The 56897-nt window shown below is 62.5% G+C and carries 51 protein-coding genes, 1 tRNA gene and 2 pseudogenes (1 of these 54 running past the window's edge); 25 read left to right on the forward strand and 29 right to left on the reverse strand.

What is annotated here, in order from left to right; translation table 11 throughout:
* Positions 1-8: 8 nt before the first annotated feature.
* The 3 genes from GWE18_RS26665 to GWE18_RS26675 form a co-directional block, all read right to left on the reverse strand.
* Positions 9-563 carry a hypothetical protein gene (locus tag GWE18_RS26665; protein WP_275188666.1) on the reverse strand — a complete coding sequence of 185 codons (555 nt, stop codon included), beginning with the start codon at positions 561-563 and terminating at the stop codon, positions 9-11.
* The gene (locus GWE18_RS26670) at positions 508-864 is read right to left on the reverse strand and encodes a hypothetical protein (RefSeq protein ID WP_275188667.1); all 357 of its coding nucleotides are present in this window, start codon (positions 862-864) and stop codon (positions 508-510) included. Before GWE18_RS26670 ends, GWE18_RS26665 begins: the two co-directional genes overlap by 56 nt.
* Before the next feature lie 191 nt (positions 865-1055).
* Positions 1056-1655 (reverse strand): formyltransferase family protein, encoded by a 600-nt coding sequence (locus GWE18_RS26675; protein ID WP_275188668.1) that lies wholly within the window; start codon positions 1653-1655, stop codon positions 1056-1058.
* 232 nt (positions 1656-1887) lie between these two features.
* On the opposite strand from GWE18_RS26675, the gene GWE18_RS26680 reads away from it, so the two are divergent.
* On the forward strand, positions 1888-2283 hold the full coding sequence (locus GWE18_RS26680; RefSeq protein ID WP_275188669.1) for a DUF5413 family protein: 396 nt from the start codon (positions 1888-1890) through the stop codon (positions 2281-2283).
* Between the two features lie 10 nt (positions 2284-2293).
* On the opposite strand, the gene GWE18_RS26685 is transcribed toward GWE18_RS26680, so the two are convergent.
* Complete coding sequence (locus tag GWE18_RS26685; protein ID WP_275188670.1) at positions 2294-2539, reverse strand: hypothetical protein; 246 nt, start codon at positions 2537-2539, stop codon at positions 2294-2296.
* A gap of 164 nt (positions 2540-2703) precedes the next feature.
* On the opposite strand from GWE18_RS26685, the gene GWE18_RS26690 reads away from it, so the two are divergent.
* The 3 genes from GWE18_RS26690 to GWE18_RS26700 all read left to right on the forward strand — a co-directional run bounded on the left by GWE18_RS26690 (position 2704) and on the right by GWE18_RS26700 (position 5017).
* A complete protein-coding gene (locus tag GWE18_RS26690; protein WP_275188671.1) occupies positions 2704-3099 on the forward strand; it encodes a hypothetical protein in 396 nt (131 codons plus the stop codon).
* A gap of 197 nt (positions 3100-3296) precedes the next feature.
* Positions 3297-4526 carry a PAS domain S-box protein gene (locus GWE18_RS26695; protein ID WP_275188672.1) on the forward strand — a complete coding sequence of 410 codons (1230 nt, stop codon included), beginning with the start codon at positions 3297-3299 and terminating at the stop codon, positions 4524-4526.
* Positions 4527-4537: 11 nt separating this feature from the next.
* Positions 4538-5017 carry a response regulator gene (locus GWE18_RS26700; protein WP_275188673.1) on the forward strand — a complete coding sequence of 160 codons (480 nt, stop codon included), beginning with the start codon at positions 4538-4540 and terminating at the stop codon, positions 5015-5017.
* Between the two features lie 1212 nt (positions 5018-6229).
* On the opposite strand, the gene GWE18_RS26705 is transcribed toward GWE18_RS26700, so the two are convergent.
* Together GWE18_RS26705 and galE are read right to left on the reverse strand one after the other, a co-directional pair.
* On the reverse strand, positions 6230-6364 hold the full coding sequence (locus GWE18_RS26705) for a hypothetical protein (RefSeq protein WP_275188674.1): 135 nt from the start codon (positions 6362-6364) through the stop codon (positions 6230-6232).
* 562 nt (positions 6365-6926) lie between these two features.
* Complete coding sequence (galE, locus tag GWE18_RS26710; RefSeq protein ID WP_275188771.1) at positions 6927-8045, reverse strand: UDP-glucose 4-epimerase GalE; 1119 nt, start codon at positions 8043-8045, stop codon at positions 6927-6929.
* A gap of 142 nt (positions 8046-8187) precedes the next feature.
* Here galE and GWE18_RS26715 point away from each other — a divergent pair, with 142 nt between their 5' ends.
* Positions 8188-9885 carry a hypothetical protein gene (locus GWE18_RS26715; protein WP_275188675.1) on the forward strand — a complete coding sequence of 566 codons (1698 nt, stop codon included), beginning with the start codon at positions 8188-8190 and terminating at the stop codon, positions 9883-9885.
* A 32-nt stretch (positions 9886-9917) separates the two neighbouring features.
* Here the strand turns inward: GWE18_RS26715 and GWE18_RS26720 are convergent, their stop codons facing one another.
* The 5 genes and pseudogenes from GWE18_RS26720 to GWE18_RS26740 form a co-directional block, all read right to left on the reverse strand.
* Positions 9918-10328: a DUF2304 domain-containing protein gene (locus GWE18_RS26720; RefSeq protein WP_275188676.1), complete on the reverse strand. Its 411-nt coding sequence runs from the start codon at positions 10326-10328 to the stop codon at positions 9918-9920.
* Positions 10325-11014 carry a glycosyltransferase family 2 protein gene (locus GWE18_RS26725; protein WP_275188677.1) on the reverse strand — a complete coding sequence of 230 codons (690 nt, stop codon included), beginning with the start codon at positions 11012-11014 and terminating at the stop codon, positions 10325-10327. The genes GWE18_RS26720 and GWE18_RS26725 overlap by 4 nt, the downstream gene beginning before the upstream one ends.
* On the reverse strand, positions 11011-11895 hold the full coding sequence (locus GWE18_RS26730; protein WP_275188678.1) for a class I SAM-dependent methyltransferase: 885 nt from the start codon (positions 11893-11895) through the stop codon (positions 11011-11013). Before GWE18_RS26730 ends, GWE18_RS26725 begins: the two co-directional genes overlap by 4 nt.
* A gap of 1430 nt (positions 11896-13325) precedes the next feature.
* The gene (locus tag GWE18_RS26735; protein WP_275188679.1) at positions 13326-13505 is read right to left on the reverse strand and encodes a hypothetical protein; all 180 of its coding nucleotides are present in this window, start codon (positions 13503-13505) and stop codon (positions 13326-13328) included.
* Positions 13506-13793: 288 nt separating this feature from the next.
* A pseudogene (locus tag GWE18_RS26740) lies at positions 13794-14042 on the reverse strand (SOS response-associated peptidase); the annotation flags it as partial.
* A gap of 184 nt (positions 14043-14226) precedes the next feature.
* Between GWE18_RS26740 and GWE18_RS26745 the strand changes: the two are divergent.
* A complete protein-coding gene (locus GWE18_RS26745) occupies positions 14227-14625 on the forward strand; it encodes a hypothetical protein (protein WP_275188680.1) in 399 nt (132 codons plus the stop codon).
* Between the two features lie 141 nt (positions 14626-14766).
* Positions 14767-14965: pseudogene (locus GWE18_RS26750) on the forward strand (hypothetical protein); the annotation flags it as partial.
* A 25-nt stretch (positions 14966-14990) separates the two neighbouring features.
* Here GWE18_RS26750 and GWE18_RS26755 read toward each other — a convergent pair.
* The 4 genes from GWE18_RS26755 to GWE18_RS26770 all read right to left on the reverse strand — a co-directional run bounded on the left by GWE18_RS26755 (position 14991) and on the right by GWE18_RS26770 (position 20545).
* On the reverse strand, positions 14991-15584 hold the full coding sequence (locus GWE18_RS26755; RefSeq protein ID WP_275188681.1) for a hypothetical protein: 594 nt from the start codon (positions 15582-15584) through the stop codon (positions 14991-14993).
* A gap of 1242 nt (positions 15585-16826) precedes the next feature.
* Positions 16827-16902 (reverse strand) — tRNA-Lys (locus GWE18_RS26760).
* Positions 16903-17049: 147 nt separating this feature from the next.
* Positions 17050-19728, reverse strand: coding sequence for a glycosyltransferase (locus tag GWE18_RS26765; protein WP_275188682.1), 2679 nt, complete (start codon positions 19726-19728; stop codon positions 17050-17052).
* 232 nt (positions 19729-19960) lie between these two features.
* Positions 19961-20545 (reverse strand): beta-1-3, beta-1-6-glucan biosynthesis protein, encoded by a 585-nt coding sequence (locus GWE18_RS26770; protein WP_275188772.1) that lies wholly within the window; start codon positions 20543-20545, stop codon positions 19961-19963.
* A 256-nt stretch (positions 20546-20801) separates the two neighbouring features.
* Between GWE18_RS26770 and GWE18_RS26775 the strand changes: the two genes are divergently transcribed.
* Positions 20802-22427: a beta-(1-6) glucans synthase gene (locus GWE18_RS26775; RefSeq protein WP_275188683.1), complete on the forward strand. Its 1626-nt coding sequence runs from the start codon at positions 20802-20804 to the stop codon at positions 22425-22427.
* Here the strand turns inward: GWE18_RS26775 and GWE18_RS26780 are convergent.
* Entirely contained in the window at positions 22387-22767 is a 381-nt protein-coding gene (locus GWE18_RS26780) for a hypothetical protein (RefSeq protein ID WP_275188684.1), read from the reverse strand. The two genes, GWE18_RS26775 and GWE18_RS26780, sit on opposite strands and share 41 nt — an antisense overlap.
* 192 nt (positions 22768-22959) lie before the next feature.
* Positions 22960-24288, reverse strand: coding sequence for a hypothetical protein (locus GWE18_RS26785; RefSeq protein ID WP_275188685.1), 1329 nt, complete (start codon positions 24286-24288; stop codon positions 22960-22962).
* Between the two features lie 167 nt (positions 24289-24455).
* On the opposite strand from GWE18_RS26785, the gene glmU reads away from it, so the two are divergent.
* The 3 genes from glmU (at position 24456) to GWE18_RS26800 (ending at position 26697) form a co-directional block, all read left to right on the forward strand.
* The gene (gene glmU / locus GWE18_RS26790; RefSeq protein ID WP_275188686.1) at positions 24456-25814 is read left to right on the forward strand and encodes a bifunctional UDP-N-acetylglucosamine diphosphorylase/glucosamine-1-phosphate N-acetyltransferase GlmU; all 1359 of its coding nucleotides are present in this window, start codon (positions 24456-24458) and stop codon (positions 25812-25814) included.
* A gap of 434 nt (positions 25815-26248) precedes the next feature.
* Entirely contained in the window at positions 26249-26398 is a 150-nt protein-coding gene (locus GWE18_RS26795; RefSeq protein WP_275188687.1) for a hypothetical protein, read from the forward strand.
* 2 nt (positions 26399-26400) lie between these two features.
* A complete protein-coding gene (locus GWE18_RS26800) occupies positions 26401-26697 on the forward strand; it encodes a hypothetical protein (RefSeq protein WP_275188688.1) in 297 nt (98 codons plus the stop codon).
* A gap of 382 nt (positions 26698-27079) precedes the next feature.
* On the opposite strand, the gene GWE18_RS26805 is transcribed toward GWE18_RS26800, so the two are convergent.
* On the reverse strand, positions 27080-27313 hold the full coding sequence (locus GWE18_RS26805; protein ID WP_275188689.1) for a hypothetical protein: 234 nt from the start codon (positions 27311-27313) through the stop codon (positions 27080-27082).
* A gap of 85 nt (positions 27314-27398) precedes the next feature.
* On the opposite strand from GWE18_RS26805, the gene GWE18_RS26810 reads away from it, so the two are divergent.
* Positions 27399-27623 (forward strand): hypothetical protein, encoded by a 225-nt coding sequence (locus GWE18_RS26810; protein WP_275188690.1) that lies wholly within the window; start codon positions 27399-27401, stop codon positions 27621-27623.
* On the opposite strand, the gene GWE18_RS26815 is transcribed toward GWE18_RS26810, so the two are convergent.
* Positions 27613-28068: a DUF1353 domain-containing protein gene (locus GWE18_RS26815; RefSeq protein WP_275188691.1), complete on the reverse strand. Its 456-nt coding sequence runs from the start codon at positions 28066-28068 to the stop codon at positions 27613-27615. The genes GWE18_RS26810 and GWE18_RS26815 overlap by 11 nt on opposite strands.
* A 454-nt stretch (positions 28069-28522) precedes the next feature.
* Here GWE18_RS26815 and GWE18_RS26820 point away from each other — a divergent pair, with 454 nt between their 5' ends.
* The 4 genes from GWE18_RS26820 (at position 28523) to GWE18_RS26835 (ending at position 34120) form a co-directional block, all read left to right on the forward strand.
* The gene (locus GWE18_RS26820) at positions 28523-28714 is read left to right on the forward strand and encodes a hypothetical protein (protein ID WP_275188692.1); all 192 of its coding nucleotides are present in this window, start codon (positions 28523-28525) and stop codon (positions 28712-28714) included.
* A 1588-nt stretch (positions 28715-30302) separates the two neighbouring features.
* On the forward strand, positions 30303-32129 hold the full coding sequence (gene glmS, locus GWE18_RS26825) for a glutamine--fructose-6-phosphate transaminase (isomerizing) (RefSeq protein WP_275188693.1): 1827 nt from the start codon (positions 30303-30305) through the stop codon (positions 32127-32129).
* Between the two features lie 92 nt (positions 32130-32221).
* The gene (locus tag GWE18_RS26830; RefSeq protein WP_275188694.1) at positions 32222-33007 is read left to right on the forward strand and encodes a DUF502 domain-containing protein; all 786 of its coding nucleotides are present in this window, start codon (positions 32222-32224) and stop codon (positions 33005-33007) included.
* Between the two features lie 123 nt (positions 33008-33130).
* The gene (locus tag GWE18_RS26835; RefSeq protein ID WP_275188695.1) at positions 33131-34120 is read left to right on the forward strand and encodes a dihydrodipicolinate synthase family protein; all 990 of its coding nucleotides are present in this window, start codon (positions 33131-33133) and stop codon (positions 34118-34120) included.
* Here GWE18_RS26835 and recG read toward each other — a convergent pair.
* Positions 34072-36180: an ATP-dependent DNA helicase RecG gene (gene recG / locus GWE18_RS26840; protein ID WP_275188696.1), complete on the reverse strand. Its 2109-nt coding sequence runs from the start codon at positions 36178-36180 to the stop codon at positions 34072-34074. The two genes, GWE18_RS26835 and recG, sit on opposite strands and share 49 nt — an antisense overlap.
* 257 nt (positions 36181-36437) lie before the next feature.
* Between recG and GWE18_RS26845 the strand changes: the two genes are divergently transcribed.
* Positions 36438-36728, forward strand: coding sequence for a succinate dehydrogenase assembly factor 2 (locus tag GWE18_RS26845; RefSeq protein ID WP_275188697.1), 291 nt, complete (start codon positions 36438-36440; stop codon positions 36726-36728).
* Positions 36725-40243 (forward strand): transcription-repair coupling factor, encoded by a 3519-nt coding sequence (gene mfd / locus GWE18_RS26850; RefSeq protein ID WP_275188698.1) that lies wholly within the window; start codon positions 36725-36727, stop codon positions 40241-40243. The genes GWE18_RS26845 and mfd overlap by 4 nt, the downstream gene beginning before the upstream one ends.
* Before the next feature lie 176 nt (positions 40244-40419).
* On the opposite strand, the gene GWE18_RS26855 is transcribed toward mfd, so the two are convergent.
* The 3 genes from GWE18_RS26855 to GWE18_RS26865 all read right to left on the reverse strand — a co-directional run bounded on the left by GWE18_RS26855 (position 40420) and on the right by GWE18_RS26865 (position 45142).
* Positions 40420-41676, reverse strand: a complete 1257-nt coding sequence (locus GWE18_RS26855) for a GGDEF domain-containing protein (protein WP_275188699.1) — start codon at positions 41674-41676, stop codon at positions 40420-40422.
* Between the two features lie 91 nt (positions 41677-41767).
* Entirely contained in the window at positions 41768-43273 is a 1506-nt protein-coding gene (locus GWE18_RS26860) for a class I adenylate-forming enzyme family protein (RefSeq protein WP_275188700.1), read from the reverse strand.
* 42 nt (positions 43274-43315) lie between these two features.
* On the reverse strand, positions 43316-45142 hold the full coding sequence (locus GWE18_RS26865; RefSeq protein ID WP_275188773.1) for an extracellular solute-binding protein: 1827 nt from the start codon (positions 45140-45142) through the stop codon (positions 43316-43318).
* Between the two features lie 261 nt (positions 45143-45403).
* Here GWE18_RS26865 and GWE18_RS26870 point away from each other — a divergent pair, with 261 nt between their 5' ends.
* Positions 45404-46219, forward strand: coding sequence for an invasion associated locus B family protein (locus GWE18_RS26870; RefSeq protein ID WP_275188774.1), 816 nt, complete (start codon positions 45404-45406; stop codon positions 46217-46219).
* Positions 46220-46289: 70 nt separating this feature from the next.
* On the opposite strand, the gene hspQ is transcribed toward GWE18_RS26870, so the two are convergent.
* Positions 46290-46622, reverse strand: a complete 333-nt coding sequence (hspQ, locus tag GWE18_RS26875) for a heat shock protein HspQ (RefSeq protein WP_057852594.1) — start codon at positions 46620-46622, stop codon at positions 46290-46292.
* Positions 46623-46745: 123 nt separating this feature from the next.
* On the opposite strand from hspQ, the gene GWE18_RS26880 reads away from it, so the two are divergent.
* Positions 46746-47699 carry an AEC family transporter gene (locus GWE18_RS26880; RefSeq protein WP_275188701.1) on the forward strand — a complete coding sequence of 318 codons (954 nt, stop codon included), beginning with the start codon at positions 46746-46748 and terminating at the stop codon, positions 47697-47699.
* 87 nt (positions 47700-47786) lie between these two features.
* Here the strand turns inward: GWE18_RS26880 and GWE18_RS26885 are convergent, their stop codons facing one another.
* Positions 47787-48977: a UbiH/UbiF family hydroxylase gene (locus tag GWE18_RS26885; RefSeq protein WP_275188702.1), complete on the reverse strand. Its 1191-nt coding sequence runs from the start codon at positions 48975-48977 to the stop codon at positions 47787-47789.
* Positions 48978-49111: 134 nt separating this feature from the next.
* Here GWE18_RS26885 and pcsA point away from each other — a divergent pair, with 134 nt between their 5' ends.
* The 3 genes from pcsA to GWE18_RS26900 all read left to right on the forward strand — a co-directional run bounded on the left by pcsA (position 49112) and on the right by GWE18_RS26900 (position 51633).
* Positions 49112-49846: a phosphatidylcholine synthase gene (gene pcsA, locus GWE18_RS26890; protein ID WP_342804300.1), complete on the forward strand. Its 735-nt coding sequence runs from the start codon at positions 49112-49114 to the stop codon at positions 49844-49846.
* Positions 49843-50580 (forward strand): TerC family protein, encoded by a 738-nt coding sequence (locus GWE18_RS26895; protein WP_275188704.1) that lies wholly within the window; start codon positions 49843-49845, stop codon positions 50578-50580. The genes pcsA and GWE18_RS26895 overlap by 4 nt, the downstream gene beginning before the upstream one ends.
* 78 nt (positions 50581-50658) lie before the next feature.
* Positions 50659-51633, forward strand: a complete 975-nt coding sequence (locus GWE18_RS26900; protein ID WP_275188705.1) for a quinone oxidoreductase — start codon at positions 50659-50661, stop codon at positions 51631-51633.
* Positions 51634-51737: 104 nt separating this feature from the next.
* On the opposite strand, the gene GWE18_RS26905 is transcribed toward GWE18_RS26900, so the two are convergent.
* The 4 genes from GWE18_RS26905 to GWE18_RS26920 form a co-directional block, all read right to left on the reverse strand.
* Positions 51738-52934 (reverse strand): acetylornithine transaminase, encoded by a 1197-nt coding sequence (locus GWE18_RS26905; protein WP_275188706.1) that lies wholly within the window; start codon positions 52932-52934, stop codon positions 51738-51740.
* A gap of 243 nt (positions 52935-53177) precedes the next feature.
* Positions 53178-54503 (reverse strand): 30S ribosomal protein S12 methylthiotransferase RimO, encoded by a 1326-nt coding sequence (gene rimO, locus GWE18_RS26910; protein ID WP_275188707.1) that lies wholly within the window; start codon positions 54501-54503, stop codon positions 53178-53180.
* Positions 54504-54671: 168 nt separating this feature from the next.
* The gene (locus GWE18_RS26915) at positions 54672-55133 is read right to left on the reverse strand and encodes a hypothetical protein (protein ID WP_275188708.1); all 462 of its coding nucleotides are present in this window, start codon (positions 55131-55133) and stop codon (positions 54672-54674) included.
* Positions 55123-55560 carry a hypothetical protein gene (locus GWE18_RS26920; RefSeq protein WP_275188709.1) on the reverse strand — a complete coding sequence of 146 codons (438 nt, stop codon included), beginning with the start codon at positions 55558-55560 and terminating at the stop codon, positions 55123-55125. Before GWE18_RS26920 ends, GWE18_RS26915 begins: the two co-directional genes overlap by 11 nt.
* Before the next feature lie 396 nt (positions 55561-55956).
* Here GWE18_RS26920 and GWE18_RS26925 point away from each other — a divergent pair, with 396 nt between their 5' ends.
* Complete coding sequence (locus GWE18_RS26925; RefSeq protein WP_057852587.1) at positions 55957-56547, forward strand: ANTAR domain-containing protein; 591 nt, start codon at positions 55957-55959, stop codon at positions 56545-56547.
* On the forward strand, positions 56544-56897 hold the 5' end (the start) of the coding sequence (locus GWE18_RS26930; RefSeq protein ID WP_275188710.1) for a CmpA/NrtA family ABC transporter substrate-binding protein. It continues 825 nt past the right edge of the window; 354 of the gene's 1179 nt are visible here — the first part of the coding sequence; it begins with the start codon at positions 56544-56546; its stop codon lies off the right edge, out of view. The genes GWE18_RS26925 and GWE18_RS26930 overlap by 4 nt, the downstream gene beginning before the upstream one ends.

A 56897-nucleotide genomic window follows, 5' to 3' on the forward strand; every position in this document is an offset into this window, starting at 1 on the left:
GGATTGGTCTACTTCGACAGCGAGATATTGGCAGCCCGGAACTGGCTGTCCGCCTTCATGGCGATGTGCTGCTTGTTGCCAGTGGTCTTCAGCGCGATGCTGGCGGCAAAGCCCGCTGCCTGGGCGACCACCTGGAAGCTGCCGCTGGCGCCGCGGCCCTGGATGCTGCCGCCGATATTGCGGCTACTCTCGATCCAGGTACCGGTAACCTCGCCGCCTTGAGCAACGACCGCCGCTTGCAGGTTGAACCTGTAGGCGTCGCTGGCGCAGGTGAGGGCCATCTCCATGCTGGGCCCGTTCACCTTGTAGGTCGAGCGGCAGCGGATCCGCTCGCTCGATCCGTCGTCCAGCGTGACAGTGCCGGGACCGGACCAGGTGCCGGCCATGCCCGCGAAGGCACTGGATTGGGCGTAGCTCGTAGAGGCGGCGCCGGCCGCCAAAAAAAACGCGACGGCTGCAAATGTCAGCCGCCGCACTTTGGCGAAGAATTCTGAAGACTGGCTTGCCTTACTGACGGGAAGCTTCCCATCGACCGCTGCATGCGACACCAGCTGAAGCCCCATTCCATTTCCCCGATCCGGAGTTGCCACTGAGTTGACCGTTCGCATATGCACCGTTGATCGAGACTCGCACAAGTCCCCCGCTGCCGACACTGCCGGAAACCGGACCGCCCGAAATCTTGCCGTCGGTGACATTTACGGTGGAGGTAGTCTGCGCATCGCAACTGCCCGTTTTTGTGACAACGGTAACCTGCCAAAGGCCGTCATAGGGCGACTGCGCGGAGGCCGGAGCGTTGGCAACAAGGGTCGCGGCCGAGGCAAGAAACGAAACAAACAACAGGTTGCGGATGCGGTTGGGACGCATGGATCAATTCCTCGAAATGTGTGTGATGACGCGCCTTATCTGGTCACAATGTGTCCAAACTTGGGTGCGCCGCAACACGGTGGAAAGTTCCCGAAATCTCAAACACATCAAGGTGAATCCGGTTCCGCGCAGGGAACGAAAAAGTTCGCCTTTCGGCCCGATTCGAACAGCTTGAGGTATTTTGGTAGGGGTCAGTGCTTGGCGTAGGACAGGTTCGGCGCTTGGGTGGCGAACTCCTCTTCCTGGGGTGTGGCAGGGAGGTTGTTGTGGGTCTTGGCGTGAAAGATGACGTCAGTGAGCAGTTTCTGGCCGAGCGGAGCCAGCGCGCGCTCCCAGAGCTCGCGCGCGGTCTCTCCCTTCCTGACGAACACCCATTCCTGCGCGGCGATAGAGCCGGCGTCCATGCGGTCGGCGAGGTGGTAGATGGTGCCGCCCGCGATCGGATCGCCTTCCTTGATGGTCCATTCCACGGCGGCGATGCCGCGATGCCGTGGCAAGAGCGAGGGGTGATAGCCGATGCCGCCAAGTTTGGCGGTAGCCAGTGCTTCCCGGGTGACGCGGGCATGACTATGGGCGGTCACGATCAGGTCGGTATTGGGCGCGATTTCCGATGCGGCCACGCGTTTCGGATCGGCCTGCACCACAACCTCGATCCCGGCGGCCCGCGCGGTGGCGGCAAGCCGGTCCTCGCCATCGTGGACGACAACGCGGACGATATCGACCCCGTGTTGGCGCAGCGTGTTGAATGTCGTTACGCCGAAATGGCGGGAACCGACCAGGGTGATCCGCATGTATTCTGTCCGTCGTTGTTCAGGCCGGTATGCCGATAGCACACCATGGCGGCCTGTTTCGACGCTGGACCTGGGCCCTTGGGGGTTATCAACAGGGCGGGCCGGGCGGCTAATCCTTGATGCGCAAAGGGCAGGGGCGGCGGGCCCCCCGGCCAGCGTGAGTGGCGTCACATCGCCAACGAACGACGTGGCGCTACGGTTCGGGCCAGATGAGCAACCAGGGACCGCCAGCATGACACGCTTTCTGATCTTTGCCGCCGTCGCGCCGCCGCTTGGCTTCGTCGTCGCGTTCTGGGTGATGCTGCAGATTGCCAATTGGCTCGCGGGCAGCCCGACTACGTTCGATGTCGCCCAAATCATGATGCTGCCGACGATCTATCTGGTCGGCTTGATCCCGGCGCTGCTGGCCGCGTGGTTTGACCATGCGCTGGCAAAGCGCAATGCCTCGCACCGCATCGCGCTCACCGCGATGTTCGGCTACGCGATCTGCTACCTGCCGCTGGCAGCAGTGTTCTGGATGGGCTCCGCCCACGGGCCGGATGTCCTGCTGTTCGGCCTCGTCGGCGCCGTGCCGTCAGCGGTGTGTTCGTTGCTGGCGGCGGAGCGGCAAGCGCCGCTCGGCGCCTGATCTTGTTCCGTCACCATGACAAAATTCGCAGCTCCGGCCTGGAATAGGCCGGGATCGGTGGCTGGACTGGCCTGGACTGTCGTTCGGCCACCCTTTGCAACCGCGCGCGCAGGTCGGCACTGCACTGCTTCATCTGATTGCGCAACTCGCGGCGGGAGAAGGCGGTGAGGGAGGGATCGCCGAGCTGCTGCCAGGCGGCGCGCAGCCATTGCTGCAGGGCGCGGATATCGGAATCGAGGATCTCAGGCTGATTCATGCCGCGGAATCTCAAAACGTGATCGCGCCATGAATAAGCCTGATTCTCTCGCTGCCGCCTACTCCGTCGCAAGACGGGCAGCGTCAAAAACAGTCCGCCCCTGGGATGGAGGGAACGCGCGCGCAGCCTGATCGTTGGATGCAGTGCCTCTTGGAGAGACCTTGATGTCCTGCAATCCGGCGCTTGTTCTCTTCGTGGTGCTCGGCCTGATCGCCCCCACAAGCGCATTCGCCCAACTGACGCCGCCAGCTGGCTCGGCCGGCGCCGGCAATGCGCCGATATCAGGCGTGCCGTTCGGCCCAGCCAATCCCCGCGCGCTCTCCGATCCCAGCGGCATCGGTAATGCCGCGGCAATCCCGCCGCTCAGCCCCAACCGTCCGCCCCCGCCGACCTCGTACGGCGCGGTCGATACGCCGTCGCCGCGTGCACGCGTTGCGACACCCTATGCAGGTGCCTCGCAACGGATCATCGGCCCGCGTCACCGCCCGCGAAAGCCGCCGGTCCGGCCGCGGGGACGCCCGGAGGTGAGTAGGTTCACGGGGATCTGTCGCGGGTGTTAGCGATCAGATTGCGCTCCATGCTGCAGGGAGCGAAGCGCGCGAGAAGAACGACATTCCGGCGTCCGGCCGTCGCGAGGAACGATTTTCTCCTGCCGAACTTATGCAAGGTCAGGCGCAGCGGTATTTTTGCTGATCCTGCATTGCTGATGCCGAGTATCGTGTGACGCAAAATTGCCCTTGGGGCAGGAATGATGGGAATGAACATCCAGCAACGGACGGCCAAGACTCTCTCCCAGCCAAGCCAGCCCGCCGCCCCGGATGTTGCCCGACTGCCTCGCAAAGAACGGCTGAGTGCGCGCGAAGACAGGCTGGCTATTACCTATGACCATGTCGGCGCGGGCATCATCGAGATCGATCAGGCCGGGCGGATGCTGCACGTCAACCGGAAGGAAGCCGAACAGGCGCTGGCGCGCCGCAACGAACAGCAGGCGGCACTGTTCCGCTCGATCGTGGAATCCTCCGACGATGCGATTATCAGCAAGGATCTGGACGGCATCATCCGGACCTGGAATTCAGGCGCCGAGCGGCTGTTCGGCTACACCGCTGCCGAGGCCCTCGGCAAGCCGGTGACCATTCTTTTTCCGCTAGGGCGCGAAGACGAGGAGTCCGGGATCCTCGCGCGCATACGGATCGGCGAGCGCATCCACCATTATGAAACCGTTCGCCGGCGGAAGGACGGTAGCCTTTTTGACATTTCGCTAACCGTCTCGCCCGTGCGCGACGGCGCGGGACATATCGTCGGCGCATCGAAGATCGCCCACGACATTACCGATCGCAAGGAAGCCCAACGCAGGCTCCGGGAGAGCATCAGCGAGCGGCGGCATGCGGAAACCCAGCAGCGGCTTCTGCTCGACGAACTCAATCATCGCGCCAAGAACAACATGCAGGTGCTGCAGTCGCTGCTGTTCTCCGCGGCAAGAACCGCGCACAGCGAGGAGGCGCGGAAAGTCCTCAACGAAACCAGCGCGCGGATCGCGGCGATGGCGGCGGCGCAGCGCGTGCTGTACGGCCGAAGCGATGCGAGCCGCGTCGCGGTGGAGGAATTTCTGCCGGCGGTCTGCCAGACCATCCGGCAATTGCTGCCGCCGGATGCACGAATTGAGTGCGGTGCTGCGCACGGGGTGCTTTCCAACGACGTGGCGATGCCGCTCGCACTGATATTGAACGAGCTTCTTACAAACGCCGTGAGGCACGGCATCAAGGATCATGCGAGGCAGAGCGTCCGGGTCAGCCTGACCGCTCAGGGCGGACGGCTGGCGCTCTGCGTCGAGGACGACGGGGAGGGATTCGACCTGGAGGCTGTGCGCAGCAAGACCTCGTCCGGGCTCCAACTCGTACTCGGCCTCGCCCGCCAGCTTCATGGAACGCTTCACGTCACGAAAAATCCATCGCGAACGTGCCTCGATTTCCCTGCTGCTAGAATCTAGAGCGGTGATCGATGACGCCTCAGCACAGCGCAGGACATTTTGTGTTGCCGTCAGAGCCCGAGCGGAACTCGCCGCCGCCTGCCGATGAACGTCGACGGATGGAAGGCAAGCAGGGCCCACTGCGCGTTCTCGTCGTTGAGGATGACTTTCTGATCGCCATGCAAACCGAAGTTGCGTTGACAGCGGCCGGCTTTGAGGTGGTCGGCCCGGCCGCGACCGCCGAGCAGGCCGTTGCGCTGGCCCGCGAGGCGCAGCCGACGCTTGCCGTGATGGATATTCGTCTCGCCAGCAACCGCGACGGCATCGATGCCGCACGACAATTATACCAGGACTTCGCCATTCGCTGCATCTTTGCGACCGCGCATGACGACGCGCATACGCGCGGGCGCGCCGAGCCCTACGCCCCGCTCGGATGGCTGCCGAAGCCATACACAATGACTTCCCTCGTCGCGGTGGTTGCCGACGCTCTGGTGCAATTGGGACGGCTGTAGTCGTTTGTGGCACTTAACGGCGGACCTCCAGCGGGGCATGGAACTTTCCACTTTCCCCAAGCGCTGGAGCGCGGGCGACCTTTACGGCTCATCAGCTAGGGTATCGCTAAAAGCCCGCTCGCGCATCACCCATCCGGGGACGGCCGGCTGATTGGGCAGAGCCCGACCACTGAGGCACCGCCCCGCGCCCCCTCAGGGCGAAGTTTCGTTGAACGCCGCTGGTCGCGCGAGCCTAGCCGGTGCGGTAGGCATCCAGCGCATGGGCAATGAAGATACCGGCGCTGACCAGGGCGAGGATAGTTGCTGAGAGTTCGATCATTGTCCGGCCTCCCGCTCACCCATTGCAGCGAGGAACCTGCCGCGTGACTGGTTCCAAATGAGATCGAAGAAGAATTGCATGTTGGCCATCCCTGTTTTGTTAACAACAAGTTAGGCAGCCCTTTGTTTCAGGACGTTTTCGTCGTCCCCCAAAAATGGTTTCGTGCGGGCGTTTGGCCAGAACTGAATGATGACAATTTCGCGACCGGCGCGCATGCTTCTGGGACACCAGCGGAGTGATTCGATCATGCTGGAAGCAATCATATTGTTGCTGGGCGTGAGCACGTGCGCCTTGATCCTCATTGCCTTCTGGGGCCTCGACCTGCTCGGGATGCGCCGTCGCAGAGGATAGGGTGGTTGTGGTTCAATGCGGATCGTTGCCAGGAAGGCGCCGGCACGTGGTGGTCACTCGTGCCAGAGGCGCGGCAGCCGCTGATGTCTTGGGGCGGAACGGCGTTGTCATGCCGGATGATCGGCTGCAGCCGTAAGAGGGGCCGGTCACCAAGTGGTTACCGCTCTCGCCTCGGCTTTAGGCTCGTCGCGCTGGCTGGCGTCAGTGCCAATGGCGGCGGTAATGACGATGGCCCCAGTAGTGACGATGTCCGCCCCGCCGCCAGCCATAGCTCGTGTAGGGGTTTCCGGGCCCGTAGTTCTGGCAATTTGCGTTCGGATAGAACTGGGCGCACCGACCGGGATTAGGAATTACGTGCTGCGCCGACGCCGGGCCTGCAGGTGCCGATAGGAACAACAAGGCTACAGCGCCGAGTAAGATCGTTGATCTAGCCATCGCAGGCTCGCTTGTTTCTTTGCGACGTTAACGGCCATTGATCATAGACGTTCCTGTTCGAAATCCATTGGCGCTCAGGGACTCGATCAGATTGCGCATGGCTCGCCTCAATCTGTGTAGCCGCTGACCATGGTGCCGTAGTGCCAAAAAGCCAACACCAGGACGGCTCCGCATAGAAGCCAGAACACAATTTCCCAGTTGGTTGGCACTTTCCGCATGATCCCTCCGGGGATCAGCATCATTGGTTGCCGCCAGCTTGCCTCAACCGTTGATTTGGATCAATCGCCTTACGACCGCGCAGGTAGCGCTTACTCTTCCTCACGGGCGCTGGCCAATTGCCCCGACGAAGCGGGCGGGATATCCGCAGTCTTGCGGAGCCGATGTATCATCGAAACTTGATGCGTTCCTACTTTGATGAACGCGTTTTATCACCCAATGGATATTGCGATCGCACGGCCGGTTGCCGGGCTTTTCGTTGAGCCATGCGCAGGCTCAAACAGCGCTCGGGATTGGCGCCGAGGTGGCCGCAGGCTTGGCCGGCATCTGATCTTTATAAATCGTTAATCTCGGCTTGCTACGCATGGCCCAATCGCGGAAACCCGCCCAAGCCCCCGCGAGAGTGCGAAACCCGCCGATCTCAACCCGGCGGGTTTCTGCATGAAGCGCAATTCTGCCAAGAATCACACTCAGCTTGAACAAACCACTCCAGGGGAAATCCGCGGTTTGGTGAGGCCCGACGTATGTCGTCCGGCAACGTCGTGCGCCGGGCCTCTTTCTCATAGCGTCCGCTGCATGCGCCGCCTGTCACGCCTGTTTGCTCGTCCCCGAGGCGTTCTTCGAGGTGCGGAATGCGCGGCTCGACCGGAGCCTGCTGATCCAAGGTGGCGGATTTCCGCTGTTGGGGCAAGGCAGAGCCGTAGTTGCCAAGCGCTGCGTCGCGTTTTCTTGTGCCAATAGTTTGCGTTCCCAAGCGAGCGCATGGCGGACGATCAAGGAAAGATCATCCCATTGAGGCCGCCAGCCTAGCAGATCGCGCATCCGTTCCGCCGACGCCACGATCTCCGCCGGATCGCCAGGCCGGCGGGCGGCAAGTTCGACCGGAAAGTCGTTTCCGGATTCGTGCCGCATGGCCTCGATCACCTGCAAGACCGAATAGCCGCGGCCGTAGCCGCAATTTAGCGTCAGCGACTCTCCACCACCGCGTAGGTATGAAAGCGCGTGATAATGGGCGTTCACGAGGTCGCTCACGTGGATATAGTCGCGAACGCAGGTCCCGTCAGGCGTGGGGTAGTCGGTGCCGAAAACCTGCATCTTCTCTCGCCGACCCACGGCGGCTTCCGCTGCAACCTTGATAAGATGCGTTGCCCCTCGCGTTGCCTGTCCAGTGCGCAGAGCAGGATCGGCGCCTGCTACGTTGAAATACCTCAAGATGGCGTAGCGTAGGCCGTGAGCGCGTGCCGCATCGCGCAGCATTGTTTCGGCCATGAATTTGGATGAGCCGTAAGGTGATACAGGCGCAATGGGGGTCTCTTCCGTGACGGGATTTGCCGGCGGATTCCCGTACACCGCAGCCGTCGACGAGAGGATAAAACGCCGCACTCCACTCCTGATTGCGATCTCGAACAGGCTTCGGGAATTTGCGGTGTTGTTGCGATAATATCGAAGCGGTTCGGCAACCGACTCCGGCACGACGACAGAACCCGCAAAATGAATGATCTCCGAAATCCCATACTTCGCGATCAGGTGCGCAACTCGTCGCTGATCTCCGATGTCCTCAGCGAAAACCGAAACTCCGGAAGGTATTGCCCATTCGAAGCCCGACGAAAAATCATCGATCACGATGGGCAGTTCGCCGCGATCGGCGAGTTCGTATACCATGTGGCTCCCAATGTATCCGGCACCACCGGTGATAAGGATCGCCATTACTATCGCCTTATGAGACCTGATTTGAAACTTCGGAACAAAGCTCTCTTCAGGCGTGTTATGAAAGCCGATGCCAGTGACAACACTTGAGGTGCGCTGGGGGTTCATTCCCGATTGAGCGATTTAGCTGGGTGTCGCCTGCATGGCCCTTGAACAGGTGGATGGCGACGGCTCTGGGTTCGCGAGGCCGAAGCTTAGCCTCACATTTGCTGCTCGCCATGCCGAGACGTTGCTCGTGCTCCTTGTGCTGAGCGTGGCCTTGGTCATCGGGCTTGCGACCGCCGCGGATTACGGGCTGTCGACCGACGAATTCAACACCGACGATTACGGCCCCAAGGCGCTTGCCTGGTACACGAGCGCCTTTACGGACCGGTCTCAGTTCGAGACGGTCGAAGAGTATCTGTGGATGTATGGACCGTGGTTTCAGATGCTCGTCGCGGCCGTGCAGTCGCTTGAGCTCGCGAGCCCGATCACGGTCCGGCACGCCATGACCTTCCTGTTCGGCCTCGCTGGGCTCGCCGCCGTCGTGCCGATGGCACGGCTCACGGTCGGGCACTGGGCTGGGTTGACGGCGCTAACCCTGTGCCTGCTGACCGGCTACCTGTACGGCAACCTGTTCTTTGCCCCCATCGACGTGCCGTTCCTGTTCGCCATGAGCTGGTCGACGCTCGCGATCGTCCTGATGGTGCGGCAGGACGTGCCGAGCTGGCGTCTGACCCTTGCGACCGGCCTTGCCACTGGCCTCGCCATCGCGACGCGCACCGGCGGGGTGATCACGCACGCCTACCTCGTCGGTGGCATGAGCCTGTGCGCCCTCGAGGTGCTGCTGCGCCATGGCCGCGCGGGTTATGGCCAATTGCGCCAGATCGCCTTGCATACGCTGCTCGCCATCCTCGTCGCCTGGCTGACGGCGATCGCGCTCTGGCCGTGGTTGCAGATTGGACATCCGCTCACACAATTCCTCGAAGCCTATCGGCACTTTGCTCCGCTCGATACCTCGTTCGAATTCCAGAACTGGGGCCAGCGCACGTTCACCGATAAACTGCCCGCCTGGTACATCCCCGGACAGCTTCTGGCGCGCTTGCCCGAGGGCTTTTTGGCATTGCTGTTGCTCGGTATGGCGGTCTGGATCGGTGCTGCAGGGTCGTGGACGCGCGCCGCCCTCGGCGCCCTGCGTCGGTCCGGCATCGTGGGACTGCGACCAGTCGCGGCCGAGCTCGCAGGATCGCGCGCGGTGCTGGTCGTCAGTGTGGCGGCGTTCGGGCCCATCGGGGTGCTCATCCTGCAGGGCTCGACGCTCTATGACGGTGTCCGCCACGTATTGTTCGTGATCCCAATGCTCGCCATCGTGGCCGCGCGCGGGCTGACGAGCCTCTTGCCCTTCTTGCGACGCCACCCGATTGTGCCTGCGGCCCTCGGGGTCGCGCACACGGCCGTCATCGTGGTGACGCTCGTCATCCTGCATCCGCTCGAATATATCGCAATGAACAGTCTGGCAGGCGGCGTCGCCGGCGCTTACGGCCGCTTCGACCTCGACTATTGGGGCATGGCGGCGCCCGAGGCGCTGCGCCGCCTCGAGGGTCGAATTGACGCCGAAGGCCGGTTCGCGGACGATCCGCCGCGCGTGCTGGTCTGCCTGGGCTGGCGCGAGCAACTGGCCGGCGTGATGTTCCGTCGCAACTGGATTGCCGAAACCGATCTGCAAAAGGCCGACTACCTGATCGCCACCGAGCGCTGGCCCTGTGCCAACGGCACGTCGGCCGTACTGGTTGATGAGGTCACACGATTTGGCCGCCCGTTCGCCCAGATCTATGCCAGTCGTCGCGGGCTCGGCGACTGACGCCAAGTCCCGGCGCGACTTGGCCACGGCATCTACTTCTTCGCCTGCAATTCGGTCGGAAGCGCCTCGGCCTTTCGGCCCAACATGACCGGGCGACGTTTTCGCGGCGGGCCTGCCTCACGCCGGCTCCCCTTGGCGCGATCGATCGCGACGGCGCGCGCCAAGCGCGTGATCACATCGAGCTGGAGCCGCAACTTGAGATGCAAGTTGAGCATGATGAGCAGGCTGATCACGACCCAGGTGTAGAGGATGAGATCGGAGCCGCGGCCGATTCCCGCGAAGGCCGCAAGGGCGGTGGCATGCTCCGGTACCCAGACGAAGTAGAGGCCGGCGAGCGCAGCGCCGCTCGCGAGCAGGCCGATGATCGGCACCGTCCGATGCGCCGACCAGGCGTAAACCAGGACCAGCGCCAGAATGGCCGTCAACAACAGCTGCGCGATCATCGGTAGAGCCTCCGCGCAAACAGATCGATCAGGATGGCCAGCGCATCGGTGATGCGTTGACCCTTGCCCAGCGAATAGGCGCTGTACTCGATGTTCACCGGCACCTCGACAAAGCGCAGGCGGCTCTGCGCGATCTGGTGCAGGATCTCGGACGCGTGCGCCATTCGGTTCTGTCGCAAGCAGATCGCGCGGGCGCCGCGCGCGGACATCGCCCGTAGGCCATTGTGGGTATCGGTGACCGGCAGTCCGGTGCTCGCGCGTGTGAACCAGAGCGCGGCGCCGAGCAGGATGCGGCGCGACACCGGCAGATTTGCCGTCGCGCCGGCGAGAAAGCGGCTGCCGAGCGCGAAATCGATTCCGGGCTGCTCGATCGCCGCGAGCAGTGCCGCGATGGCCACGGGGGAATGCTGGCCGTCGGCGTCGAACGTGACGAGCGCATCCGCACGCTGCTCGAGGGCGTAGTCGATGCCGGTCTGCAGCGCGGCGCCCTGTCCGAGGTTGACCGGATGCCGGACGACGACCGCGCCGGCGAGCGACGCAACGTCGCCGGTCCGGTCACTGGAGCCATCATCGACCACCACGACCGCGTATCCGGCGCGGCGAATGCCTGATACGACGCTGCCGACCACCGGCGCTTCATTGTACGCCGCGACAACGACCCAGGGATTTCGAATCCGGCCGGTCATGGTGGCGCCTTGCTCAAGACCACGCGCATCGCGTCAAACAGGTTCACCGGAATGGCGAACCGGTTGCCGGTCGGGCTGGCCGCGATCTTGCGGCCGAGCATGCGACCGACCTGGAAGGCGATCAGCGAAAACGGCACGAATTTCCAGGGGTAATCGGCACTCTCGACGCGACAGCCGACCGAATGGGCCAGAGACGCGATGCTGGCGCGATTGAAGAACCACAGGTGCTGCGGGGGCGTCATCAGGCGCCAGTGCGCGCCGGTCGTCCGCGCTGCCAAGGAACCGAAGTCTCCGGTTGTCAGCACAATAATGCCGTCCGGCCGGAGATGGTCCGCGAGCAACGCGAGGGCTTCCTGCGGGTCGGGCAGATGCTCGATGACGTCGAGGAGGACGATAACATCCAGGGTGCCAAGCGACTTGAGAGTCGCTTCGCTCAGCAGGCCGCAGATGACGTTCAAGCCGAGATCACCGGCATGGGCAGCAGCCGACTCGGCCGGCTCGATGCCGCTCACATCGAACCCCGCGCGGCGGGCTTCATCGAGAAAGAAGCCGTAGGCGCAACCGATCTCGAGCAGACAGCCCTGTGGCTTGCGGTGCTGGATGAATTCGATCGTGCGGGCGAACTCGCGCCGTAGCACGGGTTCGGCGCCGCGATAGTCGGCGTAGCCGTCGGACTGACGGCCGGAAAAGTAGCCATCATCATAATAAGCGAGGGGATCGAAGCGCGATGCCTCGGTGCGTCCCAGTCCGCAGTCCCGGCATTGAAAGATGTCGCAACCGTTCTTGATGTAAAGAAACCGGTGTGGCGTCGGCCGACTGCACGCGGGACACTTGAGCGTAAACGCAGTTCGGTCGTTTCGCGTCAGCACATGCGTCCCCAACGGCGTTTCCTCCGTGCGAAAAACGCCTCCGATGCCGAACTGTTCCGCTTGGCGAACGGCCACGGGGTCGCAGGTTGCTTTGCTGCGTCTGGGCTTCGAATATTGGCTCTTTCGGCGTCAACCGCGACCCGGTCAGAGTCTTATTTCGACCGGCCCGAGCTGCAGGCAAATTTCCGAGGCGCGTCAGCCTCGGCGAAAGGCGCGAGGCATGGGTCGAAAAGCGGGATCGACGCGTATTTGGACAACTTGATCAGCAAACGCTCGCGCGCACTCGGCACACTCGGAAAGTCAGACCGACCTAGTGTGCGAGCCCGGTAGGCCGAGACGGCATCGCACATAGTTGCTGACATCGCCCGGACTGCAGCCGCCTCAAGCCATTGGAAAACTTGGGGCTGGCTGCGAGCTACCAAGAACGGCCCCAGCCTGGGGGCGTGGAGGTCTCGACCGCTGGGGCCGTCCTTGGCGCTACCGGGCAGGCTGCTCCGCTTTCCGACCCAGCACGCCCGACAGTTAAATCTGTTTCAACCCCGGAGTCTGTCGGACGTCGGACAGACGGGGAACCGGGAACCGCCCTAGCATTCAGGGTAAGCGCCTTGGGGCGGGGGAAGCGTATGTCGAACTCGAAAGGCGGGCCCATTTGCCCGATCTGCCACCATTCTATGGCGCTGGAACTTCAACCAAGCGGCATGCCTCCACGCACTTTTCAGTGCGTCAACTGTGAGCGGCTGGACCCGATGAAGTCGCCCGCAATTGCAAGCATCTTGAAGGCGCTGCAGCCGCCGAAATAGGGGCCTCCTCAATCGAACTATCGGTCAGTTCACCGAAGCGCTTGGCCGCCCGTGAGGAAGATGGAAGGGCCGAGCGGCGGCTGGAAGGCGGCCCCAGCCGGGGCCAAGGGCTGGCAAGGCTCGACTGGGGCCGTCCGATCGCGTGCCGCTACTTCCACGGACACGCGATCGAGCCAATGCGCTGCGCCCGCGATCGTTCCAGGGTCACCTGGCTTTCCATCTCGTCCATGAGCACCTTCAGCCGCTCCCTGGCTGCATTATTTTTGCCAAGCCTCCGGATCAATTCCCGGCATCGAGCGATCTTCAATCTGATTTCTTCGGGGGTCTCGTCCATCCGGCTTTTGTGCGCCCGCATTTCAAATTAGGCCACTCAGGACTTCCGACCAGGCCACCCCTCCCGTAGTCATACGGGGTAGCGACGAAATGAAATTGAAACAGAGCTGAGGCACGATATCAACAGCACCGATAGCGACGATTTCATTACGTAAGAATTACTTTTGTCGGTGGGCCGCAGAGCAATCTGCGGCCATTTTGCTTTCAGTGCAGCGCGAGCGCGCTCGATTTGCGGCCTGTCCGGATCGTCAACATCGCGCCCGGTATAGGTCGTCACTGTGATGGTCAGCCTCGGTTTTGGCGATGCCGTCAGCGTCCTTCCCCGGTTTCGTCCTCCACAGCGCCTATGACCTCGTACTCAAACACGACGCCTTTAGGATCGTTCACCAGGAACCACTCATCGGCAAGGTCCGAGTTTGCAAACACCTTGAGATGGTCACGGTCGCCGACCTGTTTGCCGGTATCAACGTAAATCCAGACCGTCTTCATCGATCTCGCGCCAGCTTGCGGCGTCCCCAATGGGGCTCTTCCGAGATGGGTTAAACTCCCGAACGTGGTGACGGTTCAACGCCCGCATCATGCCGATCCGGGCGAACATCGCCGGCCGCCGAGATCGGCAACCAGGAGCAGCCCTTCCATGGCCGCCTGGCATTCGGGCAGCTCATGCTCGGCCTTGGAGCTTCATGATGTACTGCGCCGCGTCCTGTAGCGTGACGAGCTGGCGACCGCGCGGCAACGGTATTGGATCGTTGAACGGGCGGGACCAGCCGCGATCGGTCACGCGGCTGCGGTCTTGTCTTCCATGTCCGCGCCTCGCGCCACGATCTTTAGCGCATCGTCGGCCAGCGGGCGCTGCAGCACCTTCGCCTCATCCCACGACGCGCGCATCCAGACGTCGCGCTCCTCATCCGTCGTCAGGATCACCGGCATAGCCTTCGGATGGATCGGCTCGACCACCGTGTTGGGTGCGGTGGTCAGGAAGCCGTAGACGAGGTGAGGGCCGGGAATCGGCTTGGACTTGGTGCCCGCAAAATCTGTGGACCGTGTCATGTGCGCCACTCGACAGTACCGTTGCTTGGCCACAACCTTGGATTATGAAACTACCAAGCCTTCCCACGATGGTTGGACTTATGCTCACCGCGCTCCTTGCCGCGTGGATGAGCCTAGCTGGGCCTCCTAATCTCAAAGATTGGCAGACGTTGATTGCTTCTTGCATCGCACTGATTGGAGGAACTTTGGCTTACAAAGGCGCGATGGCCAAGGTCGATTTCGACAGGGAGACGCACGAAAAACGAATGAGAATATTGAACTCGGGATTTATCTGCGCTTGAGGTCCACGCTGTCATTTGTTCGCTCGTTCGCAGGCGTCGCAGTACGCAAATTGCGGGCCTTTGGAGAAATGCCCGGAGACGCTGAACTCAAGGTTGAAGACTTGGATCCACGCATGAAGTTTGATGTAAGCGAGGCTTGGTTGAATCTTCATGTTTTCCCTCAGGAAATTGCCAAAGAAATTGCTGCCGTGAAGACGAACCTCGATGCATTCTACGTGGCGATCGAGGATTATAATCTGACACTTGGAAGAAGACTGGTGCAACGTCTCCCCCAATAGAGGCAAAGCAACTGCAAACCCTTAGCGAGCGGCTTGTCAGGCTGTGCGACGACATAACGGAAATTCTGACTCGAGAGATAGATGACTAGGGCTTCTGCTATTTCGGCGCGTTCATAGCGCGGATGACAGCGCACCCGAGGCAGTCGCTGCAAGACGCGGGCGAGTCTGCCTCTACGCTATCCGCCGGCCGCGAGACACGCGGATCTGGAAGCTTGAAGCCTCGCTGAAATGCCGGTCATGTCGGAAAGGTCGCTCGGCGCCCCCGGTGCGAATAATCAAGCTGACCGAGGCGCGCGCGATCACGCCTTACAAGTGGGTGCATCCGAACGAGGAGCGGTGACCAAGCAGCTGAGTAGGGCGGTGCCTTACTTTGTGGATCCAATATTGAGCCAGACCTCATCCTCTGCCGGACCACTCGCATCTCCAAAGGCACCATCTCGTACCGGAATTTCAGCCTGCTTAAGGGCGTCGTAAACGACGTTGGCAACAGGAGGTATTTTAGCGCTGCGAACGGTGATCCAGATTCCGCTCGTGTCGCCTCCCATAAACAGAGCGTTGTCGATCGGAGCAGACCAGCCGGCCGCGGCGAATATTGCGGCGATTTGTCCAGCATAGTCTCGCGCGTCGGGAGCGTTCACAGATGCCTTGATAGTTAGCTTTCCCTTTGGCGCGTTTGCTAGAGAATCGACCAGTTTGGTTTTTTGATTGTCGTCTAGTTTGCGAGGCGTTTGTAAACGCACCAACTCTGCTACCTTACTGCCCGCATCTGAAAGTTCGACGTTCAATCGGCTGATCTCCGAATCCTTTTCTTTGCTCGACGCGTGGCGATAGTGAAGCGCGAGACCGGACGAAATCAGCGTGGCCAGCGTGAAGGCAAGGGCCAGCCAGGAGAAGAGGGTCGACAATGATCCTGCGGACATTTTTCTGTGCTGTCCCATCAAACCGAGCGATTCGACCAAGCTAGGAGCATGACACGTGGAGGGCGTGATGGGGGCGCGTTGCTCGCTTATCCCGGCTATTCACAGGCAGGGCGAGCGCACGAGAGGGGCGCGCACGGCCAAGTGTTTTTCTTGCCGACGAGAGGACATTATTCCTTGTCGGAGTTGTGGTATCTTCCTCGTATGTACGTTGAAAAGGAGCCCCCACGCCTGGATGGGCACGGCCGGCCCGTGCCGGAGCAGTTTGACTGGCGCCTGCTCCCAATGGGGATGGTGTTCCTCGGGGTTTTCTGGGGTGCCGTCGGCTTGGTTGGACTCGGCGCTACCGCGATTTACAGCGCGCTCTTTGTCCGTGTTCACGATTTACCCATTTACGTTTGGGTGAGTGTAGCCGTCCTATGCTTCTTCCTGGCCGTGCTCGTGTGCGTCCTTCGCGATTTGCGGAATTGGCGGTCGGTCGCGTGGTTGCAGATTCTTCTGAGCGTGGCTGGAGGCGTCGCATTGCTCCTCGGAACGAACTTTTCGACGAGCGGGATTGTGGGCTTTGTAGCCGCAATTTTTTCTGCCGCAGACGGATTCAAAAGACTTTACGAAATCGACGAGACTGAGTCGAAGAGAGCGAGCGGCAGCGGGTAGCGTCGCAATCCCTTGGGGATCGGAACGCCGCTGAGCTACAGTGCCTCGTGGCTGTGGATAGTCCTCTGTCATTCGTCCTGCCGGTCGATCACAAGCCTGGCGCCGAAAAACTCGACGGCCCTACCGATCTTGTTCAGATCAACGTTTTTTGTGTCGATGTATTTGAAGTAGTTGCCGCATTATCTCAGCGCCAAGTTTCCCCAAGGAAATGCCATCCTCGCGGGCGCGCCTCCGAATTTCCTCTCGCAAGTAGTTGGCTGCGGGGACAGGCGGCCCTGTTCTGCGCCACCCTTGCTTTTCGGTCTTCAGCTCAATTGAAGCCCAGGAACGGCCGGGTAGGGCGGGCCGAATTGCTGCTTGGGTGGATGACGGCCACAACAATTCAAGCTTGGACAACTCAGTGGTTTTCCATGGGAGGAGGAGTCTTAAGTCATGACCGACCAACTCGTGATGACGATGCTTCACTGCATTGAAGGTACGGTTCTTAAAAGTAATGCGTAGAGCCGTCGCTGATACGGCCGCCAGCGGCGTATGATAGCCGTTGCTACCTATATGCTACCTAACTCCAAGTTCTAGGTGACAGCTACCTAAGGCATTCCAGTAAGTTCTTGTTTATTTGGTTGTTTTTGGTGAGCGCGGAGGGACTCGAACCCTCGACCCCATGATTAAAAGTCACGTGCTCTACCACCTGAGCTACGCGCTCACTCGCCGCGCTGTGTAGGGGGCGGGCCCTTGCGGGTCAATAGCGCCCGCGCGGCAAATTCGTGGTTTGACTGGTCCTAATTCTCTTTAGATAGCTAAAGGTTAGTTCGGCTTCTTCAACCATCCGGCGCCAATCCATCCACGGCGGTCAATTCACCTCGCGGCGAATCTCGGAGGCGACCGGCTGGGACTGGCTGCCGACCGTCGGCAGGGTCACCGGACGCAGCCCGATTAGTTCCGCGGTCCGCACCGCGCTGTTACGCCAGAAGGCGAAGGAGTTGATGCGGGAGTTTTCCAGAAGCGCAATCGAGACCGCGGCCAGGAACGGCAGGCTTTGCAGCACCAGCACGCCGGCGAAGATGTAGATCTCGTGCACCTGCTTGTAGCCGTTCGTCACGATCAGCACGCCGGCGCCGACCAGAAGCAGCACGCCGATCACGGCTTCCCAGAATGCCTGGAATTCGATCGACATCCGCGACAGGCCGCCCTTGGAGGTGCGGGCGAAGGCGAGATGCTCGGTGATCAGGCCCTGGGCCACCGCGCGTGACACCGTCCATTGCACGCTCATCGCCGCGATCATGGCGCCCAACATCTGGCCGGCCTTCACGTGCACGCGCAGGCGATACAGCGCCACAAAGTGCACCAGCGAAACGACGAAGGAAGCGATGATCGGCAGTGTCAGGATTTTATCGGGGATGGCGATGTCGGCGAAGGCGACGATCGGCACCCAGATCAGATTGAGAATCGCGACCACTACGCCGAGGCTTTCGGCGCCGAGCCAGTTCAGCCAGCCGAGCGAGAATTCGCGGCGCTGGTCCGGTGTCAGCCGGCTCGCGCCGGGCATAAAGCGCCGCCAGTGTTTCTTGACGATCTGGAAGCCGCCATAGGCCCAGCGGTGGCGCTGCTTCTTGAACGCTTCATAGGTGTCGGGCAGGAGGCCCTCGCCATAGCGGACATTGGTATAGTGCGTCAGCCAGCCCTGCTGCTGGATGGTCAGGCCGAGATCGGTATCCTCGCAGATGGTGTCGCTGGACCAGCCGCCGGCCATGTCCATCGCGGAACGGCGGATCAGGCACATCGTGCCGTGCACGATGATCGAGTTGAACTCGTTGCGCTGGACCATGCCGATGTCGAAGAACCCGGCATATTCGCCGTTCATGATGTAGTGCATCAGCGAACGGTCGCCGTCGCGATGCTCCTGCGGCGCCTGCACCAGGCCAACGCGTGGATCGGCGAACACCGGCACGAGATCTTTCAGCCAGTCCGGATGCACGACGTAGTCGGCGTCGATGATGCCGATGATCTCGGCGTCCGCCGCAGTGCGCTCCATGGCAATGCGCAGCGCGCCGGCCTTGAAGCCCTGCACCTTCTCGGCGTTGATGAACTTGAAGCGCTCACCAAGCGCGCGGCAGTGGTCCTGGATCGGCCGCCAGAATTCCGGATCGGGCGTGTTGTTGATGATGCAGACGCATTCGAAGTTAGGATAATCGAGCCGCGATACCGCATCGAGTGTCTGCTTCAGCATCTCGACCGGTTCGAAATAGGCGGGGATGTGGATCGAGACCTTCGGGAAGACGACGTTCTCGCCGATGGTGGCGGGCGCCAAGGGCGCGCTCTTGGTGATCAGCCGGCGCGGGCCGCGGCCGAAGGCGACCGCCGCGATTTCGTCGATCCGCGCCATCGCGATCAGGACCAGCGGAACCAGAAGAATCAGGCCGAGCGTCAGCGCAAAGGCCGAGCCGAACACGAAATAGTGCCCGGCCCAGTAGGCGAACACGGTGGAAACCCAGGCGCCGACGCCGTTCGCGGCCGCAGACAGCACCAGCGCCTGCATGATTGTCGGGCTCTCGATCCTCAGGATTGGCAGCGACATCAGGATGCCGACCAGCAGCGCAATCGCCGCCACTTTCCAGTAGTTCTCGTTCACGATCGGGCCGGTCCACGCGAATTTCGGTTCGCGGGAAGCGTCGAGAATGCCCCAATAGGGTCCGACGCCGCCTTCGAAGAATTTCCAGGGCTGATCGATCGCCTCGACGATGTTGTAGTCGATGCCGATGGCTTCGGCGCGGGTGACGAAATTGCGGAGCACCGAGGCCTGTTCGAAGGGACCGGGGTCGGCGTTCCTCAGATTATAGCCGGCGCTCGGCCAGCCGAACTCGGCGATCACGATCCGCTTGCCGGGAAACTGGTCGCGCAGCAGTTGGAACATCGCCACCGCCTGATCGACGGCCTGCTTGGAGGTGAAGTTTTCCCAGTAGGGCAGCACGTGCGCGGCGATGAAATCGACTGACGACGCGAGTTCGGGATTGTCGCGCCAGATGTTCCAGATTTCGCCTGTCGTCACGGGCACGTTGACGGATTTCTTGACCTGCTTGATCAGCTCGATCAGGTCGTCGATCTTCTGCTCGCCGCGGAAGATGGTTTCGTTGCCGACGACGATGCCGTTGACGTTGCTGTTGCGCTTGGCAAGCGTAATCGCCGCCTCGATCTCGCGTTTGTTGCGATCGGCATTCTTGTCGATCCAGGCGCCGACGGTGACCTTCAGGCCGAACTCGGCGGCGATCGGCGGGACCAGTTCGACGCCGCCGGTCGAGGAATAGAGACGGATCGCGCGCGTGATCGTCGACAATTTCTTCAGGTCGGCGCGAATTTTCTCGACCTGCGGAATATTGTCGACGTCGGGATGCGCAGCTCCCTCGAACGGCGCATAGGAGACGCTTGGCAGAATGCCCCTGAAATCGGGGGCCGCCTGCCTGTCCTGAAACAGGCCCCACAGCCCGGCGTGAGCTGCGGTCACAAACAGCAGAACGGCGACGACGGCACGCATCGGGAGCTAAACCATACGGGGCTGCAATTTATGGAAAGCGAACCTGTCCCCTAGGTTCGACCGACACGGCGGCATCATAAGGATAGTCCTGCCCTGTGATTTCACAACTGATATGACGCCGTGACTTTTTTAAGGACAGCGCTTTAAGGGCGCGACCAATCCAAACGCCGGACCATCCAAACGCCAGAATAAGTACGATCGTTCCGCTGAACGTATCCTGAATAAGGGACTTCTATTTCGCGGGCGGGGCAGGCGCGGCGCCGGGGGCCGGGGAGGGCGAAGCGGCCGGCGCAGGCGTCGCATTGCCGGCGGTCGCAGGCGCGCCTGGCGCCGGGCTGGCCGCTGCAGCAGCCTGGGGCTGGGCGCCCGGATTGATCCAGCAGACGTGGATGCGGCTGTCGAGCGTTTCGGCCACCTTGGGATCGATCTGTCCGCCAAAGCGGGTCAGGCAGCGGAAGGTCGCCTGGACATGGCCGCCGGGGCAGCCGAACCGGTCATAGAGATCGAGGTGCCGGAATGCAGTATCCAGGTCGTCGCGCCACATCAGGCGAACCACCCGGCGACCAAGCCAGACGCATTCGGGGTTTCCGGCCGGGCCGTTGATGGCCTGGGCCGCCTCGACGAACTCGTCGGCCTTGCGCTGGTTGTCCTTGTTGGCCTCAGCGGTGCTCGCGGCCGGCGGCTTGCCGGACTGATCCTGGGGGGCGGGGGTGCCGCTCTGGGCAAAAGCGCCAGCCGATCCGATCAGGAGGGCCAGGCCGGCCACGGCGAAGCGCCTCAGAACCGCAACTCTTGGATCAAGCACCCGTCGACGCATACATTCCCCGATCAGTTTCCTGCCGCGCAAGCGGCTGGTGGTGGTGGTGGTCTGGCTTGTTGCCGCCCAAATAGGTCTCCAATGCGGCGGACAAGTTCGGGGATTCAAATGACGGGTATTTCGGATTTTGTCCAGCAAAGTCACAACTTTATCATGTCGGCGGTAAAACTGCCGCAGGGAACGGGGCGCGGAATTGACTAGCCGGCATCTTGGCAGAACGCCGATGAACGGGTAATCGACTGTCCCCGCCCGGAGGATGGAACCGATTTCTCTTCGTACGCCGCTGGCGCTTCTCATTTCATCGCTAGGTATGATCGCGGCCCTTTGGTGGTGGCTCGCCACGCCGATTTCGCTCGTGCGTGCGCCGATCGACCCCAGCGCAAAGTTGCAGTGCGTGTCGTACGCCCCGTTCCGCGGCGCGCAGACGCCCTTGATTCCGAGCACGCAGATTCCTCCTGAACAGATCGCGCAGGATCTGGCGCAGCTCGCCAAGATCACCGACTGCGTGCGGACCTATTCGATCGAGAACGGGCTCGATCAGGTTCCCTCCCTGGCCGCCAAGGTTGGGCTGAAGGTGATTCAGGGGATCTGGCTCTCCAGCAACCGGATCAAGAACCTCGCCCAGATTTCGGTCGCGATCGAACTGACCAAGGAACACCCTGATGTCATTACGGCGCTGGTGGTCGGCAACGAGGTGCTGCTCCGCGGCGAGATGACGACGTCGGATCTTGCGGCCAATATCCGCTCGGTCAAATCGCGGGTCACCGTGCCGGTCACCTATGCCGATGTCTGGGAATTCTGGCTGCGCAACCGTGAGGTCTATGACGCCGTCGATTTCGTCACGATCCACATCCTGCCTTACTGGGAAGACATGCCGGTGCGGGCAAAGCACGCCGCCGGCCATGTAGACGATATCCGCAAGCGGATGGCGGTGGCGTTTCCGAACAAGGAAATCCTGATCGGCGAGACCGGCTGGCCGAGCGCAGGAAGGATGCGTGAGGGCGCACTGCCGTCACGCACCAACCAGGCGCGCGTCGTGTCCGAAATCCTCGACCTCGCCAAGCGCGAAAAGTTTCGGGTCAACCTGATCGAGGCCTATGACCAGCCGTGGAAGCGCCAGCTCGAGGGCACCGTCGGCGGCTATTGGGGGATGATCGATGACGCGCAGCGGGCGGTGAAATATCCGCCGGGCGAGCCGATCAGCAATTATCCGTTCTGGAAACTGCATATGGCATCCGGGATGGCGCTCAGCGCCATCGTGTTCCTGGCGGGCTGGCTGACCCTGCGGCGGCGGCCATGGAAGCCGCGGCTGGCCTCGTGGATCGCGGTCGGAACCTCGGCGACGACCGCCGGCATGCTGCTCGGGGTCGCCGCCGACAAGATGCTTTACGAAAGCTATGGCGCCGGCGGCTGGCTGCAATGGGGGGCGCTGCTGGCAGCCGCCATTGCGTCACCGATGCTGTGCGCGAACGCTGCAATGTCCGGCCGGCCCTTGCCGACATTCCTCGAACTGCTCGGACCGCGCGAGGGCCGAACGAAATCGGTGCTGACGGCGCTGTTCGGCTTCGTGCTTGCGGTCACCACGCTGATCGCGGCGCAGACCGCGCTCGGCTTTACATTCGATCCGCGCTACCGCGACTTTCCGTTCGCCTCGCTGACGATGGCGGTGGTGCCGTTCGCGGCGCTGATGCTGCTCAACCGGCCGATGGAGGGCGTGCGCCCGATTGCCGAATCCGCCTTTGCCGGATTGCTGGTCGCGGCCGCGCTCTTCATCGGCTTCAACGAGGGCAACCAGAACTGGCAGGCGATGTGGACCTGCGCGATCTATTTGCTGCTGGCGTTTACGCTGTGGCGGGCGCGGGCCGTGCAAATCCTAAAATGAGCAGGCCGATCGCAATTCCCGACAGCGCGATATTGTAGAGCACGATCCCGAATCCCGCCGCGATCAGTCCGCCTGTCAGCAGCACGATCGACGGCCGCATGACGTGAAGCGTCGCAATGATCAGCGCGGCGATGCCGAATACCGAATTCTTGAACAAATAGGTGGCGAGCGTCCGCGACTTGCACAGCATGGTTTGCAGGCCGGCGTCGCAGGCCAGCGCGACGGTCGAGAACTCAATCGCGAGATAGCGCAGATAAAGCGCGTAACCGACGGTGACGAAGCCGACCACCAACAGGAACTGAACTTGATAGGGCGTGAGCCGGAACGGGGATTTTTTCATTCGCGCAATATGGTCGGGATTGGCTGCCGGGACAAGCGTCCGCCAAGGCAAGAATGCAGGTCAGAAATTCGCCATAACGCCCTATAAAACCTGAGAAGTTCGTAGCCCGGATGGAGCGAAGCGTAATCCGGGATTCTTGCGACATTCGGCGGCGGTCCCGGGTTTCGCTGACGCTCCACCCGGGCTACGGACTTATTGCGTGTTCTTCCTGCCGAAGATGGTCGACAATGTCGTCTGCGTTGGCGGCGGCGTTGTCACTGGCGGCGGTTCCGGCTTCTTCGAGACGTCCTCGACAACGACCGCCGCTCGCTTGGCGATGCTGCGCCGGCGCGGCGGCGGGTTGGCGGCGGTGGGCGGCGCATCGTCGGATTTGAGCGACAGCCGCTGGCCGTCGAAGATCGCGGTCTCGCAAGGCCGGTTGTTTTCGGTCAGTACAGCGCAGATCTTGGCGGCGGCGCCGGCGTCGTTCAAGGGACCGGCGACCAGGCGAAGCTGCATGCCGAGGCCGTTGGTGCCTTCCTTGATGACGATGATCGGGCGCAGCGCCGTTAGGGGGGCGTTCGATCTCGATTTCAACAACCCACGCCACAACGCGCGCAGCCCGTTCACCGAATTGGCGGTGCCAAGATCGACCCCGAACTCGGTCCGCTGCAGGAAGACTTTTGGCGCGGCTTCGTCCGCTTCCGCATCGGTTGCCGACGGTGCCAACGCCACGACATCGGGAATCGGGCTCGCGATCACCGAGTTTGCTGCTTTGCCCGGCTCGATCAGCTTGCCGGCCGCGGGATCGGGCGGGGCCATCATCGATTGCGCTGAAACCAGCGGCGCAGCCGGTGAAGGCGTGGCGGTCGAAGGCCTGGCGGGCTCTGGCTTGACCGCGTCGGCCCTTGCCGTTTCAGGCTTGGCTTCAGACTTGGCGCTTTCCGCTTTGGCTGCGTCGGTCTTCGCTGCATCCTTTGCGACGGAGGAAGCCGCCGCCGGGGCCGGCTCGGCGGTGGCGGCGCTGGACGTGGGTTTGTCAGTGACAGGCGCTGTGGCCGGGGCGGTTGCTACCGTCGCGACGGCTGGCGACGGCGGCGGACTTTGCGCGGCCGGCGGCTCCGCATTTGCAACAGGCGGCGAGGCGGAGGCGGAACCCTGCCGGGCGATGGTGCCGGTGACGGAATCGAGCCCCTGTTCCAGGCTGGTGACACGGGAATACAGCCTGTCGCGATCGCTGTTGAGCGTGTCGATCGCGGCGGCGAGCCGCCGCGCCTCGTTCTGGGTTTCCTTGGCGATGAGCTGGATTTGCTGCCCCTGCCTGGTGATATCAGCGGCGGCGACCTGGTCGCGCTTCAATCCGAGCGACGACTGGTTGGCCATTACGGCCAGAATTACCGCGCCGGTGGCCCCGACGCCCCAGGATCCGAGCCGCCACAGCGCGCGGCGGTCGAGTTCGTCTTCCTCGGCCAACAGGTTGCTCAGCATGCCACTGCTGTCATCCGCCTCGAAGTCTGCAAGATGGTCTGGTTTCTTGGCCAAACGCCCCTGGCCCTCCTCGAGGCCTGCCGAATCACAGGGCAAACATTAACAGGAAATGCGCCGGCCACTTGAATCCGGACGTTTTCGGGGCGGCGAATCGGTTTGATCTCCGGGGGAAAACAATTAAAGACGGCCGGCGCCATCTGTGTTGCCCGCAAAGGAATGGAATGACCGTACGATCCAGCCTGACTGTCGTGCTTGCGGCCGGTGAGGGTACCCGCATGCGATCCTCGCTGCCGAAGGTCCTGCACCCCGTCGCCGGCCAGCCGCTGCTGGCCCATGTGCTGGACGCGGCCCCGCACGGCGAGGGCGCTTCGCTTGCGGTCGTGATCGGGCCGGACCACAAGGCTGTCGCCGACGAGGTCAGGCGCGTCCGCCCCGATGCGGCGACCTTCGTTCAGGCCGAGCGCCTCGGCACCGCGCATGCCGTGCTGGCCGCCCGCGAGGCGATCGCGCGCGGCTCAGACGATTTGCTGGTGGCGTTCGGCGATACGCCGCTGATCTCGGCTGAGACCTTTGCACGGCTGCGCGCGCCGCTGGAAAAAGGCGCGGCGCTCGCGGTGCTCGGTTTCCGCGCCGCCGATCCGACCGGCTATGGCCGGCTGCTGCTCGAGGGCGGCCGCCTGACGGCGATACGCGAACATGCCGACGCGAGCGCCGAGGAGCGCAAGGTGACGCTGTGCAACGCCGGCGTAATGGCGTTCGACGGTCGCCGCGCGCTGGAAATCTTAGGCCGGATCGGCAACGCCAACAGCAAGGGCGAGTATTATCTGGTCGATGCCGTCACCATCGTCAGGGAAATGGGATTGGAGGCCGTCGTGATCGAAACCAGCGAGGACGAAGTACGCGGGATCAACACCAAGGCCCAGCTCGCCGAAGCCGAAGCAGTGATGCAGGCGCGGCTGCGCAAGGCGGCGCTCGATGCCGGCGTGACGCTGATCGCGCCGGAGACGGTTTATCTCGCCGCCGACACGACATTCGGCAACGACGTCACCATCGAGCCTTTCGTAGTGATCGGCCCCGGCGTGACGATTGCTGACGGCGCGGTGATCCATTCGTTCTCGCACATCGTGCAGAGTTCGATCGGCAAGAATGCGCTCGTCGGCCCCTATGCGCGTATGCGACCGGGCAGCTCGCTTGGCGACGGCGCGAAGATCGGCAATTTCGTCGAGACAAAAGCCGCGACGATCGAGGCGGGCGCCAAGGTCAACCATCTGTCTTATGTCGGCGACGCCTATGTCGGCGCCAAAGCCAATCTCGGCGCCGGCACCGTCACCTGCAATTACGATGGCTTCTTCAAGCACAAGACCACGATCGGCGAGGGCGCCTTCATCGGCACCAACTCGTCGCTGGTGGCGCCGGTGAAGATCGGCAACGGCGCCTATATCGGCTCGGGCTCCGTCATCACCAAGGACGTGCCTGACGACGCGATGGCCGTGGAACGCAGCCCGCAGAACAACCGCGAGGGCGGGGCGGCGAGGTATCGGGAGATGAAGATGCGGGCGAAGGCTAAGAAAGAGGGTTGAGCGCGGGGCTTGTTTAGCAATTTGGCTACCAATTGGTGCCAGCATTCCGCCATTGCGGATAGGTCGCGATCGGCGACAGCGAATTCCAAAAGGCTCTAACCCGACCGGCCCGGTTGGCGGTCTCTTTCCTTTGGAGAGGCCCACTATGTTCAAAGGCTTTGTAATGGCAGCCTTGATGCTGCTTGGTGCGTCGCAGCTAGACCAGTATCTCACCCATGGTCGGTATACCGATGCCGCCATATCGATGCTGAGGCAGATCAGGCACTCGTTCGGTATTTGACCTGCAACGCGGCCGGCGTCGGCTGAATTGCGACCGCCCGTCAGGCCACCTCGGTTCACGCCGAAGGGAACGCCTTAACCTTGATGAATATTCGTTCAAGTTCCTGCAACCATCCGTCTCGCTCGGCGTCATGCTCTAAAGTGCGGAGCGCGTCATGGACGACGACAGGGAACAGCGTGAACTTCAAGAGCGGGTGATGCGCTTTCGCGTGATGGAGCGCGAGGTCACTGACCCGCTTGCAATTGGGCTCCTGCACGACATCGTCACAGAATTGGAAGCGGCCCTGGAGCAGCCTGACAGATAGTCATGCAAAAGCCCGGCAGTCATTTCGGACTGCCGGGCGAAACGCAAATACTAGGTGAACTGAATGCCGTGCCGCTGCTATGCGCCTATTCTGATGCGGATTTCGGAACTGTCTATCCGGAAGAGTACGGGCGCGCACTCAAAGAGGAGTTTTCAGAGAGGAACCGTGAGAGAGGAGCCGACCCGAACGGACGTGACTTAACCTCTGGGCTTCGTCTCGTCTTCCAACTCCCGAAGTCGATCGATTTGCATTTTGAAGTGCGCGGGTATCTCTCGATCTTCCTTTATCGACGCTCGTAGTCTTTCGCCAATCTTTTGAACGATCGCGCGACTGTGTCGGGAGTCAATCTCAACAGTGTTTCGCTCAACAGTGTTTCCAACAGTGTTTCGCATAACAGTTCTCCAGCCCACGCACGGCCCAACGACGCCGCCCGACAGTAATATCGAGGGGCCTTCTTCCTGCTTGCAGATCAGACGGAGACCGCCGCCTTTGGCTATCTTGCGCGTGCGCTTGTTCTTGAACAGCGGGTCCGAAGACCTTTGGCTATCCGCGACATGCGCCGTTCATTGACGGCGGGCGGCGGTCTCGCATCAACAATTCCGCGATGAGGACTTTCGTTCCGGTTCCATTAACGGTTGTTCAGCTTTCTTCAGGGAACTGCGAACTACGGCGCAAGCGGCCTCAGTGCTTGGTCTCTAATCCCCATTGGAACACCGCTTCGCATATGGGCCCGTCCTCGTTGCGCACCGAGATTGCCAGGCGGGGGCAGCCTTCACGGCGAACCGCATCGCGTGCGAGATCGGCAAGGGAGAGGGAGACTTCGCGCCGTACTGAGGCCATGTCGGGCAGGATCATGCCCTCTTCGTCAGTGGTTAGTTCGCCATCAGCAATAACATCGAAAAAGTACCGCCCCATTGTGAACGCGCTCCCTGGTCATGGCGGGAGCGCGGTGGCGTCTCTCAGTCACCGATAAATTGCCGTGTTGACCGCGCGGTGATCCATGGCAATCTCTGGCACTGCGGTATGTTCCAAAGAACTGACGACGATAGTGCTTATCGTCGGCGAATTCCTGCGAGCCGTCGTCGCCGAGCTGGCGAAGTATCCCGAGTCGGGGCCAGGAATCATCGGCCGCGTCGTCGCCAAGGTGCAGCGGCAGCACCTCGCGCCGAGCACCGGCCACAACGTTGGAAGCAAGTACTGGCATGGACGCGACGCTACCGCCTAACTGCTTGCGTAGCGCTCGGGGTGGTGTTGTGGTCGATCATGGTGGTCCTTACGTTATACCGAGTTCCAAAGCGTACGCCCCAGTAGAGCAGGTACTTCTGAACCCAGCCGACGTTGAGGAGCTCCATGGCTTCGAAGAAAATTCGGTCGGCGTGGTCGCGCGTCGGCGCTTCAGGATGGGGATTGTTGAGCGCGATTCGGTAGCACAGGTAGTCATGAACGACGCCCGCGCGGCTCCAGCTTGCCCAAACTGGCAGGATCGACCACAGCAATCGTGGAATGGATGGGCCGTCGGTGATGAAGCCATTCGAAACGAGGATGACGCGACCGGAGCCGCGGCCTCCGACCTCATAGGTGAGGGGCTCTGCCAGGCGCCATAAGCGCCAGCCATGCGTATCGTTACCGGAGAGATGCGTAATCGTCAGTTCGTTTGTGAATGCGCCCACAGCTCTTCCTCCCCTTCCTCGAATAAGCGATCCCGTCAATTGATGATGCGAGGACGCTAAGGGAGATCAGCTCTTCAGACTGTGATGAGTGTCACTAAGCTCTAAGCTTGCGCAGGATGCGCTCTGAAATCCAAGTGTTGCCCGAACAGCCCGGCACGCAAGGCGCCGCGCTCCAGCGAGCGCAGTCGCGGATTACGGTGACAGGATACGGTGCAGTCCAATGCATTTCACTCTTGAGACTACGGCGCGATTGCTAATTGTCTCGTCGCCTGCGGTCGGCGTCATGCGGGCATTGGACCGCAGCTAGGTTCGCGAGTTTTTGCCAAGGTTCATCACTGGGGCGGAGAAAACTCAAGAGGGACAGGCTGTGATCTAGTTCACATCTTGGCCCCCAAGAAAAATGATAAAAATCATAGCTTGGAATTGGTGCAGATCAAACGAACGAGGTTAGATCATGCCCGCCATATTCGATCTCCTGTACCGCGAATACTGCCGTGCCCGCCTCGCCGAGATGCGGCAACAGCTTCTGATCTCGCCTGACAGGCATGAGGTCCCAGAAGCGCTTTGCGATGCCAAGAATCCTCTCGACGCTAGTCCGGCAGGCGGCAGTGAGACAACCATGCAGCACGAATTGCCGAAGCATTAGGCCGACCTATAATCGCAATTGCGGTGACAGTGCTGGACTGCACCCCATAAGTGAGACAGCACCCCATAAGTGAGACACATATAATTTCTGTGACAGCGCGGTTGCCATGAAGGGGAGATTGGCAAGATCTCGGCGGTGCGCTGTCCGATCACAATCGATCGTCATCCGCCAGAATTGCGCTTATTCAGCCATATCCGAAGCTGCCGAACCAAGAGGACGCATCCGACGCAGCCCATAACAACAAACAGCAGGTATAGGCCGAACAAGCCGACGAAGTTGAGTGGATGGTCGTTATACGTGATAGGCTGATAATTATTTGGCTCGCCCCTGCTGCGAAAATTTGCCCAGAGCTGTCCGGTGGAGTACCATTGGATCAGCTCATAACTTCCATGCATCCCCATGAGTGACAATATTAAGGGCCCGACGAACCCTTTATAATGCGTTCAACCTGACGGTCGCGTTTCTGCACTCAGTGTTTGGCTCTTCGCATTTCCGACCGGGACTCGGCGAGAACAACAAAAGCGAGGCTCTCCGTTGGCTTTCGTTGAATCGAAACATACGCATTGGTTATCGCCCTTACGGTGACAGTGCTGGACTGCATTTAATTAAGTCTTTCTCTCTGTGAGAGTTTGCTGACACACTGCGCGCTCAAGCTAAATTATTGAACCAAATCAGCCTGATACTACCCGTCCAGTCGCATCCGAAAAAATATTCCGCTTCCGCCGCAGGCCAAATCACCGCTATCACTTCGCCCGTCCACCCCGGCAAGAGGGGCGTATCGCGATCGTCACGGACGCGGGGTTGGATGCGGTGGACGCAGCGGCGTCGGGCGCGATCGTGGTCGCAGGGCGGGTTCTCCCGTGAGTGATCTTACGCTTGCGCAGACGACCGGCGTTTCAAGGCCTTCGCCAGAACTTCGGCCGGCATCTCGTCGGGTCGGAGCGGCGGTTGAGGGCGCTGCGTACGGCGAAGTCGTGTGGTTCTGGCATCCGTGGCTGATGTCAAGCCAGCGGAGACGCGTCGGCCCGACCGGGCTTAGACAAATCTCAATCCGCTGGTGACGGTGGCAAGAGGAATTCGTCGCCGGGAAGAGCGCGAAGTAAGCCGTAAAGCCATTGCGCAGGGAATGCCGGATTGCCTCCGCTGAACCTGTATGCTCGTGTGCGTTTCCTTCTACCCATTGCACACGAGACCGCGGGTGCAGCGCGCATCCGGCATTCCCTGCTCCCTTTTTTAGGGAGGAACAAGCCAGACCTCGGGCAGATCATGCCGCGAGATCGCGGACCCGTATTCCGCTCGCCTCGCGGGTGTGACGGCTAATCTTACCGTGTTATAACCGTCAAACCCTCATTCCTGAGGAGCCCGCGGAGCGGGCGTCTCGAAGGATGCAGGCCACAGACCGGGCCTCATGGTTCGAGACGCACTTCGCGCTCCTCACCATGAGGGGCTTAGATTGGGCTACCCGTTAAGCTTTCCGCTTAAGACTGTCTCAATACGCAACAATTATTGAGTACCTGTCGGGCTTCATTTCTCGTTAAGAGACTAGCGGGTTGCGACGCTATTCGTCGATTTGGGGAAATTGAACCGCATGTGCGGCATTGTCGGCATACTTGGGAAAGCTCCGGTTGCGGAGCTGTTGGTAGACTCACTCAAACGCCTTGAATATCGTGGCTATGATTCCGCTGGCGTCGCCACGCTGGAAGGCGATCACCTCGAGCGGCGTCGCGCCGAGGGCAAGCTGAAGAACCTCGAAAAGCGGCTGCAGGCAGAACCGCTCGCGGGCCACACCGGGATCGGGCATACCCGCTGGGCGACCCACGGCAAGCCGACCGAGAACAATGCGCACCCGCATGGGACCGACCGCGTCGCCGTCGTTCATAACGGCATCATCGAGAATTTCCGCGAGCTGCGCCAGGCGCTGGAGAAGAAGGGGACGGTCTTCAAGACCGAAACCGATACCGAGATCGTTTTGCACCTGGTCGACAACCTGCTTCAGCAGGGTATCAAGCCGGTCGAGGCGGTGAGGGCGGCGCTGTCGGAACTGCGCGGCGCGTTCGCCCTCGGGTTCATCTTTGCCGGCGATGACGATCTGATGATCGGCGCCCGCAACGGCCCGCCGCTGGCGATCGGTCACGGCGACGGCGAAATGTATCTGGGTTCGGATGCGATCGCGCTCGGGCCGTTCACCGATACGATCAGCTATCTCGAGGACGGCGACTGGGTGGTGCTGACGCGCAAGGGCGCGACCGTCTACGACAAGAGCAACGCGATCGTTCACCGCGACGCGGTCAAGCACAGCGCCTCGACCTCGCTGGTCGACAAGGCGAACTACCGCCACTTCATGGCCAAGGAAATCCACGAGCAGCCGGAAGTGGTCGGCCACACGCTGGCACGCTATGTCGACATGGCGAGCGAGCGCGTGATGCTGCCGGTCAAGCTGCCGTTCGACTTCAAGGACATCCAGCGCATTTCGATCACGGCCTGCGGCACCGCGAACTATGCCGGCTATGTCGCCAAATACTGGTTCGAACGGCTGGCGCGCATTCCGGTCGAAATCGATATCGCATCCGAATTTCGCTACCGGGAGGCTCCCTTGCGCAAGGGGGATCTCGCGATCTTCATTTCGCAGTCCGGCGAGACGGCGGACACGCTGGCCGCGCTGCGCTACGCCAAGGCCGAAGGCGTTCACACCCTGTCGGTCGTGAACGTGCCGACCTCGACGATTGCGCGCGAAAGCGAAACCGTGCTGCAGACGCTCGCCGGCCCCGAAATCGGCGTCGCCTCGACCAAGGCCTTCACCTGCCAGTTGATGGTGCTGGCCTCGCTCGCGGTCGCCGCCGGCAAGGCGCGCGGCGAGTTGTCTGGCGAAGACGAAACCAAGCTCGTTCACGGTCTCGTCGAGATTCCGCGGCTGATGGCGGCGGCGCTGACGTTGGAACCGCAGATCGAAAAGCTGGCGCGCGACATCTCGAAATCGAAGGACGTGCTCTATCTCGGCCGCGGCACCAGCTATCCGATGGCGCTGGAAGGCGCGCTGAAGCTGAAGGAAATTTCCTACATCCACGCCGAGGGCTATGCCGCCGGCGAACTCAAGCACGGGCCGATCGCGCTGATCGATGAGAACATGCCGGTGGTGGTGATCGCGCCGTTCGACCGGGTGTTCGAGAAGACGGTCTCTAACATGCAGGAAGTCGCGGCCCGCGGCGGCAACATCATTCTGATGACCGACGCCAAGGGCGCGGCGGAAGCCACCGTCGACTCCCTGGTCACGATCGTGCTGCCTGACATGGCATCGGCGTTCACCCCGATGGTCTATGCCATCCCGGTGCAGCTCCTGGCCTATCATACCGCCGTGGTGATGGGCACCGACGTGGATCAGCCGCGAAATCTTGCGAAATCGGTAACGGTCGAATAGTCAAGTCAATCGACTGTCACGCTGGGCCTTCAAAAACCTGCTAGGATGGCTTAGCTGGATCAAGCCGGCTGCCGCTCCGACCTGGAACCACGATGAACCGCGAAGAACTGCCCCCGACCGCGTCCCCGGAGGAACCCCTGCCGGAGGCGCACCACGCCGGGCTGATGGCCCGTTTCCGGAACTATTTTCTGACCGGACTGATTGTCGCAGGGCCGGTCGCGATCACGCTCTATTTGACATGGTGGTTCGTGAACTGGGTCGACAATCTGGTCCGCCCGTTCGTGCCGACGGTCTACCGTCCCGAAACCTATCTGCCGTTCGGGCTGCCCGGTTCGGGCCTGATCGTCGCCGTGTTTGCGCTGACGCTGCTCGGGTTCCTCACCGCCAACCTGATCGGGCGGACGCTGGTCGATCTCGGCGAACGCCTGCTCGGCCGCATGCCGGTGGTGCGCGCGATCTATCGCGGCCTCAAGCAGGTGTTCGAGACGCTGTTCTCGGGCAAGGGCTCGAGCTTTCGCAAGGTCGGCCTGGTCGAGTTTCCCTCGCCGGGCATGTGGTCGATCGTTTTGATCTCGCAGTCGCCGAGCGTGAATGTAGCGAGCCAGTTGCCGGGCGAGGAGGAGCATATCTCGGTGTTCCTGCCCTGCGCGCCGAACCCGACCACCGGTTTCTTCTTCTACGTGCCGAAGAGCAAGATCATCGAAGTCGATATGACGACCGAGGACGCGGCGACGCTGATCATGTCCGCCGGCGTGGTGCAGCCCGGCTCCGATCCGCAGAAGCGCAATGGGGCGCTGGCCGGCATGGCGAACGCGGCACGCGTGGCGAATTCGGCTGCCGGGCTGAAGCCGGCGCCTGCGAAGGTGAAGGTGGAGTAGGGCGGGGCGTGGGACGTTCTCCGCCGTCATTTGCGAGCGCAGCGAAGCAATCCATTGCTACCTCATGCACGGAAGGATGGATTGCTTCGCGGCGCTCGCAATGACGGATAGACAGGCTGAACCATGACCAAAAAGATCGAAGGCATCATTCCCGTGATGATCACGCCGTTTACCGAAAACGGCCAGATCGACTATCCGGGCCTCGGTCGGCTGGTGGAATGGTACATCGACAATGGTTCGGACGCGCTGTTTGCTGTCTGCCAGTCCAGCGAGATGCAGTTTCTCAGTCTCGACGAACGGGTTGGGCTTGCCGCTTTCGTCAGACAAGCCGCCGCGGGCCGCGTCCCGGTGATCGCTTCCGGCCACATCAGCGAAAGCCTGGACGGCCAGCTTGCCGAGTTGACCGCGATTGCCGCGACCGGGGTTGATGGCATGGTGCTCGTCACCAACCGGCTCGACGCCAAAAGGGAAGGCGGCGGCAAGTTTATCGACGATCTGAGCTGGCTGCTCGAGCGGCTGCCGAAGCAAGTGCCCCTCGGTCTCTACGAGTGCCCGGCGCCCTATCGCCGATTGCTTACCGACGATGAGCTAAAGTTCTGCGCGGGTACCGGCCGCTTTATCGTCCTCAAGGACGTCTCCTGCGACCTCGCAACGGTGAAACGCCGGGTGGCGCTGACCAGGGGCACGCCGCTTGCCATCGTCAACGCCAATGCGGCGATTGCCTATGATGCGATGAAAGTTGGTTCGCGCGGCTTTACCGGCGTGTTCACGAACTTTCATCCCGATCTCTACAAGTGGCTGATGACCGAGAGCGCCAACCATCCGGCGCTGGCGGACGAACTTTCCGTCTATCTTGCGCTGTCGGCGATGGCCGAACCGATGGGATATCCGAAGCTCGCAAAGCTCTACCACCAGCGGCTCGGGACGTTTTCCTGCACCGACAGCCGCGCCGTCACCTTCGATATCCACGAGAAGTTCTGGGCGCTCGACGCGCTGCTGGACAAGATCGTCGAGGGCACCGAGCATTACCGGTGGCGCATTGCCGTGGTTGATGCGAGCAAGACTTATCCCGCGCCGATCAGCGGCACGGCTTCATCGCGCTCGTACAGATAAAGCAGACAGCGCAGCGCCGCGCCGCGCTCGCCCTTGAGCTTTGGATTGTCCTTCATGATACGCAGCGCCTCATCGCGCGCCTGCGTGATGAGCTGGGCGTGCACGTCGGAGCGGGCGATGCGGTAGCCGGGCAGGCCGCTCTGGCGGATTCCGAGCACGTCGCCTTCGCCGCGCAGCTTCAGGTCCTCTTCGGCGATCCTGAAGCCGTCGGTGGTTTCGCGGATCACCTTCAGTCGCGCCGCCGACATCTCGCCGAGCGGCTCCTTGTAGAGCAGCAGGCAGGTCGATGACTCCGACCCGCGGCCGATCCGGCCGCGGAGCTGGTGCAATTGCGCGAGCCCAAAGCGCTCGGCGTTCTCGATGACCATGATGGTGGCGGCGGGAACGTCGACGCCGACCTCGACCACGGTAGTTGCGACCAGAAGGCCGATCTCGTGGGCGGCGAACTGCGCCATCACGCGGTCCTTTTCCGTGCCCTTCATCTGCCCGTGCACCAGACCGACGCGGTCGCCGAACCGCTTCTGCAGCCGCTCGAAGCGCTCGGTCGCGTTGGTCAGATGCTCGATGCCTTCGGCCTCGGATTCCTCAACCAGCGGACAGATCCAGTAGACCAGTTTCCCGGTCTTCAGCGCGCGGCCGACCGCGTCGATCACCTCGTCGAGCCGGCTCGCCGGAACCGCGCGGGTGTCGATCGGCTGGCGGCCGGCTGGTTTTTCCCGCAGCTCGGAGACGTCCATGTCGCCGAAATAGGTGAGCACCAGCGTGCGCGGGATTGGCGTTGCGCTCAGCACCAGTACGTCCACCGCTTCGCCCTTGTTGGTCAGCGCCAGACGTTCGCGCACGCCGAAGCGGTGCTGCTCGTCGACCACGGCGAGCGCCAGCGCTTTGAAGATCACGTCGTCCTGGATCAACGCATGGGTGCCGACCAGAAAATCGATCTCGCCGGCTTCGAGTTGGCCTAAGATTTCGCGCCGCTCCTTGCCCTTCTCGCGGCCGGTCAGGATCGCAACCCGCAGGCCCGCGCGTTCGGCCAGCGGCGTGATGGTCTTGATATGCTGGCGCGCAAGGATTTCGGTCGGCGCCATCAGCGCGGCCTGCTTGCCGGCCTCGATGACCGCAGCGGCGGCGAGCAGCGCCACGACCGTCTTGCCGGACCCGACATCGCCTTGCAGCAGCCGCAGCATTCGCACCGGCTGGCGCAGATCCTCGGCGATGGCGGCCATCGCGTCCCGTTGCGAGGACGTCAGCGCATAGGGAAGGGCGTCGATGATCCTGTGGCGCAGATGACCGTCGCCGGCGTTGCGGTCGCCGGCCGGACGCCGCAACTGCGCGCGCACCAGCGCCAGCGCCAGTTGACCGGCCAGCAGTTCGTCGAAGGCAAGCCGCGACCAGAACGGGCCGTCGGGCAGGATGTCGGTGAGCTCGACCGGCACATGCACGCGGTTCAGCGCTTGGCTGATCGGCGGAAAGCTGCAGCGGCGAATAACTTCCGGACTGATCCATTCGGGCAGATCAGGCAATTTTTGCAGCGCCTGCGCGATCGCCCGCCGCAGCGAACCCAGCGCCAGCCCTTCGGTCAGGGGATAAACCGGGTCGATGCCGCTGAGTTTTGCAAACCCGGCTTCGTCCACGACGCGGTCGGGATGCACGATCTGCGGCATGCCGTCGTACATCTGCAGCGTGCCCGACACGTAGCGCTTCTCGCCGACCGGCAGCAGCTTTTCGACATAGCCGGGCTTGGCGCGGAAAAACGTCAGCACCACGTCGCCGGTATCATCAGAGGCATAGACGAGGTAGGGCGCGCGGGAATTGCGCTGCGGGGGCGGCCGATGGCGGTCGGTCGTGACCTCCAGCGTCACTACGGTTCCCTGCACCGCTTCGCGGATCTTCGGCCGCGCGCGGCGGTCGATCACGCTCGCCGGCAGGTGCAGCAAGAGATCGACCAGCCGCGGCGTCTCATCGCGCCCGAGCAGATAGCGCAAGAGCTTGTCCTGCTTCGGCCCGACACCGGGGAGGGTCGTGACCGGCGCAAACAGCGGATTGAGCAAGGTGGGGCGCATCGGCAGACTTAAATCCGTTTCTCGCCGTCATGCCCGGCCTTGTGCCGGGCATCCACGTCTTTTTTTGCCCTCATGTTGGGACCAAAACGTGGATGGCCGGGCATAGGCGAGCGGAAGCGACGCCGTCCTTCGGACGGCTATGCCCGGCCATGACGAGCATTTGCGGAGACAACAAGGGCTGACATTGGCGATCCCGACCGCTATATCAACCCCGCCCGGCACGTCCGGGCTTTTGGCGTTCGAATGTGGATGAGATTATGACGGGTACGACACGGTCAAGCGGCGGCCTCGACGACCGCCGCAAGCGGCTTTTATTCCGCTGCTGGCATCGCGGCACCCGCGAAATGGACCTCATCCTTGGCCGCTTTGCGGATGCCGAGATATCCGGCATGCGCGATGACGAACTGGCCGACCTCGAGCGCCTCATCGAGGTACCCGATCCCGACCTCTATGCCGCGCTGACCGGCGACACGCCGCTCGATCCGGAGTATGCGGGCGCCCTGTTCGACCGTATCAAGGCGTTTCGCGCGGTGGATCACGACGCATGAAGGCGCCAGTCAAATCGCCCGCTGCATTGCTGGCTCCTGGTCGCGCGCTGACCTTTGCCAATGTCGCCGAGGGCGCGGAAGGGCTTGTCATCTCGGACCTCGCGCGTGCGGTCGCGGCCCGGCCGAAACCGTCCGCCGTGAGCCTTGCCGTCGTTTGCCGCGACGGTCCGCGCATGCAGCAGCTTGCACGGGCGCTGGAGTTCTTCGCGCCTGATTTGCCCGTGATGCAATTTCCGGCCTGGGACTGCCAGCCCTATGATCGGGTGTCGCCGCATGGCGGCATCCTGGCGCAGCGCCTGACCACGCTGGCGCGGCTGTCGCGCCTGCAGGGCAGCGACAAGCCTCTGATCGTGCTCACCACCGTCAACGCCGTCGTGCAGCGCGTGCCGGCGCGCGAGGTGGTGGCGGCGCAGGCGCTGTCCGTCGCGCCCGGCCATGTCGTGCCGATGGATTCGATCGTCGCCTGGCTGGAGCACAATGGCTACAACCGCTCCTCGACGGTGCGCGAGCCCGGCGAATATGCCGTGCGCGGCGGCATCCTCGATCTGTTTCCGGCCGGCCTCGATCAGCCGGTGCGGTTCGACTTCTTCGGCGACTCCCTGGAATCGATCCGGACGTTTGACGCGGAAACCCAGCGGACGCTGCTCGACATGCGCGCGCTCGATCTGGTTCCGATCTCGGAATTCCAGCTCGTCACCGAAACGATCCGCCGCTTTCGCATGGGCTATGTCGCAACCTTCGGCGCTCCTGAGCGCGACGACCCGCTCTATGAGGCCGTCAGCGAAGGCCGCCGCCATCCCGGCATGGAGCATTGGCTGCCGCTGTTCCAGGAGCGGATGGATACGCTGTTCGACTACCTCGACGGTGCGCCGGTCGCGATCGAGCCGCAGAGCGAGGACGCCGCGCGCGAACGCTTCAAGCAGATTGCAGACTATTACGAGGCAAGGCGCGAGGCGCTTGAGCATCCGGGCTCCGGGGCGATCTACAAGCCGCTGCCGCCGGACCGGCTCTATCTGACGGAAACGGAGTGGACGACGCGGCTGAGCGACGCGGCTGTTGCGCGGCTCACGCCGTTTGCGGTGCCCGATGGTGCTGCGGACGTATTCGACGCCGGGGCGCGGCAGGGCCGCAATTTCACGCCCGAGCGCGCCGATACTTCGATTAACGTGTTCGAAGCCGTGGTGGCGCATGTGCTGGCCTTGCAGGCGCAGCGCAAGAAGGTGGTGATCGCGCTATGGAGCGAAGGCTCTCGTGACCGCATGAGCAGCATGCTCAGGGATCACAAGCTCGCCAATCTCACCAGCGTCAACACGTGGCGTACAGTGCAGGCGACGCCGCGCAACGAGGCGATGCTGGCGGTTGTCGGCATGGAGAGCGGTTTCGAAACCGACGAATTCGCCGTCATCAGCGAGCAGGATATTCTCGGCGACCGCCTGGTGCGGCCGCGCAAATCGAGTCGCAAGCTCGACAACTTCATCTCGGAAGTCACGAGCCTTTCGACCGGCGATCTCGTGGTACATGTCGAGCACGGCATCGGGCGCTTTGTCGGGTTGCAGACGATCGAGGTCGGCGGCGCGCCGCATGACTGTCTCGAACTGCATTATGCCGCCGAAACAAAGCTGTTCCTCCCGGTCGAGAACATCGAACTGCTGTCACGCTACGGCTCCGATCACGCCAATGTCGAACTCGACAGGTTGGGCGGCGGTGGCTGGCAGGCGCGCAAGGCCAAGCTGAAGAACCGCATCCGCGAGATTGCCGGCGAACTGATCAAGATCGCGGCCGCGCGTCATCTGCACGAAGCGCCGAAAATGCCGGTGCAGCCGCATGTCTATGACGAGTTCTGCGCGCGCTTCCCCTATGAGGAAACCGAGGACCAGTTAGGCGCCATCACCTCGACGTTAAAGGACCTCGAAAGCGGCCGGCCGATGGACCGGCTGATCTGCGGCGACGTCGGCTTCGGCAAGACCGAGGTGGCGCTGCGCGCGGCGTTTGCCGTCGCGCTCGAAGGCAAGCAGGTTGCGGTCGTGGTGCCGACGACGCTACTCGCGCGGCAGCACAGCAGGAACTTTGCCGAACGCTTCCGTGGCTTCCCGGTCAATGTCGCGCAGGCCTCGCGCCTGATCCCGGCAAAAGAGCTGACGCAGGTCAAAAAGGGGCTGACGGAAGGCAATGTTGACATCGTGGTCGGCACCCATGCGCTGCTCGGCAAGTCGATCAAGTTCCGCGACCTCGGCCTTTTGATCGTCGACGAGGAGCAGCATTTCGGCGTCAGCCACAAGGAACGGCTGAAGCAGTTGCGGGCGCAGGTGCATGTGTTGACACTGAGCGCCACGCCGATTCCGCGGACGCTGCAGCTCGCGTTGACCGGCGTGCGGGACCTCTCCATCATTGCCTCGCCTCCGGTCGACCGCCTGGCCGTGCGCACCTTCGTGGCCCCGCATGATCCCTTGATGATCCGCGAGGCGCTGCTGCGCGAGCGCTACCGCGGCGGACAGGCGTTCTACGTCGTGCCGCGGATCGAGGACCTCGCCGGCGTCAAGGACTTCCTCGACAAGAACGTGCCGGAGATGAAGGTCGCGGTCGCCCATGGACAGATGGCGCCGACCATGATCGAAGACATCATGTCGGCATTTTACGACGGCAAGTACGACATCCTGCTCTCGACCACGATCATCGAGTCCGGCCTCGATATCCCGACCGCCAATACGCTGATCGTGCACCGCGCCGATATGTTCGGTCTGGCGCAGCTCTACCAGTTGCGCGGCCGGGTCGGGCGCTCGAAGCTGCGGGCGTATGCGCTGTTCACGCTGCCGGCGCAGCAGAAGATCACAGCCCAGGCCGAGCGGCGCTTGAAGGTGCTGCAGTCGCTGGAAACGCTGGGGGCCGGCTTCCAGCTCGCTTCGCACGACCTCGACATTCGCGGCGCCGGCAATCTGCTCGGCGAGGAGCAATCCGGCCACATCAAGGAAGTCGGCTTCGAGCTCTATCAATCGATGCTGGAGGAGGCGATCCTCAACCTCAAGGCCGGCGTGGCGGAGCCTGCCGCCGACCGCTGGTCGCCGCAGATCACCATCGGCATGCCGGTGCTGATCCCCGAGGATTACGTCAACGACCTTGCGGTGCGGCTGTCGCTGTACCGGCGGCTCGCCGATCTCGAGACCGACGACGAGATCGACAATTTCGCCGCCGAGATGCGCGACCGCTTCGGTGTGCTGCCGGACGAGGTTCGCTACCTGTTCAAGGTCGCGGCCATCAAGGCCTATTGCCGCAGAGCCAATGTCGAGAAGGTCGACGCCGGGCCGAAGGGCGCGGTGATCTCGTTCCGCGACAACAGCTTTGCCCAGCCGGATCGTCTCGTCGCGTTCATCCGCCAGCATGGCCAGGCCGCGAAGGTCCGGCCGGACATGAAGGTGGTATTCCTGCAGGTATGGAAGACGCCGGAAGAGCGGTTGATGGGCACGACCGAGATCATGCGCCAGCTCGCCAATCTCGCGGAGAGCAAGAAGGCGGCGTAGGCGCGCGGCCTCTCCCCGTCATTGCCTGCGACAAACGCGAAGCGTTTGCGCAGGGGAGCGAAGGAACCGTAGGGTGGGCAAAGCGAAGCGTGCCCACCATTCTCGCCGGAGTGCGCATTATGGTGGGCACGGCGCAGTGCGCCTTTGCCCACCCTACGGACTGGTGTGGCGAACTTTCACGACGCCGCCCGCTGCGCTTCTTCCTGCAGTCGCGACCGCAATGACTTTGCGGAATCCTGCGGCAGCAACGTTGCGACCGTAACCACCGGCTCCGATCGCGCGTCGCGCTTGCCGTGGCTGGTATGGCGCATCACGCTCGACAGCCGGCGCGCGATGCTGTGGGCCGTTTTGAGATCGGTCTCGGCAAAGACGACGACGACCGAGCCGTCTTGCTGGGCGACGCCGAAATCCATTTGCCGCATCAGGCGGCTGATGATCCGCGCGCCGTCGAATTGCGCGCGGGGATGTTCGGAATCGAACGCAAAGCGCGCGACCGACAATCCGCCGCCGCGTTGCTGGGTATGGTAGATGGCGCTGGCAAAGTCGCGCTCAAAGGCTTCCGGGGTGAGCAGGCCGGTCCGCGCGTCGATCAAGCCATCGGCGTCGATCGCCTTCAGCGTGCGACTCAGATGTGCTTCGAAGGCGTGCTGGCGGATCAGCGGCAGCGCAGTCGCTGCCACTTGGGCGGCATCACCGGCGATGATCTCGAGGTTCGGCAGATCGTAGGCCGGCGCCAGATCGCCGCCCGTCACCACGATGGGAAGATTGCGGAAGCGGGCGTCCTCGGTCAGCACGGTGAGGAAGGCGTCGATCACGCGCAGGCTGAAGCCTTCGCCCAGCACGATGCCGTCGATGTCTCTGACGTTGAGGTGCTTCGCGGCCGCCTCGATGGAGAGCGCGCCGACCACGCCGGTGCGCTCGCCAAGCGCAACCGAGAGCGTGGGATAGGCGCCGCCGCGGCCGACCAGCAGCACGGTGGCGTCGTGCGCTGGATCGATATGCGATAACGCCATCGGTGCTGACGGCACCAGCCGGCGCATGACCGTTGCATGCAACGAACGCACGCGTAGCGCTGCATTCAGGCGGGCGACCAGCCGGTTGGTGCCGCCTTGAGTTTGTGAGACTTGAGTTTGTGAGACTTGGTTCTGAAAGAAGGGAATGACGTTGTCCGGAAACGGGAGCTGCGGGTCTACCGCGATCAGCGGCAGATAGGGCTGGCGCGCCGCGACCCGCGCTGCCAGCTCCGCCAGTCCGGCTTCATCGGTGCCGGTGGTTGCAGCCAACACGGCAGCCGGCTGCACCTGCTCGACCGCGCGCGCGGCGGCCGTCCACTCGGTCTCGACCACCGGAAACAGCCCCGCGACGTCAAGCGTGGCGGCAAAGGACGGCCGTCTCGCGGTCGACACGATGAGGATCGGGCCTTGCTGGGACATATTTTTAGAACTCGGATCAAGCGCGCATCTGGAGCCGTGATCCTAGTTTGCGGCGCTTAATGCGGCGTCAACGCCGGCTGGCCGGAGGCTCTCAGGCGGCGCTGCTCCGATCGCGAAATGCTTCTATCATCAACGGGTTAAGGCCGAGTTCTGTCAACGCATCTCGGGCCCGGGCGTTGTCGAGGGCGCGGCCGGCGAGCCGGTGGCCGCTGAGCCGGTCAGGCAGCGCGGTTAGCAGCGCGCCCTGGCCAAGCCGCCGCGCCCACTCCTGCAGGTCCTGCGCCAGGAACCGGTAGCCGCCGACGGCCATCACGCCGGACGGCGGCGCGGTGATGTTGATCGCGCCGGTCACGCGGTCGAGCCGCGCTCCGTAATCCGTATCGACGTAGTCGCGCGGCGGCGACGCAATCGGGGCGTCGCTCGGCGGTGGCGGCGGTGCATAGGCCGCGACCGGCACCATCGGTCCGCGCAATCCGAGCGTGCCGCGTGGTGTCAGCAGGACCTCGCCTGCGATCGACGATCCCGGCAATTCACGTGGTGCGCCATGGGGGCCGGGCTTGATCACGGCCGGCGAGCCGTCCTCGGCGATTCGGCGCGCGCCAAACAATCCGGCCTCGCCGAACAGATAGACATCCGTCAGCGTCGCCTGTTGCGCGGCCCAGCATGCGCTGGAGCCGACCTGTTCCGGCGTGCGCCACAGGCCGATGACATTGCGCAGGCTCGGCATCCGCGCGGCGAGATCCAACTCGTCCAGCCGCAACGCCAGTTGCGCCGGGGTAATCAGCGTGTCGCAGCGATGTTCGTTGATCTGCTGTTCCAGCACTTCCTCGTCGAACGGATGGTGCAGCACCAGTGTTCCGCCCGACAGCAACCAGACCGCCAGCGAGGAGGTGAGGCCGGCAAACGACATCGGCGAGAAGGCCGACAGGACGGTTGCGCCCTGCGGCACGTCGCTTTCGAGCGATATCGCCAGGCCGCCGGCAATCAGGCCGAGGTGGGCACGCGGGACCGGCCGGAAGCCGTCCGAAGTGACGTCGAAGGAGATCAGCGCCGCCTTGCGGCCGTCCTGGATCACGGGGCGCGTGGTCGGGGATTCCCGGAAGATGGCGTTGTCGAGCGAGGCCATGCCCTCGGGCAGCTCGCTGCCGAAGCCGCAGACATGGCGGATCGAGAACGCTTCGGAGGCGGCGTTCATGGCGATATCCGAATAGATCACGCCGTCGACCTTGCCCGAGGTCACGATCGCCCGCGCGGCCGTGCGGTTGAGCGCCATGGTCAATTCCGACTGCCGCCAGAGCAGTGGCAACACCGCGACGACCAGCCCGGCGCGGAAGGCGGCGAGCACGGTGAGCGCGAATTCGACGGTGTTCGGCAGTTGAACCGCGATCACGGAATTGGACGGCAAGCCGGATTCGATGAAGTGCGCGGCCAACGACGAAATCATGCGGTCGGCCTGCGCGAAGGTGAGACGCTTCGGCGGCTGGCCGGTCACGCGCGGCTTGTTGGGGGCATCGACCAGCGCCAGTGCATCCGGCTGTCGTGCCAGGTTCCGTTTAAACAACGTATCGAGCGTTGGCGAAGCGGTGGGCTGGGTCACGGCGTTACTTCGGTTCTGTCACGGGGGGATCGTTTGGCGGGTTCACTTCATTTCCGGCTTCTGCCACCAGGTTTCCGGTAGGTAGCCCGTCAACGCGGTCGCTGCAGGTTGTTCTATCCGATTCCATCGCGCAATCCATTGCTCCTGCACGTTAAAGACGGGGATAGCGTAGAAGCCCGACATCAGGGCGCGATCGAGCGCCCGCACTGCGGACACGAAGGCCGGGCGCTCGCGCGCCTCGAGCAGCGCCGCAATCAGGACGTCGATGGCGGGCTCCTTGGCCCCCATGTAATTTCGCGTGCCGGGAATGTCGGCGGCCTCGCTGCCCCAGTAGAAGGATTGCTCGTTGCCGGGGGACAGCGACTGATCCCAGCGATTCTGCAGCATGTCGAACTCGTAACCGAGCCGGCGCTGGTCAAACTGCACAGGATCGACCGCACGAACGCTGGCCTCGATCCCGGCGCGCTTGAGGTCGCGCTGATAGGCCAGCGCGATCCGCTCCTGGTCACGCGTCGTCACCAGGATTTCGAAGGCGAGCGGTGTTCTGGTCGAACGCTGCCGCAGCACGGTTCCATCGAGATCGTAGCCGGCTTCCGACAATAATTTCAGTGCACTGCGCAAGGTCGTGCGATCGCGGCCCGAACCGTCGGTGAGGGGCAGGCGGTAACTGCCGTCGAGGATATCGGGGCGGATGCGCTCGGCGAACGGCTTCAGGAGTTCGCGTTCGCGCTCGTCGGCAGGGCGGGCATAGGCGGACAATTCGGATCCTGCGAAGAAGCCCGCCGCGCGCGCATAGAGTCCGAAAAAGTAATTGCGGTTGATCCACTCGAAATCGAACAGCAGCGTCAGCGCCTGCCGCACCCGGATGTCTGAAAACACCGGACGCCGCGTGTTGAACACCAGGAATTCCGACGGTTGCGGCATTCCGGGCTTGATGGTGTCGCGGATCACTTCACCGCTGCGGGCCGCCGGAAAATCGTAGCCGTCGTGCCAGCGCAGTGGTTCGTGCTCGACGCGAAAATCATAGAGGCTGCGCTTGAACGCCTCGAACTGGCCGTTGGACTCGCGATAGAAGTCGAGCCTGATCTCGTCGAAATTCCACAACCCGCGGTTCACCGGGAGGTCGCGGCCCCAGTATTCGGGATTGCGGGTCAGCGTGACGCTGGCGCCTGGCTTGACGGCGGTGACGCGATAGGGGCCGGAGCCGATCGGTCCGCTCATCGTGGTTTCCTCGAACGTCGCGGGATCGATCGCATGCCGCGGCAAGACCGGCATCAGGCCGAGGATCAGCGGCAGTTCCCGGTCGTTAGCGCCGCCGAAATCGAACCGCACGGTGAGCGGATCGGGCGCCTCGGCCTTTTCGACCTTGGAATAATACTGGCGGTGATTGGGGCGGCCCTTGTCGCGCAGCAAGGTCCAGGAAAACAGGACATCCTCTGCCGTGACCGGCTTGCCGTCGGCGAAGCGCGCCCTGGGGTCGAGGTGGAAGGTGACGTAGCTGCGCGCGTCGTCGGTCTCGACGCTTTTGGCCAGCAAGCCATAGAGCGTGAAAGCCTCGTCATTGCCGCGCGCCATCAGGCTCTCGACTACAAATCCCCTGATCTGCTGAACGGCGAGGCCACGGACGATCAGGGGATTGAGGCTGTCGAAGGTTCCCAGAATGCCCCAGACCAGCCGCCCGCCCTTCGGCGCATCGGGATTGGCGTAGGGCATATGCGTGAAACCGGCGGGAAGGGCCGGGGTGCCGTGCATTGCCAAAGCGTGGCTTTCATCCGCCTTCGCCTCACCGACGGGCGCGACCAGCGCCACACCCAGCGCGAGGGCAATGCCGACCAACACACGCAGCCGGATACGCCCGGAGACGGCCATAGGCGGGCAGGAATTTGATTCGGAAATGCGCACGAAGCAAGCTTTACCATAGGCTCCGGCGCCAGCCTGCGAGGAACACCAAAGAACCTTGCCGGCATTGATCTTTTCGTCTGCCGCTGTATTGAAGGCGGGCAGTTGATGACGGCGGGAACGCCTGTCACGTATCCGCCTCAATTGCCAACGAGACAGCCGCCCCAGCGCGGCTTGGTGTCGGTGCCTGTAGCGGTTTCGGGCGCTCCGGTTCAGAAAGGGTTTTCCGCAATGAATTTCGGTATCTTGGCCGGGTCGATCCGGCCGCGTGGGCAGGTTTTGGCCCTGTTGGCGGCCTCGGCATTGTCGGCAACGTTGATCGCTTCGGGCGCGCAGGCCCAGCAGCAGCCTGCGCCGGCTCCTGGGGCCCCCAAAGCCCCGCCCGCCGCTCCGAAAGCGGCTCCGAAGGCTGCTCCCAAGGCTCCGGCCGGCGCTCCGGCCGCGCAAGCCCCGCCGGCTGGCGCTCCCCCGGCCGGCGCCGCTCCGCAGGAACAGCAGGTCCAACTGATCTACGCCCCCTGGACCAAGTTCTGCCTCAAGGGTCAGGAAGCCAACGCCAAGCAGGTGTGCTTCACCGGCAAGGACGGTCGCATCGAGTCGGGCCAGCCGGTCATTGCCGCCGTGATCATCGAGCCGGAAGGCGAGCCGAAGAAGCTCCTGCGCGTGACCCTTCCGCTCGGCATGCAGCTCGTGCACGGAACCCGGATCATCGTCGACAGCAATGCGCCGCAGCAGAGCCCCTACGTGATCTGCTTCCAGAACGGTTGCATGTCCGACTACGAAGCCACCCCTGAGCTGATTGCCAATCTGAAGAAGGGCCAGAATCTGGTTGTTCAGGCTATTAATTCCAACGGCGCGCCGCTGACGCTGCCGCTGCCGCTCGCGGGTGAATTCGCCAAGGCCTACGACGGCCCGCCGACCGATCCGAAGCAGTTCGAGGAAAACCAAAGGAAGTTGCAGGAAGAGCTGCAGAAGCGGGCTGAAGAGCAGCGCAAGAAGCTCGAGCAGCAGGGGGCTGGCGCTGGCGCCAACCCGGCGGCGAAGTAAGCGCTGCGTCGTTCGACAAAACACAAAAGGCGCCCGACCAGGGCGCCTTTTTCGTTGCGGGCAGAGATGGCTAGTTCAGCGATGGATTGCGTGGGCGGTAGCCGCCTGACTTGTCCTTCACGAAAATCTCGGCCACCTGCGAATGCCGGATCGGTTCGCCGGAATCGTCCGGCAGCAGGTTTTGCTCGGAGACATAGGCGACGTATTCGGACTCCGAATTTTCCGCGAGCAGGTGATAGAACGGCTGATCCTTGTGAGGCCGGACCTCCTCAGGGATCGACAACCACCATTCCTCGGTATTGTTGAATTCCGGATCGATATCGAAAACCACGCCGCGGAATGAAAACACCCGGTGGCGGACGATCTGCCCGATCTGAAATTTGGCGGTGCGCGCTTTGATCATGTCCCGTCGAATAGACCATGATTGTGGCCGATGCTAGGGGCAATAGGACTAATTAACCTTTACGTGTGGTGGCCAGATTTGACGCCATGCCCTCGAAATTACTAACGAAAAGACGTTTCCGAGATGGTCGATATCCTCAACCTAGCGCTTCCCTATTTTGGCCTGATCTTCATCGGCTTTGCCTGCGGCAAGACCAGAGGGCTGCCGGAATCAGGCCTCGCCTGGATGAACTTCTTCCTGCTCTATGTTTCTCTGCCGGCGTTGCTGTTCGGCATCATGTCGGAGACCCCATTTTCCGAACTGAACAACCCGCCATTTCTGATCGCGACCACCCTGGCGACCGTAAGCGCGTTCGTGCTTGCGATGGTGACCGGGCGCTTCATCGGCGAACTGTCGCTGCGCAAGGCCACCATGGCCGGCCTTGCCGGCGCTTACGGCAACATCGGCTATATGGGACCTGGGCTGGCGCTCGCGGTGCTCGGCAGCAAGGCGGCGGCGCCGACGGCTTTGATCTTCTGCTGCGACAGCATCTTCCTGTTCTCGATCGTGCCGCTCTTGATCGCGCTAGCCGATCGCAAGCATCCGTCGATGTTGCACGCGGTTGGTATCGCGGCACGGCAGATCGTCATGAACCCGCTGATCATGTCGGCCGTCGCGGGCGCACTTGCGGCGGCGTTGCATATCCAACTGCCGGTCGCGATCGGCAAGACGCTGCTGTTCCTGCAGAACGCCGCCGCGCCGACCGCGCTGTTCGTGCTGGGCGTTACCGTGGCGCTACGCCCGTTCGATCGCGTACCTTGGGAAGTGCCCGGCGTGATAGCAATCAAGCTGCTGGTCCATCCGCTCATCGTGTTCGGATTGATGCTGCTGTTCGGCCCGTTCGCGCAGCCCTGGGCGGCGACCGCCGTCCTGATGGCAGCACTGCCGCCCGCGCTGAACGTGTTCGTGATCGCCCGGCAGAACAACACCTGGATCGAGCCGGCGTCGGTCGCCGTCCTGATCGGAACCTTCGCCTCCGTGGTCACGCTGACCAGCGTGATGTGGTTCATCCAGAGCGGACGGCTGGTGTTTCCGTAAGTGTGGCGCGGAGATACAAAATCGCGAAAACAACCCCATGCAAAGTAGAGTTGGGCCAGGTCGCAGCCCTCACGCTGGCGTCCGGAGCTAGCTTACGCGCTTCCAGGTTGGCGCCAGTCCTTCACGCATGGCGAATCGCCGCAGCGGGCCGAACGAACCAAGAAGGTGCATGCCCGCCGCACGCAGCGATTGCAGGGGCAGGAACGCGCTGAGCAATGAACGGTTGGCGACATCGATGGCAATCAACCGGCTCGCGACGTCGGCGCGGCGGGCGGACTGATAGCGCGCCAGCACCGCCGGCGAGCCCGGATCCTCCCCGAGCGAGATCGCACTGCCCGCGATGTCGGCGATATCAGCCGCATCGCGCAATCCCATGTTGAGGCCCTGCGCGCCGATTGGCGGCACCACATGGGCGGATTCACCGACCAGCGCGACACGATGGCTGGCGAATTGGTCGGGACGCTCGATCGTCAGTGGAAAGACGTTGCGCCCGGCTTCAACCTGGACGCGGCCGAGAATGGAGTGCGACTGCCTTTCCGCAGCCTCCGACAATTCGTCATCGCTGAGCGACATCAGCCGCTCGGCTTCCCTGGTCGCCGAAACCCACACCACGCTGCAGCGGTTGCCAGGCAGGGGAACGAATACGCACGGGCCTTGCGAGGTGTGAAACTCGGTGGAGATGCCGTTGTGCGGCCGCGAATGGGTGATGTTGAAGGTCAGCGCCGATTGATGCAGGGCGCGCCGGCTGATCCCGATTCCGGCCGCCTCGCGGGAAGGCGACTGCCGGCCGTCCGCGCCGATCACCAGTCGCGCGGCCAACTGCTCGCCCTTGCCGGTCCGGAAGGCAACGGCCGCATCCCGCGGGTCGATCGTTGCCGCCTCATCGTCAAATCGGGTCAGGTTCGAAAGCTCGGAGGCGCGTTCTTCGAGCGCAACCATTAACGATCGGTTGTCGATGTTGTAGCCGAACTGTTCGAGACCGATCTCGTCCGAGGAAAACCGCACCTCGGGCGCTCGGATCAGCCGGCCGGTGTCGTCAACAAGTCGCATGGTCCGCAAGGCGGCGGCCTTGTCCCGGCAGCGAGACCAGACGTCCAGACGTTCTAGCAGATCGGTGGAAGCCCCGAGCAGTGCCGTGGTGCGGTTGTCGGCATAGGGGACGCGGCGCGCGAGCAGGGCGGTCTTCGCGCCGGTTGCGGCCAGCGCGATGGCCGCGGTTAACCCCGCCGGCCCGCCGCCGATCACGGCGGCGTCATAAAGTTGCGATGCATCGTTCATACTGGGACAATTGACGTTCGGACCGGCATTTTCAAGCCATCAACTGGCCGAAATGTTTCCGCCCAATCGCGCGGCCGAACGCCGCAAGCGCCGATATGCAAACCGGGGCGATTCCTGATAGCACTGCTCGAGCAATGGACCAGACAACCGAGCCAGTTTCCGTCCCGGCGACCAGCCGAATGCGAACCGCAGCATTCGCCGTACATATCTTCACGGCGATGGGCGCCGGCATCGCGCTGCTTGCAATGCTGGAAGCCGTACGCGAGCACTGGGCCAGCATGTTCGGCTGGCTTGGCGTCGCCCTGATCATCGATGCGATCGACGGTCCGCTGGCGCGAAAACTGGAGGTCGTTCGGTTGCAGCCGAACTGGTCGGGCGAGGTGCTCGATCTCGTCGTCGATTACGTGACCTACGTCTTCGTTCCGGCCTATGCCATCACGGCGAGCGGGATGCTGCTGCCGGTAGCGGCACCAATTCTCGGCATCGGCATTATGGTGTCGGGTGCGCTTTATTTTGCGGACAAGCGCATGAAGGCGTCAGACAATCATTTCCGCGGTTTTCCCGCGCTATGGAACGCCGCGGCGTTTTACTTGTTCTTGTTGCACCTACCGCCTGTGCTTTCCAGCCTTGGCATTGCAGCCCTGATCGCGCTGACATTCGCGCCGTTTCATGTGTTGCATCCGATCCGGGTGGTGCGTCTGCGCTGGCTGACCCTGTGGCTGATGGCCATCGGAGCCGTGCTCGCGATCTACACGCTCATCTGCGATTTCAACGTGGGCGCGCCCGTCGTCGCCGCGCTTTGCGCCATTGGCGCGTACGTAATAGGAAGCGACGCCGTGATCCGGCAAATCAAGTCGTTCAGGGCATGATGGAATTATTGACGAGCCCGGAAGCCTGGGCGGCGCTGTTGACATTGACGGCGCTGGAAATCGTGCTCGGCATCGACAATGTCATTTTCATCTCCGTGATCGTCTCGCGCATCCCGGCGGCGCAGGCCAAACGCGCGCGTCAAATTGGCTTGCTGCTGGCGCTGGTGTTCCGCATCCTGCTGCTGACCCTGCTGGTGTGGCTGATCGGCCTGACGGAGCCCGTCATCACGATAAGGAATGTCGAACTGTCCTGGCGGGACATCATCCTGATTGCCGGCGGAGCCTTCCTGATCGCGAAGGCGACGCATGAAATTCATGGCGAGGTCGAGGCGAGCGATAGCGAGCTCGATGCCGAACCCAGGACCAGCGCATTCTTCTGGGTGATCGTGCAGATCATCATCATCGACATCGTGTTCTCCCTGGACTCGATCATCACCGCGATCGGTATGGCGCAGGATCTGGAGATCATGATCGCCGCCGTGGTGATCGCATGCGTCGTCATGTACGTCTCGTCGGGTCCGGTGGCCCGGTTCGTGGCCAATCACCCGACCACCAAGATGCTGGCATTGGCATTCCTGGTGCTGATCGGCGTGGCGCTGGTGGCGGACGGATTCCAATTCCATATCCCGCGCGGCTACATCTATTTTGCCATGTTGTTCGCGGCCGCGGTCGAAATGTTCAATGTGCTCGCCAGGCGTAACCGCAAGAAGGCCGCCAGGATAGCCGGCAGGTGAGTTGACAACCGCCCGGCGATGGCTTTCGTTTCGCCTTTCAGGTTGGGCGTTCCAGGAAATACCGAGGGAGAGACTGTCATGACCAAGGCTGTGCGCGTGCACAAGGTAGGGGGTCCGGAAGCCCTGGTGTATGAAGATGTGGAGGTGCCGGCGCCGGGACCTGGTGAGGTCCGCATCCGTCAACACGCCGTCGGTCTCAACTTCATCGACGTCTATTTCCGCACCGGCCTCTACAAGGCGCCGGGACTGCCGTTCATCGCGGGCAACGAGGCCGCCGGCGAGGTCATAGCCGTCGGCCCGGGCGTCACTAACTTTCATCCCGGCGATCGCGTCGCCTATTATTTTACGCTCGGCGGCTATGCCGGCGAGCGAGTGATCCCGGCGGACAAGCTGGTCAAGCTGCCCGACCACATCACCTACGAACAGGGCGCGGTCCTGATGCTCAAGGGGTTGACCGTCTGGTACCTCCTGCACAAGACCTTCAAGGTCGAGCCTGGCCATCGCGTGCTGATCCATGCCGCCGCGGGTGGCATCGGTCTGTTGGCCTGCCAGTGGGCGAAGGCGTTGGGTGCACATGTGATCGGCACCGTGGGCTCCAAGGCGAAGGCCGATCTCGCGCTCTCCAATGGCTGCGACCACGTCATCCTCTATAACGAGGAGGACTTCGTCGCACGCGTGAAACAGATCAGCCGCAACGAGCTCTGCGACGTCGTCTATGACGGCGTCGGCAAGACCACCTTCCCGGGCTCCCTGTCATGCCTTCGGCCCCGCGGCCTGTTCGTCAGCTTCGGCAACGCCTCCGGCCCGGTGCCGCCGTTCCCGCTCGCCGAGCTCAACAATCACGGGTCGCTGTTCGCGACCCGGCCGAAGCTCAACGACTACGTCTCTACCCGCAAGGAATTGCTCGAAGGCGCCGACACGCTGTTTGCCGCCGTCATCAACGGCAAGCTCCACGTGCCAATCAACCACGCCTACGCGCTGAAGGACGCGGCGAAGGCGCATATCGAGCTCGAGAGCAGGGCGACGACGGGGGCGGCGATCCTGCGGCCGTAGAGTCCACGACTGTCATTCCGGGGCGATGCATAGCATCGAACCCGGAATCTCGAGATTCCGGGTCTGGTGCTGGCGCACCATCCCGGAATGACGACAACAAAAACCTACGCCACGCGTCTCGCCGCACCCGCCTTCACCAAGATCGCATCAAGGCAATCGATCATCAGCGATATCTCCTCACGCGTGACATTAAGCGCCGGCATGAAGCGCAGCGCATCGGGCTGCGGCGAGTTGATGAGCACGCCGTCCGCAAGCGCTTCGGCCACAATCGAGGCGCCGATCGGCAGTTTGAGATCGAGCGCAAGCAACAGACCCCGGCCCCGGACTTCGCCGAGCCCGTGACGCGCGGACAGTTTTTGCAGCTCGCTTTCCAGAAACAGGCCGGCATCCGCTACCCCTTTCAGGAATTCCGGCTTTGAAACCGCCTCAAGCACGGCAAGCCCGGCGGCGCACATCAAGGGATTGCCGTTGAACGTGCCGCCCTGGTCGCCGTGCTCGAAGCACGACGCATGCGCGGTCGCAAGCAGGGCGGCCAGCGGCACGCCGCCGCCGATGCCTTTGCCAAGCGTCATGATGTCGGGCTCGATATCGGCATGTTCGTAGTGAAACAGTTTTCCGGTCCGGCCCATGCCGGTCTGGATCTCGTCGACGATCAGCAGCAGGCCGTGCTGCCTGGTCAGTGCGCGCAACTCCTTCAGGAATTGATCGGTCGCCGGCCAGACGCCGGCTTCGCCCTGGATCGGCTCCAGCATCACCGCGACCGTATTGTCCGAGATAAGCGCCTTCACTGAATCGAGGTCGTTGAGCCTGGCCTTGCGGAATCCCGATACTTTCGGCTCGAACAACGGCTCAAACGCCTTCTTGCCCGATGCCGACATGGTTGCGAGCGTGCGGCCGTGAAAGCCGCCTTCGAAGGTGATGATTTCGAACGCGCCGTTCTTGTATTTTGCGCCGTATTTTCGCGCGAGCTTGATCGCGCCTTCATTGGCCTCCGCGCCTGAATTGGCGAAGAACACCTGATCGAAGCAGCTCTTCTCGACCAGCGCCTGCGCGAGCTTCAGGCTAGGACCGTTGTAGAAGGCGGGACTTGGCGTCAGCAGCAGCTTGGCCTGCGCGGCGAGCGCTTCGGCGACCACCGGAGGCGAATGGCCGAGGCAGTTGACGGCCCAGCCCTGCATGAAATCGAGATAGCGCTTGCCGCTGTCGTCCCAGAGGTAGGCGCCTTCGCCGCGAACGAACACGGCCTGCGGGCGTGCGGTGATGTTCATCAGCGCGTCGAACGGATGGGTAGCGTTGGTCATGTCAGGCTCCTCAGGGGTTTTGGGGAAGGGGCAGGCCGAAACGCAAGAAGGCCGCACTTTTGAGGGTGCGGCCTTCTCGAAAACTTTGCTGAAACTAGCTGATCAGCGTTGTCGTCGGACACGGCGCAACCCATCGTCGCTGGAGCGACGACGCAGGCAGGCGCGGCGGTTGGTCCGGTTCAGTTTCATGGCGATGGCCCATACAGCCTGACGCCAGTGGATGTCAAGCGGCGTCGAACGGCCTCAGAACCCCGCGACGCTACCGTGGAGGTCGTATTGATCCGCCCGCTCGATCTTCGCGGTGACGATCTCGCCGACCTTCAGCGGGCGGCGGCTGGAAAGATAGACCGCGCCGTCGATCTGCGGCGCGTCGGCCTTTGACCGACCCTTTGCGACCGTCGGCCCGACTTCGTCGATGATGATCTGCTGCCTTGTGCCGACCTTGCGCTTGAGGCGGCGGGCGGAGATTTTTTGCTGCCGCGCCATCAGCGCGTTCCAGCGCTCCTGCTTGATCTCGTCGGGCACGGCATGGCCGATCGCGTTGGAGGCGGCGCCCGCAACCGGCTCGTATTTGAAGCAGCCGAGACGATCGATCTCGGCCTCTTCGAGCCAGTCGAGCAAATAAGCAAAGTCGGAATCGGTTTCGCCGGGAAAGCCGACGATGAAGGTCGAGCGCAGCGTCAGGTCAGGACATTCCTCACGCCACTTCTTGATCCGTGCCAGCGTCTTTTCCTGCGCGGCGGGACGCTTCATGGCCTTCAGGACGTCCGGGCTTGCATGCTGAAAGGGAATATCAAGGTAAGGCAGAATCTTGCCTTCGGTCATCAGGGCGATGACTTCGTCGACATGCGGGTAGGGGTAGACATATTGCAGGCGCACCCAGGCGCCGAGTTCGCCGAGCTCCTTGGCGAGGTCGAAAAATCTGGCGCGGACCTGGCGATCCTTCCACGGACTTTCCGCATACTTCACGTCAACGCCATAGGCCGAGGTGTCCTGCGAAATGACCAGCAATTCCTTGACGCCGGCCGTGACGAGCCTTTCCGCCTCGCGCAGCACGTCATTGGCCGGACGCGATACCAGGTCGCCGCGCAGTTTTGGAATGATGCAGAAGCTGCAGCGGTTGTTGCAGCCTTCGGAAATCTTCAAGTAGGCGTAGTGCCGCGGCGTCAGCTTGACACCCTGCGGCGGCACCAGATCCAGATGCGGGTTATGGACCGGCGGCAACGCGCGGTGCACGGCCTCCAGCACACTCTCATATTGCTGCGGGCCCGTGATCGACAATACGCCCGGATAGGCCGCCTCGATCTGCTCGGGTTCGGCGCCCATGCAGCCGGTGACGATGACCTTGCCGTTCTCGGCCATCGCCTCGCCGATGGCGCCGAGCGATTCCTGCTTGGCGCTGTCGAGGAACCCGCAGGTATTGACAATGACGATATCGGCGCCGTCATGCTTGCGCGCCAGCTCATAGCCTTCGGCGCGCAGCCGGGTGATAATGCGCTCGGAATCCACGAGCGCCTTGGGGCACCCAAGCGAAACAAAGCTGACTTTGGGCGCAGCGGCCTGTTGCATATTTCATCTGCCTGATTGATCGGCAGGAGCTAGTCCCATTTGCCCATAATTACAAGGCTTTGCGGCGGCTTTCGTCGTGCTATGGATGCGTTGCCGGGTCACGGGTGAGGGGGAGTGACGTTTCCGAAGGGTGGAAACCCGGAGGCCTACGCGATGGGCCGATGCCCGTCATTGGGCCCGCTGCATCAATTTCGCGTATGCCGCGGCTGGAAACGGTGCCCCATATTCTCGCTCAAAGTTCGCGTCGCTTAACCTTGCTCGCAAGTTCCTGAGAGCTAAGACAAATGGTGACACAATATCCTGCCGTCCACCTTCAAACCTGAAGACTGAAGGCTCAGGGACCAAGGCGCTGCGCTTCCAATCCGGCCAGAGATTTATTTTGAGGACGGCCTGTGACGATTCCGCCGCGGCTTGCAGGCATAACTCACACTCCGGAGCACCTATTAGAAGACGAATTCTTTCATCAATGAAGCCGTCGTGCAAAACGCGGATCGCATCACAAAGCTGTTCTAGAAAAGGATAAACACTCGTCGTGAAGTCTTCCTCGAATTGCTGCGAGCCCGAGGAGAATCGCAGCTTCATCCCCCTACTCATGGGAGGTGATATCTCGACTTGAAGATCATCTGCCATGGGGAATCCTTTGGGAGGACGCGAAGCGCTTTCGGGAAAACCACTCGCGGGCGTCGGCGCGGAAAAGTAGCATTACGGAGACCATCCATATCGCGAACGCTACGTAATAGATGATGGTCGCGACGGGGTTAAGCTGGAAGCGTTCCCCGATATCCTCGATCAATGCGATGCCGAGGATACCGAGCAGTAACCAGAGGAGACTGATCCATCGAGCCCAATTTTGTCGCCTACGGGCTACCAGCCAAATCCACAGGAGCTGCACCGCGTTGATGACAACCATCAAAATCAGATTACCGCCGTGATACTGATGGTAGTACTTGGCGAACTCAGCGGGGTTCGCAGCGGCAGACGCCAAACCGACGACTAACGCCGTCCAGGCAAGCCGCTCGTACCATACAACGCTCCTCGGGCGGGTCACTACGCCCACCTGCTCCGATCCCCCGCTTGTCATACTCCTGCGCCCTGCCGTCCAATGTGTTGCGAACTTGTTCCGATAACATCAGGCACCCGGCACGCACAACCTCACGTAGATCGCTCCGCGTCAGTTTGAGTGCCCGCTAGGAGGTGACGAGCACGCGTCGAAATTGACTTGTCGATAGTCCAAATGACCGGCGCCTAGTGGTGGAGTGGGCAGGCCCAAAATTTACATGCGTTGTCTTACGGCACCCAAGGGAAACAAAGCTGACTTTTGGCACAGCGGCCTGTTGCATATCCATTTCTGCCTGATTGATCGGCGCGAGCTAGTCCTAATTACTCATAATTACAAGGCTTTGCGCCAGCTTCTGACGTGCTATGGATGCCCGGCCGGGGTAAGAGTTGATCGATGAGCGCTGAGTCGTCGCCGAAAATCGTCATTGTCGACGAAAGCCCGATCCGGGCCGCAATCCTGGAAGAGGGCTTGCGGGAGGCAGGCTTTACCGGCGTCGTGCATATCAGCGAAATGCAGAGCCTTCTGGCGCGGATCTATGCGCTCGACCCCGACGTCATCCTCATCGACCTGGAAAACCCTAGCCGCGACGTTCTGGAACAGATGTTCCAGGTCAGCCGCGCGGTGCGGCGGCCGATCGCCATGTTTGTCGACCAGAGCGACGCGGCCTCGATCCAGGCCTCCGTCGATGCCGGCGTCTCCGCCTACATCGTGGATGGCCTGAAGAAGGAGCGGATCAAGCCGATCCTCGACCTCTGCATCTCCCGCTTCAACGCCTTCTCGAAGCTGCAGGACGAACTCGACCGCACCAAATCCGCGCTCGAGGAGCGCAAGGTGATCGACCGCGCCAAGGGAATCCTGATGAAGGTGAAGGGCCTCACCGAAGACGAGGCCTATGTGCTGATGCGCTCCACGGCGATGCGCGAGAAAAAGAAGATCGGCGAGATCGCGCAGTCGATCCTGACCGCCTCGGAGCTATTGAAATGACCACACCGCTGCATATCGGCTTCATTCCGCTGGTCGACGCCGCCGCGCTCATCATCGCCGTCGACAAGGGCTTTACGGCCGCCGAAGGGCTCGATGTCACGCTGGTACGGGAAGTGTCGTGGTCCAACGTTCGCGACAAACTCAATATCGGCCTGTTCGACGCCGCCCATCTGCTGGCGCCCGTGGCGATCGCCTCCAGCCTCGGGCTAGGCCACGTCAAGGTGCCGATCGTGGCGCCGTTCAATCTCGGCCTCAACGGCAACGCGATCACGGTGTCGCCGGCGCTGCACGCCGCGATCATGAGCGAGATCGAGGGCGACGCCCTCGATCCCATGGCTACCGCGCTGGCG

The organism is Bradyrhizobium sp. CSA112, assembly GCF_029051645.1.
Classification (GTDB): Bacteria; Pseudomonadota; Alphaproteobacteria; order Rhizobiales; family Xanthobacteraceae; genus Bradyrhizobium.

Excerpts from the sequence above, each read along its gene's own strand:
- GWE18_RS26685 (WP_275188670.1), bottom strand. The coding sequence starts at position 2,539 with ATGAATCAGCCTGAGATCCTCGATTCCGATATCCGCGCCCTGCAGCAA.
- GWE18_RS26855 (WP_275188699.1), bottom strand. The coding sequence starts at position 41,676 with ATGTCCCAGCAAGGCCCGATCCTCATCGTGTCGACCGCGAGACGGCCG.
- GWE18_RS26780 (WP_275188684.1), bottom strand. The coding sequence starts at position 22,767 with ATGAAAAAATCCCCGTTCCGGCTCACGCCCTATCAAGTTCAGTTCCTG.
- GWE18_RS26925 (WP_057852587.1), top strand. The coding sequence starts at position 55,957 with ATGAGCGCTGAGTCGTCGCCGAAAATCGTCATTGTCGACGAAAGCCCG.
- GWE18_RS26885 (WP_275188702.1), bottom strand. The coding sequence starts at position 48,977 with ATGAACGATGCATCGCAACTTTATGACGCCGCCGTGATCGGCGGCGGG.
- GWE18_RS26820 (WP_275188692.1), top strand. The coding sequence starts at position 28,523 with ATGCCCGCCATATTCGATCTCCTGTACCGCGAATACTGCCGTGCCCGC.
- GWE18_RS26765 (WP_275188682.1), bottom strand. The coding sequence starts at position 19,728 with ATGCGTGCCGTCGTCGCCGTTCTGCTGTTTGTGACCGCAGCTCACGCC.
- GWE18_RS26720 (WP_275188676.1), bottom strand. The coding sequence starts at position 10,328 with ATGATCGCGCAGCTGTTGTTGACGGCCATTCTGGCGCTGGTCCTGGTT.
- GWE18_RS26895 (WP_275188704.1), top strand. The coding sequence starts at position 49,843 with ATGATGGAATTATTGACGAGCCCGGAAGCCTGGGCGGCGCTGTTGACA.
- GWE18_RS26810 (WP_275188690.1), top strand. The coding sequence starts at position 27,399 with ATGGCAATCTCTGGCACTGCGGTATGTTCCAAAGAACTGACGACGATA.
- GWE18_RS26905 (WP_275188706.1), bottom strand. The coding sequence starts at position 52,934 with ATGACCAACGCTACCCATCCGTTCGACGCGCTGATGAACATCACCGCA.
- GWE18_RS26900 (WP_275188705.1), top strand. The coding sequence starts at position 50,659 with ATGACCAAGGCTGTGCGCGTGCACAAGGTAGGGGGTCCGGAAGCCCTG.
- recG (WP_275188696.1), bottom strand. The coding sequence starts at position 36,180 with ATGCGCCCCACCTTGCTCAATCCGCTGTTTGCGCCGGTCACGACCCTC.
- GWE18_RS26705 (WP_275188674.1), bottom strand. The coding sequence starts at position 6,364 with ATGATGCTGATCCCCGGAGGGATCATGCGGAAAGTGCCAACCAACTGG.
- GWE18_RS26800 (WP_275188688.1), top strand. The coding sequence starts at position 26,401 with ATGCAAAAGCCCGGCAGTCATTTCGGACTGCCGGGCGAAACGCAAATA.
- glmS (WP_275188693.1), top strand. The coding sequence starts at position 30,303 with ATGTGCGGCATTGTCGGCATACTTGGGAAAGCTCCGGTTGCGGAGCTG.
- GWE18_RS26735 (WP_275188679.1), bottom strand. The coding sequence starts at position 13,505 with ATGAAGACGGTCTGGATTTACGTTGATACCGGCAAACAGGTCGGCGAC.
- GWE18_RS26700 (WP_275188673.1), top strand. The coding sequence starts at position 4,538 with ATGACGCCTCAGCACAGCGCAGGACATTTTGTGTTGCCGTCAGAGCCC.
- GWE18_RS26880 (WP_275188701.1), top strand. The coding sequence starts at position 46,746 with ATGGTCGATATCCTCAACCTAGCGCTTCCCTATTTTGGCCTGATCTTC.
- GWE18_RS26795 (WP_275188687.1), top strand. The coding sequence starts at position 26,249 with ATGGACGACGACAGGGAACAGCGTGAACTTCAAGAGCGGGTGATGCGC.
- GWE18_RS26725 (WP_275188677.1), bottom strand. The coding sequence starts at position 11,014 with ATGACCGGCCGGATTCGAAATCCCTGGGTCGTTGTCGCGGCGTACAAT.
- GWE18_RS26715 (WP_275188675.1), top strand. The coding sequence starts at position 8,188 with ATGGCCCTTGAACAGGTGGATGGCGACGGCTCTGGGTTCGCGAGGCCG.
- GWE18_RS26870 (WP_275188774.1), top strand. The coding sequence starts at position 45,404 with ATGAATTTCGGTATCTTGGCCGGGTCGATCCGGCCGCGTGGGCAGGTT.
- GWE18_RS26845 (WP_275188697.1), top strand. The coding sequence starts at position 36,438 with ATGACGGGTACGACACGGTCAAGCGGCGGCCTCGACGACCGCCGCAAG.
- glmU (WP_275188686.1), top strand. The coding sequence starts at position 24,456 with ATGACCGTACGATCCAGCCTGACTGTCGTGCTTGCGGCCGGTGAGGGT.
- GWE18_RS26915 (WP_275188708.1), bottom strand. The coding sequence starts at position 55,133 with ATGGCAGATGATCTTCAAGTCGAGATATCACCTCCCATGAGTAGGGGG.
- GWE18_RS26835 (WP_275188695.1), top strand. The coding sequence starts at position 33,131 with ATGACCAAAAAGATCGAAGGCATCATTCCCGTGATGATCACGCCGTTT.
- mfd (WP_275188698.1), top strand. The coding sequence starts at position 36,725 with ATGAAGGCGCCAGTCAAATCGCCCGCTGCATTGCTGGCTCCTGGTCGC.
- GWE18_RS26695 (WP_275188672.1), top strand. The coding sequence starts at position 3,297 with ATGAACATCCAGCAACGGACGGCCAAGACTCTCTCCCAGCCAAGCCAG.
- GWE18_RS26805 (WP_275188689.1), bottom strand. The coding sequence starts at position 27,313 with ATGGGGCGGTACTTTTTCGATGTTATTGCTGATGGCGAACTAACCACT.
- GWE18_RS26670 (WP_275188667.1), bottom strand. The coding sequence starts at position 864 with ATGCGTCCCAACCGCATCCGCAACCTGTTGTTTGTTTCGTTTCTTGCC.
- GWE18_RS26770 (WP_275188772.1), bottom strand. The coding sequence starts at position 20,545 with ATGCGTCGACGGGTGCTTGATCCAAGAGTTGCGGTTCTGAGGCGCTTC.
- GWE18_RS26680 (WP_275188669.1), top strand. The coding sequence starts at position 1,888 with ATGACACGCTTTCTGATCTTTGCCGCCGTCGCGCCGCCGCTTGGCTTC.
- galE (WP_275188771.1), bottom strand. The coding sequence starts at position 8,045 with ATGGCGATCCTTATCACCGGTGGTGCCGGATACATTGGGAGCCACATG.
- hspQ (WP_057852594.1), bottom strand. The coding sequence starts at position 46,622 with ATGATCAAAGCGCGCACCGCCAAATTTCAGATCGGGCAGATCGTCCGC.
- GWE18_RS26830 (WP_275188694.1), top strand. The coding sequence starts at position 32,222 with ATGAACCGCGAAGAACTGCCCCCGACCGCGTCCCCGGAGGAACCCCTG.
- GWE18_RS26865 (WP_275188773.1), bottom strand. The coding sequence starts at position 45,142 with ATGGCCGTCTCCGGGCGTATCCGGCTGCGTGTGTTGGTCGGCATTGCC.
- GWE18_RS26775 (WP_275188683.1), top strand. The coding sequence starts at position 20,802 with ATGGAACCGATTTCTCTTCGTACGCCGCTGGCGCTTCTCATTTCATCG.
- GWE18_RS26690 (WP_275188671.1), top strand. The coding sequence starts at position 2,704 with ATGTCCTGCAATCCGGCGCTTGTTCTCTTCGTGGTGCTCGGCCTGATC.
- rimO (WP_275188707.1), bottom strand. The coding sequence starts at position 54,503 with ATGCAACAGGCCGCTGCGCCCAAAGTCAGCTTTGTTTCGCTTGGGTGC.
- GWE18_RS26665 (WP_275188666.1), bottom strand. The coding sequence starts at position 563 with ATGGGGCTTCAGCTGGTGTCGCATGCAGCGGTCGATGGGAAGCTTCCC.
- GWE18_RS26675 (WP_275188668.1), bottom strand. The coding sequence starts at position 1,655 with ATGCGGATCACCCTGGTCGGTTCCCGCCATTTCGGCGTAACGACATTC.
- pcsA (WP_342804300.1), top strand. The coding sequence starts at position 49,112 with ATGGACCAGACAACCGAGCCAGTTTCCGTCCCGGCGACCAGCCGAATG.